64 protein-coding genes (2 of these 64 running past the window's edge) are annotated in these 56,108 nt (G+C 36.7%); 38 read left to right on the top strand and 26 right to left on the bottom strand.

Annotated features, from left to right (window positions below; genetic code table 11):
• From ACXACQ_RS01610 to ACXACQ_RS01595, 4 genes are all read left to right on the top strand, one after another.
• Positions 1-766, top strand: partial view of an N-acetylmuramoyl-L-alanine amidase family protein gene (locus ACXACQ_RS01610; protein ID WP_474974171.1) — the 3' portion only. 35 nt of this gene lie to the left of the window's left edge; the window shows 766 of its 801 coding nt (coding positions 36-801); the start codon falls outside the window, past its left edge; its stop codon occupies positions 764-766.
• A gap of 9 nt (positions 767-775) precedes the next feature.
• Positions 776-1,738 carry an MlaD family protein gene (locus tag ACXACQ_RS01605; protein ID WP_474974170.1) on the top strand — a complete coding sequence of 321 codons (963 nt, stop codon included), beginning with the start codon at positions 776-778 and terminating at the stop codon, positions 1,736-1,738.
• A 70-nt stretch (positions 1,739-1,808) separates the two neighbouring features.
• Entirely contained in the window at positions 1,809-3,434 is a 1,626-nt protein-coding gene (locus ACXACQ_RS01600) for an acyl-CoA carboxylase subunit beta (RefSeq protein WP_474974169.1), read from the top strand.
• Between the two features lie 8 nt (positions 3,435-3,442).
• Positions 3,443-4,303 carry a transglutaminase-like domain-containing protein gene (locus ACXACQ_RS01595; RefSeq protein ID WP_474974168.1) on the top strand — a complete coding sequence of 287 codons (861 nt, stop codon included), beginning with the start codon at positions 3,443-3,445 and terminating at the stop codon, positions 4,301-4,303.
• On the opposite strand, the gene ACXACQ_RS01590 is transcribed toward ACXACQ_RS01595, so the two are convergent.
• Both ACXACQ_RS01590 and ACXACQ_RS01585 read right to left on the bottom strand, forming a co-directional pair.
• A complete protein-coding gene (locus ACXACQ_RS01590; protein ID WP_474974167.1) occupies positions 4,300-4,872 on the bottom strand; it encodes a redoxin domain-containing protein in 573 nt (190 codons plus the stop codon). The two genes, ACXACQ_RS01595 and ACXACQ_RS01590, sit on opposite strands and share 4 nt — an antisense overlap.
• Before the next feature lie 7 nt (positions 4,873-4,879).
• On the bottom strand, positions 4,880-5,521 hold the full coding sequence (locus ACXACQ_RS01585; RefSeq protein WP_474974166.1) for a 4'-phosphopantetheinyl transferase family protein: 642 nt from the start codon (positions 5,519-5,521) through the stop codon (positions 4,880-4,882).
• Between the two features lie 57 nt (positions 5,522-5,578).
• On the opposite strand from ACXACQ_RS01585, the gene ACXACQ_RS01580 reads away from it, so the two are divergent.
• Genes ACXACQ_RS01580 through folB form a run of 3 tightly spaced genes read left to right on the top strand, consistent with a single transcriptional unit; the run spans position 5,579 to position 7,722 of the window.
• The gene (locus ACXACQ_RS01580; RefSeq protein ID WP_474974165.1) at positions 5,579-6,496 is read left to right on the top strand and encodes a WD40 repeat domain-containing protein; all 918 of its coding nucleotides are present in this window, start codon (positions 5,579-5,581) and stop codon (positions 6,494-6,496) included.
• 24 nt (positions 6,497-6,520) lie between these two features.
• Entirely contained in the window at positions 6,521-7,360 is an 840-nt protein-coding gene (locus ACXACQ_RS01575) for a DivIVA domain-containing protein (protein ID WP_474974164.1), read from the top strand.
• Entirely contained in the window at positions 7,360-7,722 is a 363-nt protein-coding gene (folB, locus tag ACXACQ_RS01570; protein ID WP_474974163.1) for a dihydroneopterin aldolase, read from the top strand. The genes ACXACQ_RS01575 and folB overlap by 1 nt, the downstream gene beginning before the upstream one ends.
• Here folB and ACXACQ_RS01565 read toward each other — a convergent pair.
• Positions 7,719-8,030, bottom strand: a complete 312-nt coding sequence (locus tag ACXACQ_RS01565; RefSeq protein ID WP_474974162.1) for a HesB/IscA family protein — start codon at positions 8,028-8,030, stop codon at positions 7,719-7,721. The two genes, folB and ACXACQ_RS01565, sit on opposite strands and share 4 nt — an antisense overlap.
• Positions 8,031-8,234: 204 nt before the next feature.
• Between ACXACQ_RS01565 and ACXACQ_RS01560 the strand changes: the two genes are divergently transcribed.
• The 5 genes from ACXACQ_RS01560 to ACXACQ_RS01540 are packed head-to-tail and all read left to right on the top strand — an operon-like array spanning position 8,235 to position 10,690.
• Complete coding sequence (locus ACXACQ_RS01560; protein WP_474974161.1) at positions 8,235-8,756, top strand: DUF7935 family protein; 522 nt, start codon at positions 8,235-8,237, stop codon at positions 8,754-8,756.
• A gap of 30 nt (positions 8,757-8,786) precedes the next feature.
• Complete coding sequence (locus tag ACXACQ_RS01555; RefSeq protein WP_474974160.1) at positions 8,787-9,200, top strand: YkvA family protein; 414 nt, start codon at positions 8,787-8,789, stop codon at positions 9,198-9,200.
• A 48-nt stretch (positions 9,201-9,248) separates the two neighbouring features.
• Positions 9,249-9,902 carry an oxidoreductase gene (locus ACXACQ_RS01550; protein WP_474974159.1) on the top strand — a complete coding sequence of 218 codons (654 nt, stop codon included), beginning with the start codon at positions 9,249-9,251 and terminating at the stop codon, positions 9,900-9,902.
• Between the two features lie 5 nt (positions 9,903-9,907).
• Positions 9,908-10,360 (top strand): D-aminoacyl-tRNA deacylase, encoded by a 453-nt coding sequence (dtd, locus tag ACXACQ_RS01545; protein WP_474974158.1) that lies wholly within the window; start codon positions 9,908-9,910, stop codon positions 10,358-10,360.
• A 3-nt stretch (positions 10,361-10,363) separates the two neighbouring features.
• Positions 10,364-10,690: a nucleotide pyrophosphohydrolase gene (locus ACXACQ_RS01540; protein WP_474974157.1), complete on the top strand. Its 327-nt coding sequence runs from the start codon at positions 10,364-10,366 to the stop codon at positions 10,688-10,690.
• Here the strand turns inward: ACXACQ_RS01540 and ACXACQ_RS01535 are convergent.
• The 6 genes from ACXACQ_RS01535 to ACXACQ_RS01510 all read right to left on the bottom strand — a co-directional run bounded on the left by ACXACQ_RS01535 (position 10,682) and on the right by ACXACQ_RS01510 (position 17,244).
• A complete protein-coding gene (locus ACXACQ_RS01535) occupies positions 10,682-11,386 on the bottom strand; it encodes a 2-phosphosulfolactate phosphatase (protein WP_474974156.1) in 705 nt (234 codons plus the stop codon). The genes ACXACQ_RS01540 and ACXACQ_RS01535 overlap by 9 nt on opposite strands.
• An 85-nt stretch (positions 11,387-11,471) precedes the next feature.
• A complete protein-coding gene (gcvT, locus tag ACXACQ_RS01530; RefSeq protein ID WP_474974155.1) occupies positions 11,472-12,554 on the bottom strand; it encodes a glycine cleavage system aminomethyltransferase GcvT in 1,083 nt (360 codons plus the stop codon).
• Between the two features lie 71 nt (positions 12,555-12,625).
• Positions 12,626-15,571, bottom strand: coding sequence for a tetratricopeptide repeat protein (locus ACXACQ_RS01525; protein WP_474974154.1), 2,946 nt, complete (start codon positions 15,569-15,571; stop codon positions 12,626-12,628).
• A 77-nt stretch (positions 15,572-15,648) separates the two neighbouring features.
• The gene (gene gatC, locus ACXACQ_RS01520) at positions 15,649-15,936 is read right to left on the bottom strand and encodes an Asp-tRNA(Asn)/Glu-tRNA(Gln) amidotransferase subunit GatC (RefSeq protein ID WP_474974153.1); all 288 of its coding nucleotides are present in this window, start codon (positions 15,934-15,936) and stop codon (positions 15,649-15,651) included.
• Positions 15,937-16,662, bottom strand: coding sequence for a lysophospholipid acyltransferase family protein (locus ACXACQ_RS01515; RefSeq protein WP_474974152.1), 726 nt, complete (start codon positions 16,660-16,662; stop codon positions 15,937-15,939). It abuts the gene before it with no gap.
• Between the two features lie 24 nt (positions 16,663-16,686).
• Positions 16,687-17,244, bottom strand: coding sequence for an acyl-CoA thioesterase (locus ACXACQ_RS01510; RefSeq protein WP_474974151.1), 558 nt, complete (start codon positions 17,242-17,244; stop codon positions 16,687-16,689).
• Between the two features lie 170 nt (positions 17,245-17,414).
• On the opposite strand from ACXACQ_RS01510, the gene ACXACQ_RS01505 reads away from it, so the two are divergent.
• Complete coding sequence (locus ACXACQ_RS01505; protein ID WP_474974150.1) at positions 17,415-17,897, top strand: hypothetical protein; 483 nt, start codon at positions 17,415-17,417, stop codon at positions 17,895-17,897.
• Positions 17,898-17,958: 61 nt separating this feature from the next.
• On the opposite strand, the gene ACXACQ_RS01500 is transcribed toward ACXACQ_RS01505, so the two are convergent.
• The 5 genes from ACXACQ_RS01500 to ACXACQ_RS01480 form a co-directional block, all read right to left on the bottom strand.
• Positions 17,959-18,246: a hypothetical protein gene (locus ACXACQ_RS01500; protein WP_474974149.1), complete on the bottom strand. Its 288-nt coding sequence runs from the start codon at positions 18,244-18,246 to the stop codon at positions 17,959-17,961.
• 86 nt (positions 18,247-18,332) lie between these two features.
• Positions 18,333-19,103: an acyl-CoA desaturase gene (locus ACXACQ_RS01495; RefSeq protein ID WP_474974148.1), complete on the bottom strand. Its 771-nt coding sequence runs from the start codon at positions 19,101-19,103 to the stop codon at positions 18,333-18,335.
• Positions 19,104-19,214: 111 nt separating this feature from the next.
• Positions 19,215-19,820, bottom strand: a complete 606-nt coding sequence (locus ACXACQ_RS01490; protein WP_474974147.1) for a sigma-70 family RNA polymerase sigma factor — start codon at positions 19,818-19,820, stop codon at positions 19,215-19,217.
• A 47-nt stretch (positions 19,821-19,867) separates the two neighbouring features.
• Positions 19,868-21,226, bottom strand: coding sequence for an MATE family efflux transporter (locus ACXACQ_RS01485; protein ID WP_474974146.1), 1,359 nt, complete (start codon positions 21,224-21,226; stop codon positions 19,868-19,870).
• Positions 21,227-21,261: 35 nt separating this feature from the next.
• Complete coding sequence (locus tag ACXACQ_RS01480) at positions 21,262-21,813, bottom strand: NUDIX domain-containing protein (protein ID WP_474974145.1); 552 nt, start codon at positions 21,811-21,813, stop codon at positions 21,262-21,264.
• A gap of 107 nt (positions 21,814-21,920) precedes the next feature.
• Here ACXACQ_RS01480 and ACXACQ_RS01475 point away from each other — a divergent pair, with 107 nt between their 5' ends.
• The 11 genes from ACXACQ_RS01475 to ACXACQ_RS01425 all read left to right on the top strand — a co-directional run bounded on the left by ACXACQ_RS01475 (position 21,921) and on the right by ACXACQ_RS01425 (position 32,479).
• Complete coding sequence (locus ACXACQ_RS01475) at positions 21,921-22,526, top strand: ribonuclease HII (RefSeq protein WP_474974144.1); 606 nt, start codon at positions 21,921-21,923, stop codon at positions 22,524-22,526.
• Positions 22,527-22,539: 13 nt separating this feature from the next.
• A complete protein-coding gene (locus tag ACXACQ_RS01470; protein WP_474974143.1) occupies positions 22,540-23,304 on the top strand; it encodes an NRDE family protein in 765 nt (254 codons plus the stop codon).
• A gap of 3 nt (positions 23,305-23,307) precedes the next feature.
• Complete coding sequence (locus ACXACQ_RS01465) at positions 23,308-24,165, top strand: alpha/beta fold hydrolase (RefSeq protein WP_474974142.1); 858 nt, start codon at positions 23,308-23,310, stop codon at positions 24,163-24,165.
• A gap of 125 nt (positions 24,166-24,290) precedes the next feature.
• A complete protein-coding gene (locus ACXACQ_RS01460; protein ID WP_474974141.1) occupies positions 24,291-25,004 on the top strand; it encodes an ABC transporter ATP-binding protein in 714 nt (237 codons plus the stop codon).
• Positions 25,004-25,552: a cob(I)yrinic acid a,c-diamide adenosyltransferase gene (locus tag ACXACQ_RS01455; protein WP_474974140.1), complete on the top strand. Its 549-nt coding sequence runs from the start codon at positions 25,004-25,006 to the stop codon at positions 25,550-25,552. The genes ACXACQ_RS01460 and ACXACQ_RS01455 overlap by 1 nt, the downstream gene beginning before the upstream one ends.
• 74 nt (positions 25,553-25,626) lie before the next feature.
• Positions 25,627-26,691: a branched-chain amino acid aminotransferase gene (locus ACXACQ_RS01450; RefSeq protein ID WP_474974139.1), complete on the top strand. Its 1,065-nt coding sequence runs from the start codon at positions 25,627-25,629 to the stop codon at positions 26,689-26,691.
• Positions 26,692-26,815: 124 nt separating this feature from the next.
• Positions 26,816-27,220, top strand: coding sequence for a hypothetical protein (locus ACXACQ_RS01445; protein WP_474974138.1), 405 nt, complete (start codon positions 26,816-26,818; stop codon positions 27,218-27,220).
• Positions 27,221-27,307: 87 nt separating this feature from the next.
• A protein-coding gene (prfB, locus tag ACXACQ_RS01440; protein ID WP_474974137.1) for a peptide chain release factor 2 occupies positions 27,308-28,406 on the top strand; the annotation gives its coding sequence in 2 pieces (ribosomal slippage) (positions 27,308-27,367 and positions 27,369-28,406; 1,098 coding nt in all).
• 44 nt (positions 28,407-28,450) lie between these two features.
• Positions 28,451-29,641: an MFS transporter gene (locus ACXACQ_RS01435; RefSeq protein ID WP_474974136.1), complete on the top strand. Its 1,191-nt coding sequence runs from the start codon at positions 28,451-28,453 to the stop codon at positions 29,639-29,641.
• 124 nt (positions 29,642-29,765) lie between these two features.
• A complete protein-coding gene (locus ACXACQ_RS01430) occupies positions 29,766-32,054 on the top strand; it encodes a PAS domain-containing sensor histidine kinase (protein WP_474974135.1) in 2,289 nt (762 codons plus the stop codon).
• Positions 32,054-32,479, top strand: a complete 426-nt coding sequence (locus tag ACXACQ_RS01425; RefSeq protein WP_474974134.1) for a response regulator — start codon at positions 32,054-32,056, stop codon at positions 32,477-32,479. Before ACXACQ_RS01430 ends, ACXACQ_RS01425 begins: the two co-directional genes overlap by 1 nt.
• Positions 32,480-32,540: 61 nt before the next feature.
• On the opposite strand, the gene ACXACQ_RS01420 is transcribed toward ACXACQ_RS01425, so the two are convergent.
• Positions 32,541-33,233, bottom strand: coding sequence for a head GIN domain-containing protein (locus ACXACQ_RS01420; RefSeq protein WP_474974133.1), 693 nt, complete (start codon positions 33,231-33,233; stop codon positions 32,541-32,543).
• 129 nt (positions 33,234-33,362) lie between these two features.
• On the opposite strand from ACXACQ_RS01420, the gene ACXACQ_RS01415 reads away from it, so the two are divergent.
• The 4 genes from ACXACQ_RS01415 to ACXACQ_RS01400 all read left to right on the top strand — a co-directional run bounded on the left by ACXACQ_RS01415 (position 33,363) and on the right by ACXACQ_RS01400 (position 36,731).
• The gene (locus ACXACQ_RS01415) at positions 33,363-34,250 is read left to right on the top strand and encodes a hypothetical protein (RefSeq protein WP_474974132.1); all 888 of its coding nucleotides are present in this window, start codon (positions 33,363-33,365) and stop codon (positions 34,248-34,250) included.
• A 61-nt stretch (positions 34,251-34,311) separates the two neighbouring features.
• Positions 34,312-34,935: an IMPACT family protein gene (locus tag ACXACQ_RS01410; protein WP_474974131.1), complete on the top strand. Its 624-nt coding sequence runs from the start codon at positions 34,312-34,314 to the stop codon at positions 34,933-34,935.
• 67 nt (positions 34,936-35,002) lie between these two features.
• On the top strand, positions 35,003-35,932 hold the full coding sequence (locus tag ACXACQ_RS01405; protein WP_474974130.1) for a sialate O-acetylesterase: 930 nt from the start codon (positions 35,003-35,005) through the stop codon (positions 35,930-35,932).
• 37 nt (positions 35,933-35,969) lie between these two features.
• Complete coding sequence (locus tag ACXACQ_RS01400; protein WP_474974129.1) at positions 35,970-36,731, top strand: cyclase family protein; 762 nt, start codon at positions 35,970-35,972, stop codon at positions 36,729-36,731.
• Positions 36,732-37,437: 706 nt separating this feature from the next.
• Here the strand turns inward: ACXACQ_RS01400 and ACXACQ_RS01395 are convergent.
• Genes ACXACQ_RS01395 through ACXACQ_RS01385 form a run of 3 tightly spaced genes read right to left on the bottom strand, consistent with a single transcriptional unit; the run spans position 37,438 to position 40,653 of the window.
• Complete coding sequence (locus ACXACQ_RS01395; RefSeq protein WP_474974128.1) at positions 37,438-38,055, bottom strand: 3'-5' exonuclease; 618 nt, start codon at positions 38,053-38,055, stop codon at positions 37,438-37,440.
• Positions 38,030-39,484, bottom strand: a complete 1,455-nt coding sequence (gene nhaC / locus ACXACQ_RS01390) for a Na+/H+ antiporter NhaC (protein WP_474974127.1) — start codon at positions 39,482-39,484, stop codon at positions 38,030-38,032. The genes ACXACQ_RS01395 and nhaC overlap by 26 nt, the downstream gene beginning before the upstream one ends.
• A gap of 41 nt (positions 39,485-39,525) precedes the next feature.
• Entirely contained in the window at positions 39,526-40,653 is a 1,128-nt protein-coding gene (locus ACXACQ_RS01385; protein WP_474974126.1) for an NAD(P)/FAD-dependent oxidoreductase, read from the bottom strand.
• A 95-nt stretch (positions 40,654-40,748) separates the two neighbouring features.
• Here ACXACQ_RS01385 and ACXACQ_RS01380 point away from each other — a divergent pair, with 95 nt between their 5' ends.
• From ACXACQ_RS01380 to ACXACQ_RS01350, 7 genes are read left to right on the top strand one after another with little or no spacing between them, the layout of a single operon-like run.
• Entirely contained in the window at positions 40,749-41,258 is a 510-nt protein-coding gene (locus ACXACQ_RS01380; protein WP_474974125.1) for a DUF4442 domain-containing protein, read from the top strand.
• 37 nt (positions 41,259-41,295) lie between these two features.
• Entirely contained in the window at positions 41,296-41,778 is a 483-nt protein-coding gene (locus ACXACQ_RS01375) for an Mpo1 family 2-hydroxy fatty acid dioxygenase (protein ID WP_474974124.1), read from the top strand.
• Between the two features lies 1 nt (position 41,779).
• Entirely contained in the window at positions 41,780-42,718 is a 939-nt protein-coding gene (locus ACXACQ_RS01370; RefSeq protein WP_474974123.1) for a GNAT family N-acetyltransferase, read from the top strand.
• A gap of 8 nt (positions 42,719-42,726) precedes the next feature.
• Positions 42,727-44,115, top strand: coding sequence for an oligosaccharide flippase family protein (locus ACXACQ_RS01365; protein ID WP_474974122.1), 1,389 nt, complete (start codon positions 42,727-42,729; stop codon positions 44,113-44,115).
• A complete protein-coding gene (locus ACXACQ_RS01360) occupies positions 44,112-45,023 on the top strand; it encodes an O-fucosyltransferase family protein (RefSeq protein ID WP_474974121.1) in 912 nt (303 codons plus the stop codon). The genes ACXACQ_RS01365 and ACXACQ_RS01360 overlap by 4 nt, the downstream gene beginning before the upstream one ends.
• Positions 45,002-46,273 (top strand): hypothetical protein, encoded by a 1,272-nt coding sequence (locus ACXACQ_RS01355; protein ID WP_474974120.1) that lies wholly within the window; start codon positions 45,002-45,004, stop codon positions 46,271-46,273. The genes ACXACQ_RS01360 and ACXACQ_RS01355 overlap by 22 nt, the downstream gene beginning before the upstream one ends.
• The gene (locus ACXACQ_RS01350) at positions 46,270-47,127 is read left to right on the top strand and encodes a glycosyltransferase family 2 protein (protein ID WP_474974119.1); all 858 of its coding nucleotides are present in this window, start codon (positions 46,270-46,272) and stop codon (positions 47,125-47,127) included. The genes ACXACQ_RS01355 and ACXACQ_RS01350 overlap by 4 nt, the downstream gene beginning before the upstream one ends.
• Before the next feature lie 3 nt (positions 47,128-47,130).
• Here the strand turns inward: ACXACQ_RS01350 and rsgA are convergent, their stop codons facing one another.
• The 4 genes from rsgA to ACXACQ_RS01330 all read right to left on the bottom strand — a co-directional run bounded on the left by rsgA (position 47,131) and on the right by ACXACQ_RS01330 (position 50,456).
• Positions 47,131-48,048 (bottom strand): ribosome small subunit-dependent GTPase A, encoded by a 918-nt coding sequence (gene rsgA / locus ACXACQ_RS01345; protein WP_474974118.1) that lies wholly within the window; start codon positions 48,046-48,048, stop codon positions 47,131-47,133.
• Positions 48,045-49,289, bottom strand: a complete 1,245-nt coding sequence (locus ACXACQ_RS01340) for a 3-deoxy-D-manno-octulosonic acid transferase (RefSeq protein ID WP_474974117.1) — start codon at positions 49,287-49,289, stop codon at positions 48,045-48,047. The genes rsgA and ACXACQ_RS01340 overlap by 4 nt, the downstream gene beginning before the upstream one ends.
• 65 nt (positions 49,290-49,354) lie before the next feature.
• Positions 49,355-49,984: a peroxiredoxin gene (locus ACXACQ_RS01335; protein WP_474974116.1), complete on the bottom strand. Its 630-nt coding sequence runs from the start codon at positions 49,982-49,984 to the stop codon at positions 49,355-49,357.
• Positions 49,985-50,012: 28 nt separating this feature from the next.
• The gene (locus ACXACQ_RS01330; RefSeq protein WP_474974115.1) at positions 50,013-50,456 is read right to left on the bottom strand and encodes a Fur family transcriptional regulator; all 444 of its coding nucleotides are present in this window, start codon (positions 50,454-50,456) and stop codon (positions 50,013-50,015) included.
• Between the two features lie 388 nt (positions 50,457-50,844).
• Here ACXACQ_RS01330 and ACXACQ_RS01325 point away from each other — a divergent pair, with 388 nt between their 5' ends.
• Positions 50,845-51,321 (top strand): low molecular weight protein-tyrosine-phosphatase, encoded by a 477-nt coding sequence (locus ACXACQ_RS01325; protein ID WP_474974114.1) that lies wholly within the window; start codon positions 50,845-50,847, stop codon positions 51,319-51,321.
• A gap of 4 nt (positions 51,322-51,325) precedes the next feature.
• On the opposite strand, the gene ACXACQ_RS01320 is transcribed toward ACXACQ_RS01325, so the two are convergent.
• Complete coding sequence (locus ACXACQ_RS01320) at positions 51,326-52,573, bottom strand: aspartate kinase (RefSeq protein WP_474974113.1); 1,248 nt, start codon at positions 52,571-52,573, stop codon at positions 51,326-51,328.
• 80 nt (positions 52,574-52,653) lie between these two features.
• On the opposite strand from ACXACQ_RS01320, the gene fbp reads away from it, so the two are divergent.
• Positions 52,654-53,643 (top strand): class 1 fructose-bisphosphatase, encoded by a 990-nt coding sequence (gene fbp / locus ACXACQ_RS01315; protein ID WP_474974112.1) that lies wholly within the window; start codon positions 52,654-52,656, stop codon positions 53,641-53,643.
• On the opposite strand, the gene ACXACQ_RS01310 is transcribed toward fbp, so the two are convergent.
• Genes ACXACQ_RS01310 through yihA form a run of 3 tightly spaced genes read right to left on the bottom strand, consistent with a single transcriptional unit; the run spans position 53,634 to position 55,036 of the window.
• Positions 53,634-53,948 carry a hypothetical protein gene (locus tag ACXACQ_RS01310; protein ID WP_474974111.1) on the bottom strand — a complete coding sequence of 105 codons (315 nt, stop codon included), beginning with the start codon at positions 53,946-53,948 and terminating at the stop codon, positions 53,634-53,636. The genes fbp and ACXACQ_RS01310 overlap by 10 nt on opposite strands.
• Positions 53,948-54,382, bottom strand: coding sequence for a DUF5606 family protein (locus ACXACQ_RS01305; RefSeq protein ID WP_474974110.1), 435 nt, complete (start codon positions 54,380-54,382; stop codon positions 53,948-53,950). The genes ACXACQ_RS01310 and ACXACQ_RS01305 overlap by 1 nt, the downstream gene beginning before the upstream one ends.
• A 54-nt stretch (positions 54,383-54,436) precedes the next feature.
• Positions 54,437-55,036 (bottom strand): ribosome biogenesis GTP-binding protein YihA/YsxC, encoded by a 600-nt coding sequence (gene yihA / locus ACXACQ_RS01300; protein ID WP_474974109.1) that lies wholly within the window; start codon positions 55,034-55,036, stop codon positions 54,437-54,439.
• Between the two features lie 198 nt (positions 55,037-55,234).
• Between yihA and ACXACQ_RS01295 the strand changes: the two genes are divergently transcribed.
• Positions 55,235-56,108, top strand: the 5' end (the start) of a protein-coding gene (locus ACXACQ_RS01295; protein ID WP_474974108.1) for an OmpA family protein. Its footprint extends 1,322 nt past the window's final position; only the first 874 of its 2,196 coding nucleotides appear in the window; it begins with the start codon at positions 55,235-55,237; the stop codon falls past the right edge of the window.

Genomic DNA, 56,108 nt, shown 5'->3' with positions numbered 1-56,108 from the left:
AATAACCTTGCTAACTTCATCATCCACACTAAGAAAAACTGATTTTAAAGTCAGAACGGTAGTGATTGATGCCGGTCATGGTGGGCATGACCCTGGAACTCATGGCAGTTATACCAAAGAGAAAGATTTAGTTTTAAATGTTGCGCTCAAGTTAGGAGGCTATATTAAAGAGTTTTTGCCCGATGTAAAAGTCATTTACACTAGAGATGACGATAATTTTGTTACGTTAAATGGCAGGGCTGAAATTGCTAATAAAAATAAAGCGGATGTTTTTATATCTATCCATGCTAATTCATTACCTGCCAGCGTTAGTCAAACCAGAAAGGATCAGATAAGAGGTACTGAGACTTATGTGATGGGGGCACAAAATACAGGTAGAAACTTAGAAGTGGCCAAAAGAGAAAATGCCGTAATCATGCTAGAGGAGGACTATGAAAAAACATATGGTTTCGACCCTAACTCGCCTGAGTCATATATCTTGTTTTCGCTCACTCAATCCGCATTTCAGGATAAAAGTATTTACTTGGCTAAAAAAATTGAAGATCAATTTAAAACAAGAGCGGGCCGACACAGTTTAGGAGTAAAGCAGTCTAGTCTTTACGTCCTCTGGAGTACTGCCATGCCTAGCGTTTTAGTAGAAATTGGTTATCTTTCCAATTCCAAAGAAGAACGCGAACTTAATACAGGTTCTGTGCAAGGTAATATTGCTTCCGGGATTTTTAGGGCGTTCAGGGATTATAAAAATGAAATTGAATCTTTAAATTAATAAATATACGTGAAGGTTTCTAAGGAATTGAAAGTAGGCCTTTTTATGGTCTTTTCTATCGCTATTCTTTATCTAGGGTTTAACTATCTTAAAGGTATAGATTTCTTTTCTTCTAATGATAAGTATTATGCTGTCTATGAAAATGTAGATGGCCTAAGCGTATCTAACCCTGTTTATGTAAATGGTTTTATTGTAGGGCGTGTCAGTGGTATCCGCTTAATGCAAAGCCATGATGATCAGATTTTAGTAGAAATGGATATTAATGGTGATATTACCCTTGGAGATTCTGCTACTGCTACGCTCAATAGTGATTTCTTAGGTAATAAATCTATTTTACTAAGTACTGGAAATATTGAGCGACCAATAGAGGCTGAAGATACCTTAATTGCAGTATTGGATAAGGGTATAGCGGATATTTTAGCAGAAAGTGCTCAGCCGGTGGCTAATAACCTAGAAGCTACTATCAAAAAGATTAATGTTATTTTAGATAACCTTTCGGGAAATAGCGAAAAGATCAATAGAATGATGGATAGTTTTGAAAAAACACCAGTGCTACTAAATGCAACTATTGTTGAAGCTAAGCATGATTTAAACGCGCTTCAGAAGACTTTTGATGGCGTAGGCAACGAACTGAATACTACTTTAAAACAGACACGACCTTTACTCAAAAATTTAACGGTTTTTAGTGATTCACTCAAAAGGTTGGAGTTGAATAAAACTATAAGAGAAACTAACTCGGCTATAGCTAAGTTAAACGAGGCCATTGATCAATTTACTAAGAATGATGGAACGCTAGGTAAGTTGATTAATGAAGATTCATTATATGTACATATGAATGATGCTGTTGAAAACCTTGATAAACTGCTCATTCACTTTGATACTCAACCTAAACACTTTTTAGCTCCACTAGGAAAAAGCAAAAAGAAAATAGAAAAAGATAGGGAAAAGGCTAGTCGCAAGGAGGAGGATTAATCATCCTGTTTTTTCCTATTGTCTGTAAAAAGGTGTAATTTTTCTCGTACTAACTAATTTTAATTTCCTTATGGATATTGAATTTAATAAAAACGAGGACTACCACAAACAGCTGATATATCAATTAAAAAAGAAGGCTGAACAGACAAAACTAGGTGGAGGTCAAAAGAAAATAGACTCACAGCATAAGAAGGGGAAATTAACTGCGCGCGAGCGAATAGATTATTTACTAGATAAGGACTCTCCTTTTCTTGAAATAGGACTATTTGCTGGTGATGGTATGTATGAAGATGTTGGTGGGTGCCCCTCTGGAGGTGTAGTTGCTGGTATTGGATATGTTTCTGGCAGGCAGATGGTAATTGTAGCCAATGATGCCACCGTAAAAGCAGGTGCATGGTTTCCTATTACAGCAAAAAAGAACCTGCGGGCGCAAGAAGTAGCCATGGAAAATCGTTTGCCAATAGTTTATTTGGTAGACAGTGCAGGGGTTTTTCTGCCCATGCAAGATGAAATATTTCCTGATAAAGAACATTTTGGGAGGCAGTTTAGAAATAATGCTAAAATGTCTGCAATGGGTATAGTACAGATAGCTGCTATCATGGGTAGTTGTGTGGCGGGAGGAGCCTATTTGCCAATTATGAGCGATGAAGCCGTAATAGTGGATAAAACAGGAAGTATTTTCCTTGCCGGGTCATACCTTGTTAAAGCAGCTATTGGTGAAAATATAGATAATGAAACATTAGGAGGAGCTACTACACACTGTGAAATTAGCGGTGTTACTGATAATAAATTCGATAATGATGAAGCTTGTCTTGATTATATTCGGTCTATTGTAGATAAAATTGGCGAAAGCGAAAAGGCAGGTTTTGATCGGAAAGAAGCGGTAGCACCAGCCTTATCAGCCGAAGAGCTTTTAGGATTTTTTCCTAGAGATAGGGTAAAGCCTTATAACGTAAAGCAGATTCTTGATGCCATTTTGGATAAAGATTCTTTTGATGAATACAAACCTTTGTATGGACAAACCATAGTATGTGGTTTTGGTAGAGTAGATGGATGGGCAGTGGGTGTTGTGGCTAATCAAAGAGAAGTGGTGAAGAGTAAAAAGGGTGAGATGCAAATGGGGGGCGTTATCTATTCTGATTCAGCAGATAAGGCGGCACGGTTTATTATGAATTGTAATCAGCGTAAAATACCATTGGTGTTTCTTCAAGATGTAAGTGGTTTTATGGTTGGTAGTAAGGCCGAACATGGAGGGATTATTAAAGATGGCGCTAAAATGGTGAATGCCATGGCTAACTCCACGGTGCCTAAGTTCACAATTGTGATGGGTAACTCTTACGGTGCAGGTAACTATGCTATGTGTGGAAAGGCGTATGACCCAAGATTGATTTATGCTTGGCCCACGGCACAAATGGCTGTGATGAGTGGTGCTTCTGCCGCTAAAACATTACTCCAGATTAAAGTAGCTACGCTGGAAGCTCAAGGTAAGGAAATAGACGAAGAGGAGAAACAGGCACTATTGAATGAGATTACTGAAAAATATAATAAAGAATTGAGCCCATATTATGCAGCTTCTCGTTTGTGGGTAGATGGTATTATAGACCCAAGAGAAACAAGAAAGGTAATTTCTATAGGCATAGAAGCTGCTAATCATGCTCCGGTAGAAAAATATAACGTTGGAGTAATTCAAACGTAAAATACTATATGAAGGATAGTGAATTAAAAGCATTGGTCTCATTATTAGATGATGACGATAATGAGATTATCACACATGTGGAGGAGAAAATTATTTCGTTAGGTGAAAATGTAATTCCATTTCTGGAGACAGAGTGGGAAAGCAACCTTAATCCTTTGGTGCAAACAAGAATAGAAGACCTGATACATACTCTGCAGTATGATTTACTGCAAAGCAGGTTGGTGGATTGGTTTAATCAAGAGGAGCCTGATTTGCTGGAAGGCATGTGGCTGGTGGCTACTTATCACTATCCTGATTTGGAGTTGCAAAAACTGAGGCAGGAGCTAGATCAGATATACTATGAGGCTTGGTTAGAGTTTAAGAATGATGTTCACCCATATGATCAGGTGAAAATTTTGAACAGTGTTCTTTTTAGTAAGCTGAAATTTGGAGCTAATACTAAAAACTTTCATAGCCCAGGAAATTCAATGTTGAATGCGGTGTTGGATTCAAAGAAAGGTAATCCCATTTCCTTGTGTGTATTGTATATGCTAGTAGCGCGCAAGTTAAAAATGCCTGTGTATGGAGTGAATTTGCCTAATCTCTTTATTCTAACCTATAAAAGTGATAACCCTGCTATTCCTCAGTTTTATATCAATGCATTTAATAGAGGTTTAATCTTTTCAAAAGATGATATTGATCATTACATAGCTGAGTTAAGGATAAACCAAGATGAGACTTACTATCAGCCCTGCACTAGCAAAGATATTGTATTAAGGTCTTTAAGGAATTTGGTGGTGGCTTTTGAAAAAATAGGAGACCACTCTAAATCAGACGAAATAAAGACTTTGCTTAATGGTATCGGGCATGGTAACGATTTTGCTCGTTAGTTGCTTTCTTTTATCATGCAGCCGATTGGGCGTTGACCTGCAGCGGCTGGGAGCCCTTTTAATAAATTATTAATATTATCTCTCAGGTAGTAATACTTTACATCACTAGCTACCTGAGGATTGTTATCTATAGCCCCCTTATAATAGACCGAAAAACTACCTTGGCTTGGCTTTAATAAAAATGCTTGTGGGCTTTTGTGAGCATCAAATATTCGCATAGCGGTTTGATCTGCATCTTTTAGATAAGGGACGGAAATGTTCCACTCATTTAATTTTCTTCTCATAGCTTCTAGAGATTCTTCTGCTTCGGTATGAGAATTAATAAGAACGAAACCTACATCCTTGCTTTCAAAATCTTTAATAAGTGTCGTTATTCTGCTTTCATAATATTCTGCATAAGGACATATGTTACTAAAGAAAACTACAACCACAGCCTTTTTAGAGGTGAAGCTGCTCATTGCTACCTCGCTGCCTGTTCCAGCATCTTTTAATGTAATGCTTTTTATGCTTTGACCATTCAGTAAATGAACGGTGCAGATGAAGAATAAGAGTACAATAGATTTTTTCATTATTTTATTAATCTATATTGAAGGCTATAATATAATTATCTTCAATGCGATATTCTAATTGATAGCTTATTACTCTATCAGTTGCAATAATTTTGCCATTAAATACACCACGAGTTTCATTTAAGTGAAAAGGCGATATGTATATATTTTCTTTGAAAGATAAGTTTTTACGACCATGCACTTTGTATAATGCTTCTTTTGCACACCAGTATATGCACAGCATTTTGATGTCGTTATTGGTGTCTATTACTTCTTGCGGGTTTAGAAATTTATGTTGTACTCTAATTAGTTTGCTAGTAGCTTTTTCTAAATCTACCCCAACACTATTTTCTGAATCTAAAATTACGGCTATGTAAGGATGAGAATTAGTAATAGATATATGATGCTTGTGTTCGTTTAAGAAAGGCTTGCCATGGCTATCTTTAATTAAACCATGATAGGTTAAACCTATATGCTCTACCAAAGCCTTAGTAGTAAGCCTTCCGGTTACCCATTCAAGTTTCTTCTGGTCATTTTTAAATCCATTGACCAAAGCCAAATCATCAGAGTTTGGGGATAGCAGCCGGATGAGATCATCGAAAGATTCTTCCGTTTTCCAAAACCCTAAATATCTGTGGGTATTTATTTTTTCTATTTTGATTAGTGGCATTTGATAACTGACAGGAAACTTGCTTCTTTGCTTAAATTATTAAATTAATCATTATACATGGGCAAAGTTAACGTTTCCAAACTCAAAACCTTTACCGGTCATAATGATTGTGTTTATACATTAGAGCCAACTCAATACGATCATATATTTTTTTCTGGTGCAGGAGATGGCATGGTTGCTTATTGGAATTTAAAAGATTCTGATAATGGACAACTGGTTGCTAAACTGCCCAATTCAATATATGCTATACATTATCTGAAAGATAAAGATTTATTGATAATAGGGCATAATTATGATGGCATTCATTTTATAAATTGGGAACAAAAAAAAGAAGTGGCTTCTCTACAATTAACAGATGAAGCAATTTTTGATATAAAATCATATAACAGTCATCTATTGGTAGGTGATAAAAAAGGAGTAGTGCATGTAGTAGATATAGAAGAGAATAAGGTAGTGCAGCGGTTAAGTGTGTCGGAGGCTAGTGTAAGGTCTATAGCTATAAATACTGTGCGCAAAGAAATGGCTGTAGGCACAAGTGATAACTCAATTAAGATTTACAGTCTTGATGATTACACCTTGTTATATGAATTGAAAGAACATAGTAACTCCGTTTTTGCAGTGAAGTATTCACCTGATAATGAGCTTTTAATTACAGCAGGGAGAGATGCACATATTAAGATATGGGATGTTAATGCAGGGTATTTATTGTTGCAAGATATAGCCGCACATATGTACACCATTAATCATATAGACTTTAGTCCGGATGGTAAACATTTTGTAACTTGTAGCATGGACAAATCCATAAAAGTTTGGGACGTTAGTGCTTTTAAATTGTTAAAAGTTATAGATAAAGCACGTCATGCAGGGCACGGTACATCAGTGAATAAACTTTTGTGGTCTGCACACAATAATCTTTTAGTGAGTGCGAGTGATGATAGGGCAATATCTGTGTGGAATTTAGAGTTTGATAGTTAAGTAGTTGGTTAATAATATGATAATATGAAGATAACACCTTTAGAGATACGTCAAAAAACTTTTGAGAAGGCATTTCGTGGGCTTGATAAAGATGAAGTGACAGCTTTTTTGATCACCATGTCTCAGGAGTGGGAAAAATTAATTGATGAAAATAAAGAGCTTAGAATTAAGCTAGAGGCATCTGAAAAGGAAGTGGAGAAATTAAGGGAAGTAGAAAATTCACTTTTTAAAACCTTAAAAACAGCGGAAGATACAGGTGCTAATATGATAGATCAGGCTACTAAAACTGCTGATTTGCATATGCGTGAAACGCAAATGAAGGCTGATGCTTTGCTTACCGATGCTAAGAATAGGGCAAAGGACATTATGGAAGAGGCAGAGCTTAAATCCAGAAATACTATTGATGAGATGGAGTCAGAAATTAGGGATTTGGTGCATGTTTACCGTGCATTAGAAAATGCCAAAGATGACTTATTGGTAGATATTAGAAGTTTTGCTAACGATGCTTTGGAGAAAGTGGAGCGCGTAAGGTCTCAGAAAAAGAAATTTGATGTAGAGGCTATGGTTGTTCGTCTGAAGCGTGAGTCTGTAGATAAAGTAGCTAAAACCACTTTGAAACTTGATAGTGAAACTACCAGTGATTTTGCTTCTACTAATCCATCAATAGAGCTTTATAATGCAGAAAAGGATGACGAAGATTACGGGTTTAAAGATGAGGTAGAGGAGGTGAATTACCGTGAGGAGGTTGAGCCCGTAAAGGAGGAAGAGCCTGTGATGGAAGAACCAAAAAAGGTTAGCCCAGAAGAAAAGAAAGAAAAACCAAAGAAGAGCAAAAGCACTTCATTTTTTGATGACATTGAGTAATGGGGGAAATTTCATTGAAGGGACTTCGTTTTAAAGCTTACCATGGGTACTATGACGAAGAAAGAGAAAAGGGCAACCACTTTGAAGTAAATATTACTGTTAAAACTAATTTTGATAAGGCTTCTTCTGATGATGACTTGAATGGCACCGTGGATTATGAAGTGCTATATAAAATTATTAAAGATGAAATGAGTATCTCATCGAAGCTATTGGAGCACGTGGTAGAGCGTATGGCTGATAGGATAATGGATGAAATACCCGCAGTTAGAAAAATGCACTTGGCCCTTTCTAAATTTAACCCGCCAATAGGTGGCGAGTGTAGAGAGGCCGTAGTGGCTATAAAGAGAAAAAGGCCTCGTTAAGAGGCTGCATCTTGCTTTACAAAGGAAAAACCTCTGGCATCAGCCCCCTCATAAAAGTCAACTTCTAGCCCTAGTAGATACATCGTTTCCTTTTTCTGTACCAGTACAGGTATTTCTTCTATAATATATTCAATATCGTTTTCACGTTTGGTATCAAAACCCAGCATGTAAGTGAATCCTGCACATCCTCCGCTGCCTTTAATACCGATCCTTAAAAAATACCCTTCAGGTATATTTTTGTTTGTCATGATGTTTTTTACTTCTTCAACAGCTTTTGGTGTAAGTGTTACAGGTATGAAGTCTATCATAGTTCTTTCGCTTTGCCTTTTCTAAAATGTAAACTTAGAAAAGAAAAAATTAATTTCAATTATGCTTAAAAATCAATAAACGAGATATACCGATATTAAGTTGGTCTTTTATTAATATCCTTTTCTTTGGCAGTAACAGATTGCTTTTATTATAAAATGTGTATTGAAATTCATTAATTTAGAGTCAGACTTTAATCAGAATTTATGGAATTAATTATTGAATTTGCTAAGCTGTTGGTACCAGCTGCTATTGTATTATATGCAATGTATTTAGTTGTTAAATCATTTTTAGATAAGGAGCTTGCTAAGCAAAGTTTGGAGATTAGAGGTAAAAGTATCGAAACTGTTTTGCCTAACCGGCTACATGCTTATGAGCGCGTATGTCTTTTTATGGAGAGGATTACCCCCGAGAACCTTGTGCTTAGATTAAATAATGGTGAATATACAGCTAAAGAATTTCAGTACATTTTAGTAAAAGAAATAAGAGAGGAATACAACCATAATGTTTCTCAGCAGTTATACATGAGCGATGAGGTTTGGGAACGCGTAAAAAGCTGTAAAGAAGGCTTAATTGCTGTTATTAATGAAGTGATGCTGAACATGAAAAATGATTCTACAAATGTAGATTTATCGAAAGCACTTATTGAAAAATCTGCAGGTCAGGTGACTCCTAATATTCATGGTACTATTCTTCAGTTAAAAGATGAAATTAGACAGGCATTTTAATTGTTAGGATAATAAACAAAAGGATGTCTTATGAAGGGAAACGATAGTAATAAGTTTTTTGATAACGCTAAAAACAGGGCTGCCAATATTTTAAATAATAGAGAGAAGCTTAAAAACCTGTTGAGAAATTCGGCTGATAAGTTACAGTCTATCAAAAAAGGCAAAAACAGTGAAGTATTTGAGAATGTAAACGTTATTCTTAGAATGGTCAAGGCTTACCGGGCTAAAGATTATAGAGATATACAATGGCAAAGCATTCTCATGTTTGTGGCAGCGCTGGTATATTTTGTTATGCCTGTTGATTTACTGCCTGACTTTATTCCCATTACAGGGTTGGTAGATGATTTTAGTATAATTATCTGGGTATACAACCAACTAAAGTTTGAAGTGGATAAGTTTATTGCTTGGGAAAATACTCAGAATGATACTATAAAGCTCAATTAACATTGTTGTAAATTTCTCCGTTTATAGCATAAATCTAATCTTTTAGTTATGTCAAAAGTTGCATTGGTTGTGGGTAGTACAGGTTTGGTAGGTACACAGCTTGTGCGGGATCTTGTTAATGGAGATTACTATACTACCGTAATTACTGTAAGTAGGAGGCAATACTCTTTAGTAAGCTCCAAGCTTCAAAGTATTATTAGTGATTATAGTAATATAGAAGAACAATTAAAAGATGTTAGAGCGGATGATGTTTTTTGTTGCTTAGGTACTACCATTAAGAAGGCGGGGAGCGAAAAGAAGTTTAGGCTCATTGACCACGATTACCCTTTGAAAGTAGCTAAAATAATGAAGCGTAATGGCGCTACTCAGTATTTGCTCTGCTCGTCTATGGGAGCAGACCCATCGTCTGCGTTTTTCTATAACAGAGTAAAAGGTGATGTGGAAAAAGACATTACAGCACTCAATTATCAAACATTTCATGTTTTCAGGCCTTCATTGTTATTAGGGAGCCGGAGAGAAAAAAGACCTGGAGAAAAGGCTGGGCAGTTGTTCTTTCAAGCTTTTGGCTTTGTGTTTAAAGGGTTTTTAAAGAAATATAAAGGAGTAAAAATAGAAAAAGTGGCAAAGGGAATGTATGCCGAGGCTAAACGTAATGTTTCGGGAAAGTACATTCATATGTCAGGTGAAATTCAGAACTATTAAAATACATGATTGCAGTTATTCAAAGAGTATTAGAATCATCAGTTACTATTGAGGGTGAAAAAACAGCAGCTATAAGTAAGGGGTTAATGCTACTTTTGGGAATAGAGGAAGCCGATACACAAGAAGATATTCAGTGGCTGGTGAAGAAGGTAGTTAATATGAGAATATTTGATGATGAAGAAGGGGTGATGAATAAAAGTGTAATAGATGTGGCTGGAGAGCTTTTGATTATAAGTCAGTTTACATTGCATGCAAGTACTAAAAAGGGAAATAGGCCCTCTTACATTAAAGCAGCAAAGCCTGATGTGGCTATTCCGTTGTATGAAGCATTTATAGCAGAGGCAGAGGCTCAGTTGGGTAAAAAAGTAAGTACCGGACAGTTTGGCGCAGACATGAAAGTGGCGTTAGTAAATGATGGGCCAGTAACTATAATAATAGATACAAAAGATAAAAAATAAAGCATGACTATAGAGGAGGCGCAGAAGATTGTAGATGAGTGGATCAATACCACTGGCGTTCGATATTTTAATGAGTTAACAAATATGGCCATGCTTACCGAGGAGGTGGGTGAAGTTGCCCGTATTATGGCAAGAAGGTATGGTGAGCAATCAGAAAAGGAATCTGATAAAAATAAAGACTTGGGAGATGAGATGGCAGATGTGCTATGGGTGCTCATCTGCCTGGCTAACCAAACCGGAGTGGATTTAACAGAGGCTTTTAAAAAGAACCTCGAAAAAAAATCTATCCGAGATAAGGATCGTCATAAAAACAATGATAAATTAAAGTGATACTATTTCACCATTTTTAATTACCGGTACTACATTGTATTCATCGAATTTCAGACAAAATTCAATGTCTTTATGCACGTTAAGTCTATTAAGTCTTTTAGCATGCGATGAATTCTGAACTACAGAAAGCAAGTGGTCTTTTACGTTTAAGTAAGATGATTGTAACAGGAGCGGTGCATCACATCCGTGGGCGAAGTCTGACTTTAATGCTTCTATCAGCGCTCCTGCATATAATGAATCTTCCATGTTTACTTTGCCTTTCCAGCCCGCACAAACTATCACTACATCTTTATCTTGATTTTTAAGATATTCTGCAACTGCTGTAAGGTTGAGAAATGATCCGATAATGATTTCATGTGCGCTTTCTGATTTTTGGATAGCCACAGTGCCATTGGTAGTAGTAGTGGCCACTTTCTCTCCCTGCAAATGATTTTGCATGTAGTCAAAAGGAGAATTTCCTAGATCAAAGTCTTCTACTTGAACACCATTTCGTTCACCTGCCAGAAAATAGCCTTCATTCTTCATGGCTCTGCAGTCATCTACAGAGGCAAAAGGTTTTATTGCCTTTATACCGCTGGCAATACCAGTTGTCATGCAGCTGGTGGCGCGTAGAATGTCCACGATAACAGCTACTTTATTGTTTAAATCATATAGGTGAACCAAGTCTGGACTCAGACATGCATCTATGGTTTTCATAAAAATAATACGGTTATATAGAGACGAATAAAGGCTTTATTGTAGAAATAAAGCCTTTTGATTCTTGAAAAAAATCTATTGTATATTAGATTAAAGGTAGCTTTTGTATTTGAGCTTTAAGTTTTCTGTTTCTTACTGCTACAAAAATTTCCGTTTCAGCAGCAGCTAAGTCTTTGGTTACATAGCCCATGCCTATACCTATGCCTAATGTAGGAGACATAGTGCCTGAAGTAACGTTGCCAATTACATTTCCTTCTGCATCTTCTAGGCTGTAGCCAGAGCGAGGAATTCCTTTGTCTACCATTTTAAAGCCCACTAGTTTTTTAGATACACCTTCTTCTTTTTGCTTTTGTAAAGCCGCAGAATTGATAAATTCTTTACTGAATTTGGTGATCCATCCTAGCCCGGCCTCTAAAGGTGAAGTTTTATCATCAATATCATTACCATACAGGCAGAATCCCATTTCTAATCTTAGGGTGTCGCGTGCTCCAAGCCCAATAGGTTTTATGCCCTCAGGCTCACCTACTGTCATTATCTCATTCCAGATTTTCTCGGCATGTTCGTTAGGTACATACAACTCGAAGCCACCAGCACCTGTGTAGCCTGTAGCAGAAATAATGATATTGTCTACGCCTCCAAATGCTCCAACCGTGAAATTATAGAACTTTATGGCGCTTAAATCTATTGTAGTTAACTTTTGTAATACTTGGGTAGCTTTTGGGCCTTGTATCGCAAAGAGAGATATTTTATCAGAGTCATTGCTCATTTCCACATTGTCAGTATTGAATTTGCTTATCCAATTCCAGTCTTTTTCAATGTTTGAAGCATTTACTACTAACATGTATTCTTCTTCGCCCATTTTGTAAACAAGCAAGTCATCCACAATACCACCATCTTCGTTTGGAAGACATGAGTATTGGGCTTTTCCAATAGTTAACTTAGAGGCATCGTTACTTGTCACTCTTTGTATTAAATCAATTGCTTTAGGGCCTTTTAGCATAAACTCACCCATATGCGATACATCAAAAATACCAACGCCATTCCTTACAGTATTATGCTCTTCAATATCTGATGAATAACGAACGGGCATGTTATAACCAGCAAAAGGTACCATCTTGGCGCCTAGCTTCTCGTGAATGTCGTTAAGTTGTATTTTCTTTAATTCCATATAATAAGTTTTTACTAAATGATGCAAATTTAAGTTATATCAGGCTAAAGCTCAGTGATATAAATGTGTTTCTAGAAATTTTGTTCAGCCTCTTCTACAGCTTTTACCAGTGCTTGGTACTCGTTTACAAAATTACGGTATGCGGCTGGTGTTATAAGTTGTTGAAGGTCAGTGAGTGTGATTTCAGCATAATTGTTTAGCTGTACACGCGCTGATTGTAACACATATGCTTTTAATATTTTGACTGACTTTGGGTTGAGCTCCATAGCGTTCAATAAAATATTATAGCTCTCGAACCTATCTCTAGTTCCTATAAAATTGGCAGCCGCAATAGTAGCGTCTTCTTTGTAAGGGTTAGCATAAGCGATAGCTTTATACTCTTTCAAGGCGCTGGTAGTATCTCCATTGGCCTCATGGATAAGGCCTTTGTAATAATGCTTTTCTATATTATGCTGTTTGTCAAAAGTAATGCCCTGATTAATCTTGGTTGATAAACCACGAACATTTCCTTCTGCTGCTAGCATGTTAAGTTCAAACCACTGTATTTGGTTAAAGAGGGTTTTATCACTGATCTGTAAGTCGGTAAGTTTTAAAAACTGGTTGATAGCAGATGCTGTAAGGTCTTTCTCCCATAATTTTTTTGCCATATCCAAGTAGGAGAGGGCTTTGTAGTTACCATCTTTTATTAAGGGTGCCAGATTTTTGAAGTGTGTAGTATCTTGATATGTAAGCTGGTACCTTAAGAATAAGTACTTTTTGTTGTCTTCATAATCGTTATAATCACTTACAGAGGCTTTTAAAATACCGGTAATTGTATTAGCAATAGACCTGACATTAGTATCGCTGCTTTTTCTTAGCTCTTGCCATTTTTCTAGTGCCTGATGATAATAGCCAGCTTCTGTTAATGCCATGGCTTCATTAAATGGAGCTTCTTTGTTGAATTTATCCGTAGCCCATTTAAAATAAGAAATGGCTACTTCAGGAGCTCCTTGCTCCATGGCCCATAAACCAATAGTGTTAAAATAGTCTCCAGCGCTATACGGGGAGCTGTTTGCTAGCCAGTTTAGCTGTTTAAAAGCCAAGGAGATGTTTTCGTTTTTATAGGCATTGAGGCTTGCCGCAAGTTCTAACGATTCTGCAAAAGATGCGTTTTCATTTTCTTTGGCTAAAGCAAGCAACTCTGCTGTATTTAATGAGTCTTCTTTAAAGAGATAATTAAATGCTTGGTTGTAGATGACTGCTGCATTTAAGAAGTCTAAGTTCTTTTTATTGGCCTTGAAATCTTTTTCATAGGGAGCCTTGGCTTTGTTTTTGAAGACAAAAGCATTGTTAATAGTTACAGGATCGTTTTGAATGTTGATGTCCGAAAACAATGAGTCGCTGGCAGTAGTGATTTCTTTTTTTGCTAAAAAGGCTATTAAATTACTACTGGCGGCCTGATGGATTTCCGAATTTAAAGTAGATTTTAAATAGTAAAATGCGGTATCTATCAAGTCAGTCTTTCCATATGCAAGGCCTAAATTATTAATCAGGCGAGTATTTTTAGGGAAAAGTTTGGCGCCATCATTAAGTATGAGTAAAGCATCTAATATTCGATGCTCTTTCATGTATAAGTTGCTTAAATTAATGAATGTTTGCGGAGCAGGGTGTTTTTGAATAGCCGCTTTGTAATTTAATGCTGCTGAGGTTAAGTCATTGTTTTGCTCGGCAATAGTACCTAGCATGTAGTGCGACTTATGATTGTTGTAACCATATATTGCACCTTGTTTGTAATATGATTGAGAAAGTCGAATCTCTCCCTTGGCATAATGCAAATCACCTATACTATTGTAGTAAGCGGAAACTCCTTGTTGGTAAGGTATTTCCCAGTTAGATTTTATAAATAGAGCTGTTAAGCCAATTAACCCTGCAAAGCAATACGTGAAGTAAGGCATTGTATTGGGTTTATACACCACTTTGTAAACTTGTAGGTTTGCTTTTAGTGGGTTAATGAAATTGCTGGTTACATATATGATAAAGATTACGCCATATGCCAAATGTGCATAAATGATGAAATCTCTAATTACTTCTAATGCTGAGGTGTTTAATGTAGCAAAGAAATGTGCCAGTGTAGAGAAGCTGCAAATAAACATAATGCCATACAACAAGGCTCCTTGTGGTCTGAACTTCAAAATGTTTTCATATTGACTTTCTCTATGCCTGAAGCCCCAGATGCCAATTACTGCAGAAATGAAAAACAAAAGGTAAAGGTTAATGTATACAAAATCCCATTCAATAACATGGGTTTCGTACAAATAAGCCAGCACCAAGTTAACTAAGTATACCAAGGAAATCAGGTAGAAATGAAGCATGCTGTTACCTGAAGTGGTTGGTTTTGCTTTAGTAAGCGTATATAGAAATGCTGTAATGATTTCGTGCGCTACTAATACAATAAATACTAGTGTTACAATAAATGGGTTTACAATGCCGTATGTCGCTAACGATAAAAATGGCTGATCTACTCCCGAAAATAAATAAATAATAACTCCGAAAATGGCTGTACATATAAAAAATAAAGCCATTCTGAGTAAGAATGAGACATTGCTGTTGATGCTATTGAAATAATAACTTAAAGGGAAGTAAAGAATGAATGCCAGTATTAAACCTATCTTTTCTGTACTGTCAAAAAGTAACAGAAGTTCAAACTTGTAGTTGACCATGAAAAAGGCGAAAAGCCCCATGCCAATGGTGTACCAAAACCTGCTTAAGCTAGAAGTAATGGTTAAATAAAGGTTTAAGCCAATAACCGTAATGCCGAGTAGTAAATAATATGACAATACATTTACTTGGAGTGCATTTCCAGCAAATTGCTGAAAGAATAAAATGTTATCAGCAGAAGTTTTAAGAGTAAAAGGTCCTACTTTAAAAGAATTAATAGCGGCATTAATTCTTTCTGTATTGGCTAGTTTATTCCAGCCAATGATGTTCTCAGCCCCAAGAAAATAGTAGTAGGTGCACCATACTACAGATGCAGTCATTAGAAGTAGTATAGCGTTGAAGAGTAAACGTAGAGGTCGGGGCCATTCCTTCCAGAAATAATTGGATTGCATATTTTTTATTCTAGCACTTTAGGCACTCTGAAGTATTCTTCGTCTTTTTTTGGAGCATTTTTTAATGCCTTCTCTCTACTTAAGTGAGTCTTTGGTTCATCTTCTCTTAAGGCATTTATTTCATGAGACATTGTAGTCAAAGGTTCTACATTTTCAGTGTCTAGTTCATTGAGTTTTTCTACCCATGTTAAGATTTCAGTCATGTCGGCCATCATTTCTTCAGCCTTATTTTCGTCAAACTCTAATCTTGCCAAGTGCGCAATTTTATTAAGAAGATCTTTATCGATATTCATTTATGCATTACTTAATTTAAGTTCATTATCAATCACTTCGAAGGTTTGTTCTTTTACAGTACGTATATCTTCTAAAGTGAGCCCTTTGGTGGATATTGGTTCGTGGTATATCACCTTCATTTTATGGCGCTTGGGCAGTAATGTGCCATCACGTAAAATTATCCAATTATAGGCAATAGTTACAGGAATAATATCAATTTGTTTGTCTATAGCCACTCTAAAGGCACCGTCTTTAAAGCGTGTCATTTGGGGAGGAGCTTCAGTAATTATCCCTCCCTCAGGGAATATTGTCAGGTTTTTGCCTTCGTCTATGGCATTGCCACTAGCTACTATAGTGGCGTATCTGCTTTTTAGGCTGCTTCTGTTAACTGTTATGTGCAGCTTTTTATACATGTAGCCAAATATTGGCACCTTTTCCATGTCATTTTTACCAACAAAAATGCTGTTTACCTTATTAAGCCCCATAGTAGGAATGTCCATATAAGAAAAGTGGTTAGGGCAAAAGATATATGATTTGTCTTTTTCTGGCGTAAACCTGTACTCTATCTCATAAGGTATAAAAATTAACGTAAAGAATGCATGTGCCCACCACCTGTTGATTCGTCCTGTCCACTGGTGTCTTTTAGGAAATATTATGGGGATCAGAAACAATGGAAAGAACGTGAAAAATAATACTCCAAAAATTAACATGGAGTAGGCCGCATGTATACAGCGTATAAATTTCATAAGTAAGTAATTAGGAGTTAAGTCTTAGTCTTCTAGTTTTAAAATACATTTTTGCTTCTCTAGAGCGGCAAGTGCTAGCTTATGGTCGGTGGTGGATTTGGTTTCGTCCATCTTTTGGTTGAAGCTAAATTTTAATTCTTTTCTTTTCATAGCCTCATAAAATCGCCTTACTTCTTCTTTGTCTTCAAGTATTAGTTGAGGCACTGGAGTTGGTTTGTCGTCCTCGTCTTTAGCCACCATCGTCACGTATGAGGTGTTGGTGTGTTTTACACTTCCTTGTTTTACGTTTTCAGCTATTACCTTAATGCCTACTACCAAGGAGGTGTTGCCCACATAGTTAACTGATGCATGCAAAGATACTAAGTCTCCTACTTCAACAGGTTGAAGAAATTCAACATTGTCTACAGATACAGTAACGCAGTAGTTGCCTGCATGCTTAGATGCACATGCGTAAGCCACTTTATCTATCAATGAAAGGAGTATGCCACCGTGTATTTTACCTCCAAAATTGGCGTAAGAAGGTATCATTAACTCGGTAATGGTAGTTTTTGAAAATCGTACTGTTCTGCCTGGTTTTTCCATATCAAAAAATGTTTTAATGTAGGTTGTTGGGAATAAGCTAATACTAAGGTGAATTATTTTAGGCTTTCGTGCCTATTAAATTCAAAGAAAAATACGAATACTTATCGAAAGAGTTCTGTGTGCAGTGGTGTAAAGTCATACTATTGTGCAAAATCAATACTAGAAATTTTATGAAAAACTTTACTTACTTTTTAAGTATAATAGCTTTAACCGCGTTATTTGTTAGCTGTGGAGAAGATGACGATGCTAATATAAATTCTCTTTTGGGGGTGTCCTATAATGGGGTTAGTAGTGCGGGCAACGTTGAAGGATCCATTGTGAATCAAAACGATGGTCCTAAAGTGAATTATGTGACTGATTCTGCATATGTTCAGCAAGTAGATGGTGATTTATATGTTTATAAGCTACACTTTGATACTTCTGATTCATTAACCATGTACCTGCAGAAATTAACCCCTGACTATAACTACCATTCTGATGCCGAAGAAGGTCAGAATTTATTGGTGACAGCAGTATTTAATGCTGATACTTTAGAGATGGAGGCCAGTGCAGTTTCCATACAGCCTAGAGAGAATGAGGTGTTTCATACGGTAACTAACCTACACACAGTTTCTAGAGGGGATTATAATGGTACTGTAAATCAAGTACCCTGATTTGATAAATAGACAATATTTATAGGATTAAGCAAGGGGCTTTTAAAGCCCCTTTTTTGTTTTATAGATTACTGTCAAGTGCATCTCCTGTTTCTGGCAGGCCAGTTCCTGTGGCACTTTTGGCAATTTGATAACCTATTGCTCCTCCTATTATTGCTCCTAGTAAAGCAAATACATAAGCTAATGCTTCTTTTTCTAAAACCATGATGCCAAAAAGGCCTCCGGCTACTTCAAGGCCAATCCAAAGTAATACTGTGTAAGCGATATATTTACCAGGCTTGAGTCCTTTGTCTCTTACCATTTTAGATATTTTTTTGGATAGAAATGAAATTGCTAATACCTCAATCATTCTTTATTAAAAGTTATATAAAAAATAAGGTCGTAATATACATATATTACGACCTTATTTAAAATAAATATTTATATAGTGCAGAACTATGCTGCTTTCTTTACTTCAGTGAGCTCTACTTCTTTGGTTTTTGCTATTTTAATGATGCCTACCAAGTTTAATACTTTTATTACTTGGTATGTGGGATCAATTTCGTGCCATCTTACTCCACCAAAATTGGCTCTGTTGCCATGTTTGTGATGGTTGTTATGATAACTTTCTCCCATCATCAAAAAGTCAACCGGTAAGAAATTTTTAGAGGTATCTTTTACTGGATAGTTAACATAGCCGTATTTGTGAGCAAACCAGTTGATGATGGCCCCATGAATTGGAGATAACAAAAACTGAATAGGTAATAACAACCATAACCACCAAACCGTGGCAAATTGCCAATAAATAGCAACATAAATGGCCGCCCAAACAAGGCGAGATATCCAAGATCTTGCAAATTTATCAAAAGCCTCCCATTCAGGTACATCTTGCGTAAAGCGAGAATCTACCTTCATGGTTTTGTTAGTGATGCTTGAGTAAATGGTTTTTGTTTTCCACATCATCTTCCAAATAGTCTCATCATATTTAGGAGAGTGAGGGTCATTAGGAGTATCTGCATATGCATGGTGCATGCGGTGCATTATTCCATAGCCATATGGGCTTAGATAATTAGACCCTTGGAAAAACCAAGTGAGAAAGAAGAATACTTTTTCCCATGTTTTGCTCATGGTAAATGCTTTGTGTGAAGCATACCTATGAAGAAAAAACGTTTGAAAGAATAGCGACAAATACCAATGTGCTATAAAGAATGTTAAGATTACTGCCATTATTATATTTTAAAATCTTCTAATAGTCGTTTATGCGTAGGGCTTTTTTATAAAGACAGAGATTTGGGGAGTTTGTGACAAAAGGCAATAACTTTTTTTTAGAAAAAATATTTATTGCTGATTGATGATCTCTAGATTGATTTTTTTTATGAAGTCAGTGAGAGATCCAAAGTTGGCGGCTTTTTTAAAACTTTCAAGAAAGCCAGGTTCTATAATGGAAGGTTTAGTCTTGGTGTTATTGTTGGCTATTTTGCCTTTAGCTCTACAAAATAGCTGCCTGCAGTTGTCTTTCTTTTTGTTGAAAATCTCTTGCAGTTCTTCATACTCAAAGTTAAAAAATTCCCTAAGTACAAATATGCCTTTCTCTACGGGCTCTAGCTTTTGGTGTAAAACATCGAGTGCTGCTGAAATTTCATTTTCCATGTCAAAATGGAAGAACTCTTTTTCTTTGTACCAGTCAATAAGTTCTGATGGTTTTATATTGTGAAGATATTCATCTTTGGTCTTTTTTAAGTTTTCAAGATGATTGAGGCAGTTGTTAGTTACTGCTTTTATTAAATAGGCTTTAGTGTTTTCTATTTTTTCTGAGTTAGCAGAAAGCCATTTTAAAAAAGTATCCTGAACGATATCTTCAGCATCAGCCAGTGAGCCCACCATGCGCAAGGCTATCTGTTGTAAAACAGGTTGGTATAGTGCAATTGTCTGACTTTGATCCATAGTGCAAAGATAACGTTATTTAAGCAAGAAAAGTCCCCATATTGATTTTAATCAGTTTTTTTATCTGAAAAATCAAGCTTATTAGTAAGGTAGTTAAATCTCCACAGCATTACAATGGCTACAATGGAAAGTCCAATTAATAAGCCGTACCAAACGCCTTTTGGGCCCATGTTGAGATGGAAAGCCATAAAATAACCAATTGGTAGGGCCAATACCCAATAAGCTATAAATGTTAAAAAAGTAGGCACTTTTACATCGGCCAGTCCTCTTAGTGCCCCCAGCCCAACTACCTGAAGTCCATCCGAAACCTGAAAAAAGCCTGCAATCACCATTAATGAACCTGCTAATTCAATAACTTCTATATCATTGATAAATAGTGATGGAAGAAAGTACCTGCCAGAGATGAATATTGCGGCTGTGATAAGCATAAAAATTACCACCATGGCATAAATAGTGTAAGCAGCGTCTTTTAGTGCTGGTTTGTCTTTTTTGCCGAGTTGGTTTCCTATGCGAATGGTGGCAGCAGACGATAAACCTGAGGCCATCATATAACTTACTGCTGCTAAAGAAATGGCTATTTGATGTGCCGCTAATGGCTTGGTGCCTAGCCAGCCAATCATAATTACTGCAAAACTAAATGCACCTACTTCAAATACAAATTGTAATCCTGCAGGTATGCCTAGGCTTAATATTTTTCTGATCAGTAGTTTGCTGTACCTGCCTATGGCAAAACCCTTTCTGTAGTTGGTAAAAGCTTTGCCTTTATATATATACAGGGCAATCCATATGGCCATAATGCATCTTGCTATAAAAGATGCCCAAGCTGCACCGTTAAGCCCCATTTGTGGACAGCCTAATTTGCCATAGATGAAGAGGTAGTTAAGGATAATATTTAAAACGTTAGAGGCAATTACTATTAACATAGGTTGCCGGGTAAATGAGAGCCCTTCAGCAAACTGGCGAAAAGTTTGAAATACCATTAATGGTATGATAGAAAGGGTAAGTATGTTTAAATAGGGGATGGCAGCAGTTACTACATCTTCGGGCTGGTTGAGGTAAAAAAGGCCGTTGCCAGCTATTTTAACTATTAAGAAAAGTATGATGCCAGTAGAAAGGTTGATCATAATGGCATGGCGCAGTAAATCGGTAGATTTTTCTGTGTTTTTTTCTCCATCAGCAGAGGCCACAAGTGGAGTGATAGCATAAGAAACTCCGATGCCAAACATCAACAATAGGTTGAATACTATGGTTGCTAACGAGGCTCCTGCTAACTGCAATGCACCTAGGTGTCCTACCATCATGCTGTCGGCTACTCCCACCATCATATGTCCGAGTTGACTTAGCATCACGGGGTAGGCCAGCATAAAATTTTTCTTAAGATGATATAAATACCTTTCTGTTAACATGAGGATAGTTTAAAAAGTAAAATGTTTGTCTGAAATTAAATGCCGAGAAGTCTCGCTACTTTTAAGATGCCTGCAACGCTTAAGCTGTCGGTTATTTCCTGATCCATAACCATTCTTAAGGCTTCTTCAAAGGGCACTTTTTTAAGTGCAAGGTCAGACTCTGACTCTTCTAGATCTCTTTCTCCGGCAGTTAGTCCCGTAGCCATGTAAATAAAGCCAATTTCATCGGTCACTGAATTTGAGGTGTGAAAGCGCATAATCATTTCCCAATTGTTGGCAGTAAATCCAGTTTCTTCCTTTAGCTCCCTTTGAGCGGCTTCAAGCGCAGTTTCATTGGAGGGCCCACCACCTTCCGGAATTTCCCATGTGTATTCATCTAAAGTATAACGGTATTGTCCCACTAGCCATGTGTTACCTTCTTCGTCTACAGGCACTATTCCTATTGCTTTATTTTTGAATAAGACTTTTCCGTAGATTCCTTCTCCACCACCAGGATTAATAATATCATGCTCTTCTAATGAAATCCATGGGTTATCATATATTTTTCTTTTTGAGAGTGTTTTCCAAGGGTTTCTGTGCTTCGCCATACAGCAAAAATATCAAATTTTTGGTCTATTAATGTAGAATAGCGCAAGCGCTGTAAAAAATGAAAGGTCTTTTTACAAATAGCATCAATAAACCTATTTTTGTATATATGCTATTACCTTTTTTTTCTGATGATAAAATAGAAGCTGGTTGCGATGAAGCTGGCAGGGGGTGTCTTGCCGGGCCAGTAGTGGCAGCTGCGGTAATCCTACCCCGAGATTATAAACATGAGCTTTTAAATGATTCTAAGCAGCTATCGAAAAAACAAAGAGAAACCCTGAAAGCAGATGTGGAGAAAGACGCTATTGCCTGGGCGGTGTCATTTGTTGATCATGAAGAGATAGACAAAGTTAATATACTTAATGCCTCTTATTTGGCCATGAACAGGTCTGTAGATCAGCTAACTACTGTGCCCGAATTGTTGTTGATAGATGGTAATAGGTATAAAGCTCATAACGATATTCCATTTGAGTGTATCATAAAAGGAGATGGTAAGTATATGTCTATTGCGGCAGCATCTATTTTGGCAAAAACATACCGTGACGATTATATGTATGCCTTGGCGGAAGAATTTCCTGAATATCAATGGCAGTCTAACGTTGGCTACCCTACAGTAGCTCATAGAAATGCAATAAGAGCGCATGGCGTTACGGAATATCACAGGAAGTCATTCAGGTTGCTTCCAGACCAACTGGAGTTGTTTGAGAGAAAATAATATTGAAATTAATATGTGCTTAATACTCTTCTCTCATCATGAGCATGAAAAATATAAATTGATAGTAGCTGCTAATAGAGATGAGTTTTTCTCTCGAAAGACCTCTCCGGCAAGTTATTGGGGCAATCAAAAGCATGTTTTGGCAGGCAAAGACCTAGAAGCTGGTGGCACATGGATGGGGATAACCACAGATGGGAAAATAGGGATGCTTACCAATTACCGAGATTTGAGCCGAATAAAAACAAAAGCACCTTCTCGTGGGCATATCGTTTCCGATTACTTGGTGGAAAAGCAAAATGCATATGGTTATATGCATAATCTTCAAACAAGAGGTGCGGACTATAATGGATTCAATTTTTTGGCAGGGGATGTTGATCAGCTGTATTACTATGGTAATTATGGTAATGACATAGTGAAAGTGCCTAATGGGATACATGGGCTGAGCAATGCACTTTTGGATACCTCTTGGCCAAAAGTTAAGAAAGGCATTAAAAAAATGCATGGTCTGAATGAGCTTAACACTATTAAAGATGAAGATCTTTTTCATGTGTTATATGACTATCAGGAGGCTGATGAACAATATTTGCCTGATACAGGTGTTGGGCTGAAAATGGAAAAAATGCTTTCTCCAATGTTTATTAAAAGTGCTGATTATGGTACGCGGTGTTCTACCATAATATTGGTGGACTATGATAATCATGTCAGGTTTGTGGAGCGTACTTTTAATGCGAAGGGGGAAAAAGTAAAGGATAAAGATTTTGAGTGGATAATCGATTAAGAGATGAAGAAAAAAACAATTAAACCACCGCTGGCTATTAGGGTCATAGGCTCTGTTTTTCCTGTGGTAGAAAAAGTTGTGCCATGGTTGGCTCACAGGTGGTTTGTTAATATGTTTTATAAACCATTAAAATATAAAGTGCCGCATGGGGAGGTGGATGCTCGTGAAGAAGCAGAGATGTTTCAGCTGAGCTATAACAACAAAAATGTGCAATGCTATAAGTGGGGCGAAGGGAAGCCTATTTTATTTGTGCATGGCTGGATGGGACGAGGAACTCAGTTTAGGAAGTTTATCGCACCGTTTAATCAGGCAGGCTATTCTGTTATTTCATTTGATGCTCCTGCGCATGGCTTATCTGAAGGTAAAACCACTTATTTGCTAGAGTTTATAGATATTATAGAACTGCTAAGGAAAAAGTATGGTGATTTTGAAATGGTAGTGGGGCACTCTTTAGGCGGTGTTGCTTGTTTGCATGCTATTAACAATGGAATGAAAACCGATAAGCTGATTATGATCAGCAGCCCTACAGACGCCAATAGAATTGTATGGCAGTTTCAGCGTATTGCCAATGCTTCAGATAAGTGCAGAGATTATTTTAATGAAGAGTTTAAAAAGGCAAATGGTGTTTCTTTTGTAGAATATGCAGCTTCGGCCATTATTACAAAAGTGAGGCCCATTGAGCTACTGCTTATACATGACGAGAATGATTATGAAGTGTCTATAGATCAAAGTCAGCTGATTAAGGAGCTTTACCCTTCTGCCGAATTTATAGTTACTAAAGGCTTGGGACACACACGCATATTGAAAGATGAAGTGGTGGTTGCGAAAACCCTCAATTTTATACAGCCGGTAAAAGTCTGAAGATAATCTTATGCTTTTATTTGGGTTTTGAACCGCTTAAGGAATAACATTAAATAGTTTAAATACAGATTACGTTATTTAGGGTAGTTCCTTGGAGACATTAAACTTTATAGAGTTTTATAGCTATGACTAAAATAATTGAAACACACGATATTTCGAAGGTATATACCATGGGTAACCAAACGGTAAAAGCCTTGAAATCTATTTCAATAAGCATTGATAAAGGAGAGTATGTGGCTTTTATGGGGCCTTCTGGTTCTGGTAAATCTACTTTAATGAACATTATAGGCTGTTTAGATACTCCCTCTGGAGGTTCTTATATTCTTAATAATCATGATGTTAGTGATTTGACTGAGAATGAGCTGGCGGTGATCAGAAATAAAGAAATCGGGTTTGTGTTTCAAACTTTTAATCTTTTGCCTAGATCTTCTTCTATCGATAATGTAGCTCTGCCGCTCATCTATGCAGGCTATTCAAAGTCTGAGAGAGATGAAATAGCTATAGAAGCCTTAAATAATGTAGGCTTAGCCGAAAGGGCTCACCATAAACCTAACGAGCTATCAGGGGGGCAAAGGCAGCGTGTGGCCATTGCCAGGGCATTGGTAAATAACCCTAGTATAATACTTGCTGATGAGCCTACAGGTAACTTAGATACCAAAACTTCATATGATATTATGGATCTTTTTCAGCAGTTACACGATAAAGGTAATTCTATTATAATGGTTACCCACGAAGATGATATTGCACATTATGCTCATCGTATAATCAGGTTGCGTGATGGGTTGGTAGAAACCGATGAGATTAATACTGATGTGACAAGGACACCAGAAAGAGTTTAATGAAAGTATATACAAAAACAGGAGATGCAGGCCAGACTTCTTTGTTTGGAGGCTCAAGAGTTGCAAAATCAGATTTAAGAATAGAAACATATGGTACTATTGATGAGCTCAATTCCTACATTGGGTTGCTAAGAGACCAAGAGGTAAACCATAAGCGAAAAGATATTTTAGTAGAGATTCAGGATAGGCTATTTACTATTGGGTCTATCTTGGCTACAGAGCCGGGCAATACGAAAGTAAAAGTGCCTTCTATGTCAGATGAGGATATCACCTCCCTTGAAAATGAAATAGACCAAATGGAAACGGAGTTGCCTGCAATGAAAAGCTTTGTGTTGCCAGGAGGGCACACCGTAGTTTCATATACTCATATTGCTAGGTGTGTGTGCCGCAGAGCAGAACGGTTGGCGGTGGGATTGTCTCAGTTAGATGCCGTGGAAGTGAAGGTGTTACAGTATTTAAACAGGCTTTCAGATTACTTATTTGTGCTATCACGTAAAGTAACGCAAGAGCTGGGTGTAGAAGAAACTCCCTGGACCCCAAAAATGTAATTGTCATAATCAGATTACTGGTTTTTTTTTAATATTTTTGTTTTGCCTATAAAGGCATGAAAAACCTTTAGATTATGATAGATACACGTAATATACACGTTGAAAAAATCGAACAAAGTAAAATTAACCTTGTAGATTTTAACAATATACAATTTGGTCATATTTACTCTGACCACATGTTTGCAGCTGACTTTGTAGATGCAGAATGGAAAAATTTTAATATTAAACCATATGCGCCAATAGCTATTAGTCCAGCTAACCCTGCTTTACATTACGGTATTTCTATTTTTGAAGGGTTAAAAGCTTACAAGCACGATAATGGAGATGTTTTCGTTTTCAGGCCCGATAAAAACTTGGAAAGACTCAATTTTTCTGCTAGAAGAATGTGCATGCCTGAGCTTCCTGAAAATATTTACTATGATGGATTAAATGCGCTTATCGATTTAGATAAAGATTGGGTGCCAAGTGTTGCAGGAACATCATTATACATCAGGCCATTTGTTATTTCGGCTGATGATTATATTGGTATTAGACCATCGCAAAATTATAAGTTTATGATCATCACTTGTCCGGTAGGTTCATATTACGCTAAGCCGGTAAAAGTGAAAATAGAAACTGAGTTTGTAAGAGCGGTAGAAGGCGGTAGTGGCGCGTGTAAAACGGGTTGTAACTATGGTCCTGCTATTTACCCCGCTAAATTAGCTCAGGAGAAAGGGTATGACCAGCTGATCTGGACTGACGGTAAAGAACATAAATATGTGGAGGAGTCAGGTACTATGAACCTGATGTTTATAATTGATGGTAAATTAGTTACGCCTGCTACTGGAGATACTATCCTTAACGGAATTACCCGAAACAGTGTAGTTACGTTGGCTAGAGATTGGGGTATGGAAGTAGAAGAGAGAAAAGTGGAAGTAGAAGAAGTGATTACTGCCATTGAGGAGGGAAGACTTCAAGAAGCATTTGGTGCCGGAACGGCAGCTACCATAGCACATATAGAATTGATAGGCTACAAGGGTAAAGATTATCAGTTGCCGAAAGTGGAGGAAAGAGAATTCTCCAACAAAGTATTAAAAGCATTGGATGATATTAAGTACGGTCGTGCCGAAGATAAATTCGGTTGGCTCCACAAAATATAAATAAAAAAAGGCCGCTTTAAGCGGCCTTTTTTTATTTATATTATTCTATGAATAACTTTCGTGCCTTTTTCTATTTGCTAATTCTGCTATTTTTTGCACATCATCTTTAAAAGCTCAAAATAAGTTGATAATAGCCAAGCCTATGCGTGAGGCTAAGTATTATTTTAAGATAGGAGATCCTATCAAATTAAAATTGGTTGGAGACAAGTATTGGGTTGAGGCTGAGCTGGAAGGATTGGGTGATGACTTTATTAAAATTAAGGATAGCAAAATTCAGTTAAGCGAAATACAATCTATTGATATTAGTACGAAGGTTAATTATGGACTTGGAGGAACTGCAATAGTCTATTTAGCTATAGCAGGAATTGGATACGTGCCAATGGATTTGATCAATAATGATTTTCAATTCGAAAAGAAAAGTTTATTGGTCAGTGGTGTGTTGCTCACTGGAGCCTTATTAGTTTATATCTTAAAGAAGAAAAAGATAAAGCCCGGGAGGCGCTTTATTTTGAGGGTAGATGAATACTAAATATAAATTAGTGTGCTTCTGCATTTATTAATTCTTTAAATCATAGATTTGCAATTTTTAACCACAGAACATAATCTTTATAAAATTATGACTACAGACGAGTTGAAAGACTTGAAGGCGCGCGTAGAGGCCTTGAGGAGGTATCTTTGACTACGATAAGAAATTAGCCGAAGTCAAAGAAGAAGAGCTGGTAACAGCGCAGCCAGGTTTTTGGGATAAGCCCGATGAAGCCGAAAAAATATTAAAAGAAATAAGATCTAAAAAAGTATGGACTGACAGCTTTGCTAATGTTCAGCAGTTGATGGAAGATTTGGAAACTCTCAATGAGTTTTACGAAATGGACGAGGTAAGTGAGGAGGAGATCAACACTGAATATGCAAAAGCAGAAAAGGCCGTTGAAGATCTGGAGTTCAAAAAGATGCTTAGCGGTGAAGAAGATCAGCTAGGTGCCATCTTAGAAATTAACCCCGGTGCTGGAGGTACAGAGAGTCAGGATTGGTCTGACATACTGAACCGGATGTACATTATGTGGGGCGAGTCTCACGGTTACAAGGTGAGGCAGGTAAACTATCAGCCTGGAGATGTAGCAGGTATTAAATCCGCTACTCTTGAAATAGAGGGTGAATTTGCTTACGGAAACCTTAAATCTGAAATAGGAGTGCATAGGCTAGTGCGTATTTCTCCTTTTGATTCAGGAGGAAGAAGGCATACCTCTTTTGCATCAGTATATGTTTCGCCAATAGTTGATGACGATATTGAAATAGATATCAATCCGGCAGATATAGAAATGCAAACATCAAGGTCTGGTGGTGCTGGTGGACAGAACGTTAACAAAGTAGAGACTAAAGTACAGTTAACGCACAAGCCTACAGGTATTGTAATTGTATGTCAGGTGGAGCGATCGCAGCTGGCCAACAGAGAGCGAGCTATGAAAATGCTTAAATCTCGTTTGTATCAGATGGAGATTGAAAAGCGAAATGCTGCCCGAGACAAAATTGAAAGTTCAAAAATGAAAATTGACTTTGGGTCGCAAATCAGAAATTATGTACTGCACCCTTACAAGTTAATTAAAGATGCCCGAACGGCAGTAGAACGAACGGATGTTCAAAATGTGCTAGATGGTGATCTGGATGATTACATTAAAGCATTTCTACTTGGGTATCAAGATAACAAGAAAGACAATTAATTATGCAAAGCCACTATCGTTAGGTAGTGGCTTTATTCTTTGATATGATAGAAGCGGATTCACCTACAAGAACCAAAACTTATACTTTACAATTTTGGTTGCTTTGCTGTAGCTCATACCTATTTTTTGCTAGTTTTAATATGATCATCCCTGAGCTTCCCGGTTACTTAACTTCACTGGGGGGTGAAGAGTATAAAGGCTTAATTATATCATTATTTACTTTAACAGCACTTATTTCCCGGCCTTTTAGTGGCAAGCTTACAGATAAGATTGGTCGTATACCTGTTATGATTACAGGGGCGTCTGTTTGTTTTATTATAGGTTTTGCCTACCCTATGATCAGTTCTGTAGCAGGCTTTTTTTTGCTTAGGTTCTTTCATGGCTTTTCTACCGGGTTTAAACCCACGGGTACAGTGGCATACGTGGCCGATATTGTTCCATTTCAGAAAAGAGGAGAGGCATTAGGGCTAAGTGGCATTTTTGGTACATTAGGAATGGCTAGTGGACCAGCGCTAGGTAGCCAAATTAAAATTTGGTTTTCTATGGATGTGATGTTTTACACTTCCTCCGCCTTCGCTATTCTTTCTATTCTTATACTAATAGGGATGAAAGAAAGTTTACCTAACCCTGAGCGTTTTAAGTTATCTCATCTGAAGCTGAAAAAGGATGAGTTATATGATAAAATGGCTATAGCTCCTGCCATAGTTATGGGGCTTAACATTTTTTCTTTTGGCATAGTGCTAACGGTTATTCCTGATTTTACTGAGTATTTAGGGTATAATAATAAAGGAATTTATTTTGGTATCTACACTCTTTCATCTTTGGCGGTACGTTTGTTTGCTGGTAAAGCGTCAGATAAATATGGACGAGAGAAGGTATTAAGGGTTGCTTCACTTCTTTATGCGGCAGGCATGTTAATTACCGGTATGGCCAATAACATTCAGATGTTTTTAGCGGGGGCTGCAGTTTTTGGCTTAGGTACTGGCATGAACACTCCTACAGTTTATGCTTGGGTGGTAGATAGGTGTAAGCCTGAACATAGAGGTAGGGGCATGGCTACTGCGTTTATTGCTTTAGAGTTAGGCATTATGCTAGGGGCATTAATTTCAGGTGAGATTTATGATAATGATGCGGCTAATTTCCCAATGGTGTTCTTAATTGGAGCTTTGTTAGCGATAATGAGCTATATTTTCCTGACTATACGCAAGTTAAACACCCAGAAAGCTCAATCTTAAAAATAATTATAGGATAAATCAGGGTACTTACTGGGGTATATATGGAATTTGATATATCTTTATTGTACAATTATCCTGTGCATATGATTATACCCACTGCCTTAAAATATTAATTTCTGCATCTATGAGCGAGGTCTTAAACTTTGTAGATGTAGGAATATTGCAACTTATACCTGAAGTTGATTCACAGAATGATATCGTTGATTTTCGAGTCGATTTTATCAATGAAAAAGGAGGTCGGCTTCTTGGAGCTTTGAGTGCAGAGGGCAAGTTACTGTCCGCTGTTTTTCCGTTTGTAACTGATGAATTATTGCTTCAATATGTTCAGACTTATAAAACCGCAGCTGAGTACCATTCCGAAAGCCAGTTTTTTATTGCTGAAAAAGAATGTTGGTTCAGGTATAATGTAAAAAAAATGGGGCACCACCTGCTGGTGACATTTGATGATATTTCTGAAAAAAAATGGCAGGAAAAAAGACTTACCAAGACATCAAGAGCGCTAGATAAAATTGTTAATCACAATTATGAATTTAAATTATTGGCTTTTACCGATGCTGATGGTAGGCTGTTAAAGATTAATGATAGTGCAGTTAAAGTTATAGGAACATCAGAGGCGGAACAGCTTGGAGAGCTTTTATGGACAAGGCAATGGTGGAAAACTGATGATGACAGGCTTAAGGTAAAACAAGCAATAGCAAGAGCAGGAAAAGGTGAGTATGTAAGGCATTCATTAGAGATTATTATTAAAGGTGGTCTTATTTTTATAGACTTTTCAGTAAGGCCAGTGTATGACGATGATGGTCTTATGGTGGGCATTTTAACTGAGGGTAGAGATCTGACAGAACTGATTCAGCTCAAAGAAAAGCTGAGCAATACTACTAATTTTCTAAGGACTTTGCTCGAGCATATGCCTGATGGTATTGCTCGGTTTGACGCAGGTGGGAAGCTAATATATATTAATAGTTTAAATGCTGCTCGATGGAAGCTAGATGAAAAGGACTACCAAGGTAAATCTATTTTAGATATGGAGCTGCCTGTACCCAAAAAAAGACTTTACAGCAGGAATATAAAAATAGTACAGCAGCACCTGAAAAAGGTGAGTTTTATTACTGAGGTAGGTGATAGCTACACATATGTGATATTAACACCCGAGATCAAAGAGGGGGAGCTCGTTTCCATTTTAAGTGTTAGTAGAGATATTACTGAACTTAAAGACAAAGAAATAAAGCTGCAGAAGCTTAATGAGGAGCTGGAAGTGATGAACGAAGAGATGGTGTCTGCAAATTTAGCTTTAACTAAATCTAAAGATGAACAAGATGAATTGCTTACTCAGCTAAAGGTTTCTGAAAAGAGAATTAGAACACTTGTGCAGCATTCTCCTAATGTGATAATTAGGCTAAGTAAGGGTTTGAAATACTTATTTGTGAATGATGCTATTGAAATTTTCACTCAAAAGCCTACAAACGAGTATGTAGGTAAGTCTGTAGAAGAGGTGGGCTGGCCTAGGCTCTCATTAAATAAATTTGTAGAAGGACTTAAAAGGTCGCGTGATGAAAAGTGCTTTACTAAACTAGAGTTGAAATTTCAAGGGTTAAACCAGCAGCAGTGTGGGCTTTTTTATATTGTACCAGAGTATACAGAAGCTAGGGAGGTGGATAGTCTACTGGTTATTATTTCGGATCTTACTGACCTGAAGGAGAATGAAAGTAAGCTGATAGAAAAAACAAGAGAGCTAGAGGAGGTTAATAAAGACCTAGAAGCGTTTACATACACTGTGTCTCATGACTTACGAGCTCCATTGAGGGCAATAATAGGTTTTAGCGAAAAGCTGCGAATGAGCGGTGTGGTGACTGGTGATGATGAGCTACGCTTTCTGAATGTGATTAAAGCAAATGCTCAGAAAATGGGCCGATTGATTGATGAGCTGCTTAAATTTTCCAGAATTAATACAACTGAGATTTATAAGGTGAAAATATCTTTAGGCTCTTTGTTAAAGGAGATAATAAATGACCTTAATGAGAGTTATGAAATAGCATTTGATACAGAAATAGATGAGAATATGCCTGCCATATATGCTGATAGATCTATGCTGAAGCAAGTTCTTAATAATTTACTGAGTAATTCTATCAAGTATAGAAAGCCCGATGTTCAGCTAAAAATACAAGTGGGATGCGATGTGCAAAACGATACGCCTACATATTATGTTAAGGATAATGGTATCGGCTTTGATCAAATGTTTGCAGAAAAGGTATTTGAAGTGTTTCAAAGATTAACCAGTGACCAGAGTAATACAAGTGTAGGGGTAGGGTTGGCAATAGCAAAACAAATTATAAATAAACATGGTGGAAAAATATGGGCAGAATCTCAAGAAGGAAAAGGTACTACTATATTTTTTGAATTACCCATAATATAATGGAAGGTTTGGATTATGTAATTATAGAAGATAGCGCTGATGATTTAGAGCTAATTCTAGATGGTGTTAAAAATAGGCATAAGAACTTGCAGTATCTGGTGTTCAATGATGGTTATGAAGCAGAATTGTTTTTTGATCAGTTAATTGATAATGCTGAAATAGCTCTTCCTAAAATGATATTGTTGGACTTGAAACTCCCTAAAGTTTCGGGGTTAGATATACTTAAAAAAATTAAGGAGAATGAAATAATCAGGTGCATTCCTACCATTATTTTCACCTCTTCTCAATCTCATGCTGATATTGATAAATCATATAACCTAGGAGCTAATGCTTACATTGTTAAGCCTATTGAGTTCGATGAGTTTATCAGTGCGGTAGATAATATATGTAGCTTTTGGCTTAATCATAATGTGTCTGCCTGTTAAAACAGAAAAGAGGTGTTATTGCTAACACCTCCATCCTTATTTGAGATTTGACCTTGTTGTTCTAAAGTTTTTTAACTTTTCCGCTGCCTGATGTGAGTGCATCCACGTGGTTAGGAGACCCTTTGTAGTAAACGGATCCGCTGCCGCTAATGCGAGCCTCTATTGATTCCTCTACTTCTATTTTGCAGCTTCCTGACCCAGCTATTTTTGCTTCAAGCTTTTTGGTGGCTAAATTTTCACTATCTACCGAGCCCGATCCACTAATATGGGAGCTTACAAAAGATGCTTTTCCTTGTAATATCACATTGCCAGACCCTGCTATTCTAATTTCAATGTTAGTAGCTTCTACACTGCCTTCAAATTTACCACTGCCGCTAATGGTTAAGTCTAAGTTGTCAGTTTTAAAGTTGTTTTCAGTGTTTACCTTGGCAGATCCTGCGATAGTAACATCTTCTAATTTAGGAAGTGTTATATATGCTGTAATAGATCCACTATTGCCCCAGTTCCATTTGCCGTTAGATTGCATTTTTTTGCGAATAGATAATGTATTACCTTTTACCACGGTCTCTATTTCTTCTAACACATCATCGTCACCTTTTAATTCCACCTTAAAGCTATTCCCTTGCTTTAAGTGAAAATCTCCCGAAGTGGCAATTTTAATTTCAGTAAAACCACTTAAATTTCTTGATTCTGTTTTTTGAGCCCATGAAGTGAAAGCGGTGCATATTAAGATTAGTGTAAATAAGTTTTTCATTATTGTAAGTTGTTTTTTCTAATGACCAAGCTTTCTCTTGAGGGTTGCACATAGGTTAGACTATTTTTGATAATAAAAGTTACAGCTTGTTGTAATAACTTTTATAATTGCATCATATATAATAATAAAATGATAGGTGTTATTCTTTGCGTACTGGCCAATTTAGGGCTTTTTACATGTTTTAGATTATTTGCGAAATATAATCTTAATACACTGCAGGCTATTACTATTAACTACTGCATTTGTGTGCCTACGGGGCTAATTTTTATAGATAGCTATGAGCCTTTTATTGATGTAGTTCAATTAAAACCATGGGTTTATATTGGTGTGGGAGTAGGTGTGTTTTTTATGCTTACGTTTTACCTTATGGCACTAACCACACAGAAATTTAGTATGACGGTTGCTACTATTTCCAGCAAAATGTCATTAGTAATACCTGTTTTATCCAGCTTACTCATTCTCAATATTAAAACTAAAGATTATACCCCAGTCAATTATATAGGAATGGCCATTTCGGTGTTAGCTATAGTCCTAAGTTCTTATAAGCCTCAGAAGCTAGAGCGAAGCCAGGTAAAAGGCTGGGTAATGTTTTTGCCTGTATTGATATTTGGTTTAGGAGGTTTTTTAGATTCTATTATGAACTATACTAACCACCATTACCTTACCACTCGTGAAATGGGTGTGTTTCCGATAGTAATATTTAGTGCAGCGGCATTAATGGGGTTAGTTTCTCTTGTTTTTAAAAGAGAAAAGTTAGCGTTAAAAAGTGTAATTGGGGGTGTGGTCTTAGGTATTATTAACTATTTTTCCATTTACTGCTTGCTATTGGCACTCTCTTCCTTTAATAATGATGGGGCTTTTGTTTATCCGATAATTAACATCGGTATTATTATTTTAGCAGCGGGTGCGTCAGTACTGTTCTTTAAAGAGCACTTATCATGGCTTAATAGACTTGGCTTATTGCTCGCAGTTTTGGCAATTCTTTGTATTTCATATCAAGAGATTTTTTCTTTGTAGCGTAGCAAGAGGCTAATAAAGTGTTATTTCTTAATAATGTTAGTAAAAATATAAGCATATAATGAGTGAGCTAGTAGAGTATTATCATACTATAGATTCGGTAGGAGAAGGATTATATAAAGAGAAAGGAAGTAAATTTATTGCTTATGCTTATCATGTAGCCAATGAGGAAGAAATTAAAGAAAGGCTGGAGGAATTAAAAAAACAATATTACGATGCCCGTCACCATTGTTATGCTTTTATGTTGGGCGCAGAGCGGAAACAGTTTAGAGCCAACGATGATGGTGAACCTAATCATTCTGCAGGAGATCCTATACTAGGTCAAATCAATTCTAAAAATTTAACAGATGTTTTGGTTGTGGTGGTGAGGTATTTTGGAGGCACTAAATTGGGCGTAAGTGGTTTAATTAACGCATATAAAATTTCTGCAGAAGAGGCCTTAAATAATGCCACCTTGCTAAAGGTAGAAGTTAAAGAGCCTCTAAGGCTGCTTTATAATTATGATGATACCAACGAAGTTATGCGTTTGGTTAGTGACTTTGAGCTAAATATTATTGACCAGCAATTTACGGCTGATTGTGCCATGCAGGCAGAGGTGAAAATAGGGTTAATAGATCAATTGTTGGAAAAAGTTAAATTACTGCAAGATACAGGCTCTACCATATCTTTAGAAATAGAAAAATAGCTTTTATATAAGGTAGGGTTTTAATTACTGTAGTAAATTTAGTGCCTCACTAAATATTACTACTGCTATGGATATTAAAACTTTAGTACTTTTATTCTGCTCAATTATTTTTTGTTCTCCAGCAGCCTCAGCTCAGAAGAATAAAGCCCCCAAGAAGGTTCGTGTTTATTTTCTCGGAGGCCAATCCAATATGGATGGGCACGGTTATGTCAAAGATTTGCCCGACTCACTAAATAAGCCGTTTAAAAATGCTTACATCTTTCATGGTAATACCGTGGAGGATGGAAAGTCTGGGGGAGGTGTAGGTACTTGGGAGAAGCTCAGGCCCGGGCATGGCACTGGTTTTTATGTAGATGGTAAGGGTAACCAGCATAGCGATAGGTTTGGAGTAGAGTTGTCTTTTGTAAAGGAGTTGCAGCGCCTATACCCTAATGATATTATTGCAGTTATCAAATATTCAAGAGGTGGTACTTCCATTGACAGCTTGGCCGCAAGCTGGGCAGGTAGCTGGGAGCCTGATTTTAACGGTAAAGGTGGTCTTAACCAATACGATCAATTTTTAACTACTGTAAAAAATGCCATGACCCATACTGATATTGATGGAGATGGTAAGCCAGAAGAGCTAGTACCTATGGGTATAGTGTGGATGCAAGGAGAGGCTGATGCCAGCTTTACCGAAGATATTGCAAATAGGTATTATTTTAACCTTAAAAGACTAATGGATTTGGTAAGAGCTGCATTGTGGACTGATGACTTACCTGTAGTGTTGGGTAAAATCTCTGATTCTTGGAATGATGACAAAGATGGAAAAGTATGGGATCATGCGGAATTAGTGCAGTATGCTGAGGAGAAATATGCGCGTACAGATGCAAATGCGGCCATAGTTAGAACCACAAGGTATTACAAGTATTCAGATCCATGGCACTATGATAGTAATGGCTATATAGATCTTGGTAAACAGTTTGCTGATGCCATGTATAAATTAGATTCGAAGTAGTTCATTTTAATAATTACCCAACTTATTCCTTTAAAAAATGAAAATCATTGATCTATCTAAGCCCATTCAATATAATAAAGAAGACCCTTGGTTTATGAAGGTGAAAATTAAACATAAGCCTCATCATAAAGCTAAATGGCTTATTAGGTTGCTTGGGCTTCCTTTTAAGCTGTTTCCTAAGAATTTTATAGGTTGGGCGGATGATACTATTGAAAAAATGGGAGTGCACTCAACCACCCATATTGATGCTCCGTGGCATTATTCTCCTACTTGCAATGGGCAACCCGCGAAAACTATTGATCAGGTACCGTTAGAGTGGTGCTATGGAAATGGTCTGGTGATAGATATGAAACATAAGCCAGATTTTGAGGAAATTACGGTTAATGATATTGAAACGTTTTTGGCACAGCAGCAACTAGAGGTGCAACCTGAAATGATTGTTCTTATAAAAACGGGTAGGGATAAATATAATGGCACTAAAGATTTTCATAAGATAGGCACCGGAATGAGTGCAGAAGCTACAGCTTGGCTAATAGATAAAGGTGTAAAAGTGATGGGGATAGATAGCTGGGGGTGGGATCTACCATTGCCCTATCAAATAAAAAAGGCAAAAGAAGGCGGAGATGATAAAGTATTTTGGGAGGCGCACTTAGTGGGGCAGCAAAAGGAGTATTGCCATATGGAGCAGTTAGTTAACCTAGACGCACTGCCTTATTCTGGTTTTAAGGTTGCTGTTTTCCCTCTAAAAATAGTTGGAGCATCTGCAGCCCCTGCCAGAGTGGTGGCCATGCTAGATTAACATATTGTATTGAAATATTTTTTTATTTTAATATTTACGTATCTGGTTTAAGTGTTATTTACAAGGTGTAAACATGTGATTTTTGGTCTAAACTTTTAATCTTCATTCTCGGTAATTCATCGGTAAATTCTACCACTTTTCTAAAGTAGTAAGTCTTATCAAATGTTTTAGTGTTAAGTTGCACAAGCATTCGGGATTCAACCACCGGATGTCGTTTTGTGTATGATACTGACATTTTAAAAATACCTAAACCTAAACCCACACCACACCTAAACCCAACTAAAATGAAATGTCATACCTAAGAGGGCTTGTAATTCTACAAGCCCTTCTTTTTTATATAGACTGCAATAAATCTATGTGATTTACTCGCAGAGCTGTTGTTTTGAAATTCAATTATTGGTAGTGTTATAAAATAAGCGAGGCAGTATTAGGACTTGGTGGAGTGATCTCTCGGCTTGAATAGATTAATTAGAAAATAGGATATTGAAACGTTACCAATATGTTACAGGCCTAAAAAGGTTAACTGGCTTGGTGTAGCTGCCACCATGAGGGAAAGATGCTTTACTGTTAGTAATCGCAACAGTCCGTTTAGCTTGAAATGTATGTAAATAATAAGCCTTAGTATGCCTGTAGCGCCTATCTGTTCATGTGATTATGCACAAGTGCGTGGAGAGGTTAGGTTGGGAGGTTTTTAGTAAAGGGATGCTTATAGGTATAAGTATCCCTTATCTTTTAAATGATTATACATTTCAATGCATGCCCAGGCATCTGTAGCAGCATAGTTGATTTGCTTCTCTGTTAAAATGTCGTTTTCCCAGTTAGAAATTTGAGCGCTTTTTGAAATTCTACAACCCAAAATTATAGCGGCAAGCTTTCTTAATCCGTTGCTTTCTATTCCTATTTCTTTTACTGTCTTATTAAGTTCTACAAAGCCACCAGGTTTAAAGGGGTGAAGCTTTTGTAGGTCAATAATGTCATCTCTTAAAGCAATGCCTATTTTTAATAGCTTTTTGTTTTCTAAAAAAGCCAGCAGCTCAGGAGTTAATCCAGTGATGTTTACCCTTATTAAAAATACCTCTTGCTCAGTAGCAATTTGTATGAGCGATACATGATTGTATTGCCCTTTTTTAAATGCAGGCTTCGTTTCTGTGTCGAAGCCTACTACATCATATTCAGATATTTTCTGTAGTGCACTGCTTATTTGCTCTGCTTTGGTGATTAAGTGAATCTTTCCTTCATATCTTTTGAGTTCTAATTCATTAATCTCATCTGCAGTGATAGTGCTTGCGTATGTTGTGTTATTCTGTTTTTTCTGACTTGTCAACTTTTCTGATTTTGATATTGGCATAAGCGAATAAAATTGTCATAAACGGGCTTATGATGTTGAAGAAACAATAAGGTAGGTAAGCTGTAGTGGCTACACCTAAAACTGAAGATTGATAAGCACCACATGTATTCCATGGTATTAATACCGATGTTACTGTGCCTGAATCTTCAAGTGTGCGGCTTAGGTTTTCTGGGGCTAGCCCTCTTTCTTTAAATTCTTTAGAAAACATTCTTCCTGGTACTACTATGGCAATGTATTGATCCGATGCAGTAAGGTTAAATGTAATACAAGTACCTGCTGTGGCAGCTACAAGTGAACCTGTAGAGTGTGCCAGTGAAATAATTGAGCTAGCTAATCTTTTTAACATTCCATTTCCTTCCATCACGCCCCCAAAAATCATGGCGCAAATAATGAGCCATACGGTAGGTAAAATGCCTTCCATGCCGCTAGAAGATAGTAAAGAATCGACCATAGCATCGCCAGTCACGATTTTTACTTCTGTAAACATAGCAGTTAGAATCCCTTTGTAAGCCATGAACCCGTCTAAGTTTTCCGCTCCAGAGACTGATTGTACAATGTGTGGCTGAAAAATGATGGCAAAAACAGAAGCTAATACAGTACCGATAATAAGTGCAGGTAATGCAGGTACTTTTTTAATGATAAGCGCTATTACTACGGCAGGTACAATAAATAATGCCAGATTAATAGTAAACTGGCTTTCAATGGCTTTTTGAACCAACGGAACAGAAGTCATAGATGCTGAGCCTTCAATGTTAAATCCCCAAATGAGGAAAATAGTAAGGGTAATCAGCATAGATGGGCCCGTAGTGAAGATCATGTACTTGATGTGGGTGAATAAATCGGTGCCAGCCATTGCAGGGGCAAGGTTGGTAGTGTCAGATAGTGGAGACATTTTATCACCGAAATAAGCTCCTGAAATAATTGCTCCGGCTACTACTCCAGAGTCTATTCCCATGGCTTGCCCAATTCCCATTAATGCAATACCAATGGTAGCTGCTGTAGACCACGAGCTGCCCGTAGCTAAGGATACTACCGCACTTACTATACATGCTGCAAAAAGGAAAATAGTGGGGTTAAGTATATCTAGTCCATAATAAATCATGGCGGGAACCACTCCGCTAATGAGCCAACTTCCGGCTAGTGCACCAATCATTAAAAGAATTAGTATGGCACTCATGGCCGAGCTAATACTTTTAACAATACTATCCAAAGTTTCTTCCCAAGAGTACTTAAGCTTAATAGATAAAATAGCTGCTAATGAAGCGGCAAAGATCAAAGCCATCTGGTTGGGGCCGTATGAAGAGTCGCTACCAAAAATGTATACATTTAAGGCGAGTAACGCTACCAGAAAAATGATTGGAATTAAAGAAAGTAATAAGGATGGCTCCTTGTGCGCTTTATTCATTATAATGTTTTCTTAATTTTCGAATATATAAAAAGATTTAATTAAATCATTGTTTTGGCTATTCGCATGCCCATTTGGCTGCCAATAGCTACACCCATTCCTCCTAACCTAACTCCTAGCGTAACGTTTTTAGATGGTTGTTTGAAAACGGGCTCTTTATTGGGGCCAAATGCCATTATGCCTGACCAGCTATAATCAATTTCGTATCCTGTGTTAGGCAAGATAACATCCCTTAATTTTTGCTTTAGGTCATTAAAAATAAGGTCATTGATCTTAAAGTCGGTTGTTTTTTCGTTTTCAATGTCAATATTGCGGCCTCCACCAAAAATAACTCTATCACCAAAGTTTCTGAAATAATAAAAACCTTGAATCATATGAAACACGCCTCTAAACGCAAGTTGTTTAATAGGCTTTGTTACCAAAACTATTCCACGGCCTGGGTATAAGTCCGTCTCAGGCATGAGTTTTCTAGTAAATGCATTAGTGCAAATAGCCACCTTTTTGCCTTGAAAGGTTATTTTTTCATATATGGCGTCTTTTACAGTTACCTGCACATTAGTGTCATTATCTTCTATGGTGTTTACTTCAGCTCCGGTAATAATTTTTATATCTAGTTCACCAGCTAACTTTACTAATGCACTCATCATTTTACCGGTATCTATCTGCCCTTCTAGCGGAGCATGAATCATTGATTTTACCTGCTTGTTGTTAAACCCAAATTCTTTGATAAGTTGGTTGTTAACAGTAAAGGTATCTTTATTAAATAAACTTTTAAGAAGATTGTTTACCGTATCTATATGATCTAAATAAGGTAGCTCTTCATTAGTGAGTAGTTCAAATCCTCCATAATTGAGGAAATCAATGTTTTTGTCTCCTAATCTGTTGCGCAATTTTAAAAGGCCATTGTACCTTTCAGTAACTAGGGCAAGAGTTTTTTCTTCGCCTATAGTTTTAATGTCCTCATATAATTCTGATAAGCTTCCAAAGCACGCAAACCCAGCATTTTTAGTACTAGCACCAGACGGCAATAGGCCTCTTTCCAGTATTAATACCGAAGCACTAGGTTGTAATTCTTTAATGGAAATAGCAGTAGAAAGGCCAACTATACCGCTTCCTATAATAATATGATCATAATCAATGAAAGACTGCTTCTCCCAAATGCTTAACATGTGATTGAGGTTAGGTCGTTTTGTTAAGAACTTTCAAAGATATGGAGTTGAGATTTATATTAACTATATTTTACGTTTAAATCATTAAATACCACATGAATACTACTAAAATTGTTAAAAAGGCAAAAGAATCTCCTTTCTATAAGTGGGTGCTCAACACCGGCTTAAATAAAATGATACCCTTTAATAAGCCTCATGGCTTTAAAGTGGAGGAGATTACAGATACTACTATTAGGCTTAAACTGCCTTATAAAAAAAGAAACCTGAATCATATAAAAGGGCTACATGCCTGTGCGCTGGCTACTCTTTCGGAGTTTACTACGGGTTTTTTAATGGTAGCTCGGTTAGACCCAAAAAGGTTTAGAATAATTCTTCAGAAACTTGAAATGGAATATCACTATCAAGGTAAAATGGATGCCTTTGCTTCTTACCAAATTACTGATGAATGGATGGAGGATAATATTTTTGTGCCATTGAAATCTTCAGATTCTACAGTGGTAATATGTGAGGTGAAAATATTCGATAAAGAAAATAACCATTTAACCACAGGTAAAGTACATTGGCAGATAAAATCGTGGGATAAAGTAAAGACTAAGATTCAATAAGTTAGATAAAAATGGTAAATTCCAGTAAAAAATTGCCATGAAAAAAATAGATAAATTGCTGAAGGAGTATGGGCGTAGCCATAAGAACCCTACGAATAAATTTATTCATTGGATTTGTGTTCCTTCAATATTTGTAAGTATAACTGGATTTTTTTGGGCTATTCCAGACCATGATTTGGTGCAGTGGCTGGGTGGTATAGATCATATGTTTGTGAACTGGGCTACGGTTGCATTAATTCTTACCACCATTTATTATGCCTTTCTTTCCGTGCCTTTAGCTTTTGGTATGGCTATATTTTCAATGCTATGCATGTATATAGTGGCGCTTTTGGAATACAATATAGGGCTAGGCATAGGATGGGTCTCATTAATTGTTTTTATCATTGCTTGGGTAGGTCAATTTTATGGGCATAAAGTGGAAGGTAAAAAACCATCTTTTTTTAAGGATATACAGTTTTTACTTATTGGCCCGGCTTGGCTTATGCATTTCATTTATAAAAAACTAGGGATACAATATTAGCTTGAAGGATATAGAGTTTGTAAAATCGATAGGTAATTCATGTAAATTAGCTTTTGTTGAAGATATTTTTCTGAAAACTTCGCATTTGTATTTACAAACTCAAGAGGGGTGGCATTTCTTTTATTTGGTTGATACGGTTAATAGTCTTTGCCTTGCGAGGTGTTCTGTAAATGTTGCAAGAGAAAAGGCAATGTCTCCATTCAGGAGCTCTTTTGGAGGTATAGAATTCTCTGCCGAGCTAGATTTAAAGCAACTGTATTTTTTTATAGATCGGTTGCTGTTAGAGCTTAAGGGGGAGGGAGTGCGTTGTTTTGAGCTTAAGCTTCCACCACAGGCTTATAATCACTCACGTTTTGTTAAGCTATCTAATGCCTTGTTTAATTTTGGGTTTTCAGTAGTCAATTCTGAGTTGTCTTGTTCTATTCGTATAAACCAGGAGCTTCAATTTTACGATATTGTCCATAAGTGGGAGCAGCGTAAATTACGAAAGGCCTATAGGTTAAACATTGCAAATCAAACTGTTGAAGCTTCAAGGTTAGAGGAAGTATATCAATTTATCTCTTTCTGTAGGGAGGAGCGAGGTCAGTCATTATCTATGGCTTACCCGCAGTTAATGCAAACTGTGAATGCATTTCCTTCTCATTTTCTTCTTTTTGGGTCATTTCTAGAAGGTGAGTTAGTGGCAGCGGCCATCTGTATACTAATTAATGATGAAGTGATGTATAATTTTTATTCAGCTCATGCACGGGCTTTTGATGCACTGAGCCCGGCAGTTTCTTTGTTTGAATTTATTTACAATTATTGTCGTCAACACCATTTTCGTTTGTTGGATTTAGGTACTTCAGCTTTAGAGGGGCAGCCCAATTTTTCATTATTAGACTTTAAAAGTCATATTGGAGGTGATTTGAATTTAAAATTAACTTTTCAAAAACAGTTGTAAGTTCGATCATGCAGAGGCAGATAATAAAAAGCTTATTAGGTGTTAGTGCATATAAATATGGGGCTGAGCTGGTGTTGTTTCTTGGCTCATTGGTAGTTGCTCGGCTGTTATTGCCTCAAGATTATGGCTTAGTAGGTATTGCTTCTATATTTTATGGTTTTCTTATCAGGTTTGCAGATATGGGGCTTTCTGAAGCTGTAGTGCGAGAAAAAGAAGAAGCTAAGTTTATTTCTGGTGTTCATCAACTTTTTTGCCTTAAAGGGGTAATCTTGGCTTTAATAATGGCGGCACTGGCTTATCCTGTAAGGGTGTTGTTTCATAAAGAAGAACTTTCATTAATTTGTTTAAGCTATGCCTTAAGTATTGGCTTATATTCTCTTTCTAAAGCTTATATAGCAGTTTCGAGGAAAAGGGAGTATTTCAAGTTAATGTCTAAAATTGAATTAAGTGCAGCTATTCTTCAGGTGGTCATTACAGTATTTGTGGCATATTTCTATCGTAGCTATTGGGCACTAGTGCTTCCTCAGCTCATTATTCCTGTTTTTTATTTAGCTGTATATCAGTTGTTTGTTGGAGGTGTGCTATGGGCTAATAATGATCTGAAATTGGTCTGGAGCAGAGTTAAATCTCTGTTTTTTAGCGTTGGTGGCGTTGGTTTGGTAGATTATATTCATAAAAATGCAGATAGCTTTTATATAGGCAAATGGTATGGCACAAGTGATCTGGGCTTTTATAACAAAGCTTTCAGTTTGGTAAATATGCCAATAACATTTATAGTGCCTCAGGTAAATGCAGTTGTTATTCCTATCATTCAAAATGTAGGAGGGCAAACGAAAGGTAGAGGTGAGTTTAAGCTTTTGATTAAATTGTGCAATAGTGTGTTAACTCTGCCTGTGTTGTGTTTTTTATTATTTTCTCAGGAAATAGTAAGTGTGCTTTGGGGGGCTAAGTGGATGGAGGTATCAGAGTTATTGAGCGTATTTTCTTTAATTATAATCCCTCAAATGTGGATTCAGATTACTTATAGTATGTTTATTATAGCTAAGCGAGAGCGTTTAATGTTATGGAGTGTAATGGTTAATTTGATTATAATGTTAATCTCAGTCGTTATAGGGGGTAGTTACTCTTTAATGGCTATGGTTTATTGCTATGTGGGTGCTACTATTTTTATTGCAGCTCCGCTTTCTATATACTATGGTTATTATAAATCTCTTGTGTTACCTGTTAAAGATATTATGCGGTTGATTCTTCCGTGGTTGTTAGCAATAGGCGGACTGTATATGTTCAAGATTTTGGCGTATCAAAATTTGCTTATAGCAGCTTCTCTAGTCCTTTTGGTTTATGGAGTGATTAATTTTGTTAATTACTATAAGGCTTATAAATGCAATCAGGTTTGAAGAGAAGCGCAACTAATACTACAACAATAAAGAAATTAAGGGGTGAGCAAGGTACGTATGTAATTACTTGCGGTACGGCTGGTTGCCCGTGTGGTAATAAGGATGATAGGTGCGGAAGAGGCTTTTTTTCTTTGTTTATTCAGGTGGTTTACGGAATAGACTTTGCTGGCGAACATAAGGCTCCTTATTATATTGATTTTGGTAATAAGGAATATTGTTATACTGATGCAGTTATCGGGGATAATTTTTGGGATTATTATTTTGAACAGCCTATCCATGATAAGAAGCAATTGGTTAATCCTGTTACTAATAACTACTTTGAAATTTATCCTTTAAGAATTTGGAGTAGAAGTCACTTCAAACAGCTCAATCAAAATGTGATTTCAAAATTTAAATATTCTTCCGCTACCCAGCAAGTTATGGATCAGGTTAAAGCTGGTTTTGGGCATTACAAAGTGCTGGGAGTACAAATTAGGTCAACGGATCATTCTGATGAAGTTCCTCCTGTGCTAGAAGGCGAATACTTAGATGCAATAGATCGTAGAGAGTCGCAGTTTGATAAAATTTTTTTAGCTACCGATGATAGTAATTGGGTGCTGCGGTTGAGGGAGCTATATGGGGACAAGGTGTTGGTGTTTGATGCTGAAAGGTCGGATAATATGAAGGCTGTGCATACTAATGCAGATAATCATAAGGGATTTGTTATGGGGCTTGAAGTTATACGTGATTGCTTCGCTCTTTCGCAGTGTAGTGAAGCGTTGCTTGTGCATTCTAATATTTCGTATGCAGCATTATTATTTAACCCAGATCTTAAATATAAATTACTGGAAAGACGGCAGATGAAATGGATGAGATACAAAACGCTTTTCTTGTTTTATCTTAACAAGTGGGGGATCAGAAAATGGTAACAGAGTTTGGTGATGGTGACGGTATTCAGGTTTACCCTGTTCCTGAAACTTTAAATTTTATAAAATGCGGATACTGTGGAGGTAATGAAGTAAAGGTTTCTAAGTTGATATACCAAGGACTTCATGTGCTTTGTGTCGGACATTGCAGGGGGTGTGGATATGAGATACTGCATACTTTGCCTGTGGGGCATGATATGCTTTTTGCTTCTTGCTTTTCATTGGAAGGAGAGCTACTTTCTTCTTATTCAGAGCCTTCTGATTGGTTGGTTGAGCCACTTAAACGTTCGCTTTTTAATAACGATAAAAGTAGTGCGGCCATAGAGGTGATAAAATATAAAAATGCCAAAGAAGCTATTTTGGTCAACTGTTTAGATAACTGCTTTGGACATGCATACACTAAATTATGGAATGTTGGTTTATTGCTTGATAAGTATAATGAGAGTAATGTGATTGTTCTTTTGCCTGCTCAAATGAAGTGGCTGGTGCCTCATGGAGTTGGGGAAATTTGGCTAGTGCATGAGACCTTTAAGAAAATGGCATCCTATTTAGTTGAATTGGAAGAGAAGGTCTTAGAGCTGCAGCGAAGAACTCAGAAAATATATTTAGCAAATACTTACACTCATCTGGCTAGCGAGGCGGTTAATTTTAAAGCTTTGTTAAAAACGGAGCCATTTAATGTTAATGAGTTTTATCAACGCCCTCCTTTAATAACTTTTATTTTACGAGAAGATAGACTATGGCACCGTTTTGCTTTTGAGTATTTTTTATACAAGCTGTTTTATAAGTTAAATTGGCCTAAGGCTATTTTTGTGAAAAGACAGCATTACTTGGTAAAGCGACTAATTAAAAAACTTAAAAAGGCGCTGCCAGAACTCCAAGTTGCTGTTACAGGTGTTGGTAATTCGGTTGGTTTAGATGCAGCTGTTAAAGATTTAAGAAAAAATAAATTAACGCAAGAAGATGAGCTGGAGTGGTGTAAGTTATATGGTCAAAGCCAATTAGTGATTGGGGTTCATGGGTCTAATATGTTAATTCCTACTTCTCTTTCCGCAGGGTTTATTGAAATTTTGCCTCGCCATAAAATTAGGCATATAGCAGAAGATACTGTTACAAAAGGAAAGCATAGATATGCCTTGTTTTTATCAAGACATGTAGATCATTATGCTTCTGTAAATTTATTGGCTACTCATGTGCTAAGCATATTTAAAGATTTTAAATATGTGTATAAAAATGCGGAGGAAAATATATGATTAATCAACCCGTGGTAACAATAGTATGCTTGTGTTATAATCAGGCTGATTTTGTTGAGGAGGCCATTACTTCTGCATTAAATCAAACATATAAGTCAATTCAACTGATTGTGGTAGATGACGGAAGTACAGATAATAGTCCACAGCTTATCCGTCAATTAATTGCCGATCACCCTGACGTTTTGTTTTTGCCATTACCGCAAAACTTGGGTAATTGTACTGCATTTAATCGTACAATGCCTCATATTAAAGGGGAATTTATTATCGATTTGGCTGCTGATGATCTGTTGCACCCTACAAGGGTAGAGGAGGGAGTAAAAGCTTTACTGGAAAATGGGAAACGAGGGGTCAATTTTTGTAACGCTGAAATTATTAATGAGGACGGGCGGTTTTTACGCAACCATTATGCTATTGATAAGAAAGGAAAGGCTATAGAAGCTATTCCTGATGGAGATGTGTTTGTTGAGGTAATTAAGCGTTATTTTATTTGCCCACCAACCATAATGTTTCGAGCTGATTTGTTTACAAGCCTAGGCGGCTATGATGAGCAGCTAACCTACGAAGATTTTGATTTTTGGGTTCGTTCCTCTCGAGTAGCTGAGTATTGCTATACTGATCAGGTATTAATGAAAAAAAGAGAAGTTAACGGTTCTCTAGGTCAGTTGCAGTTTAAGCTTAGGAGTCCTCACCTGTATTCTACCTATAAAATTTGTACAAAAGCTGCAGGTCTGGTAGAAACGAAACATGAGAAACAGGTGCTCAAAAAGCGCCTGTTGTATGAGATTAGAGTAGCTTGCAGATACCTCAATTTTAAACTTGCCTATAAATTCTATCGGCTTTGGCGAGGCATCTGAATTTTAACGCCTGTTGTCTTCTCCTTCTAGTATACTCAGGTAACTGATATATCTTGTGTCTGCGATTTCGCCATTTTCTACTGCTTCTTTTATGGCACATTGAGGTTCGTGTAAATGTTTGCAGTTATGAAATTTGCAGTTGTTTTGTATCGCGCGCATTTCGGGGAAGTAATCAGATAGTTCCTCATCTTCAATGTCTACTAAGCCCAGTTCTTTAATGCCTGGAGTATCTATAATGAAGCTTTCCGTTCCTATCTGAAACATTTCTGCAAAAGTGGTGGTGTGCGTTCCTTTTTGAGCAAACTCTGATATTTCAGATGTTTTCTGCGATATTTCGGGAGAGATTTTATTGATAAGTGTTGATTTACCTACGCCACTATGTCCGGAAATTAATGTCTTTTTCCCATCTAAAAGGTCCATGATCTCATCCATTCCTTCTCCCGTAAGTGCAGAGGCTTTTAAGCATCTCACTCCTAGGGGTTCGTAAATGCTTAATATTTCATCGATCATGGCATTTCCTCTATCTTTCATCATATCTATTTTGTTGAAGATGAGAACTTGAGGTATTCTAAAAGCTTCAGCGCTTATTAGAAATCTATCTATAAAGCCAAGTGATGTTCTTGGGTAAACAAGTGTAGCTATGAGTACTGCTTGGTCAATGTTAGACGCAATAATATGCCCATGGCTCTTTTGTTTTACAGACTTACGAATGATGTAGTTTTCACGGGGCAATATTTCTGTAATGACAGCTTCCTTATCATTCTCAGGTTTTAGTTCTACATAATCTCCCACTGCTATGGGGTTGGTGGTTCTGAAGCCTTTTAACCTTAACTTGCCTCTGGTTCTGGCTGCGAATAATTTGTTGTCAGGGGTAAGTACTTCATACCATGACCCAGTTGATTTTAATACTAGTCCTTTCATTTTAGTATGGATTTGCAGTAGTCGACTATTTTGTCTGTTGCCCCAATATGTTCTTTGATGTAGTCCGTATTTACTTCGCTAGCTATGTTATAGGTCTGATCTTCAGTGAATTGCCTAAATTGTATACGCAATTCATCATAATCAGCAATGGCTACTGCTCCACCTAAGTTGATGAGATCGTTGGCCTCTTTAAACTTCTGATAGTTTTTATTGCCAAAAAATACTGGTAGTCCAAAAGTAGCTGGCTCTAAAATATTATGAAGACCTTGGTCGAATGCTCCTCCCACATAAGCATATCTGCCATAACTGTATAAGCTAGAAAGCATTCCTATATTGTCTATAATTAGTACTTCAAACTGGCTTAAATCTGTTTCTGTACTGATTTGTGAATACCTAATTGTTTTCTTGGCCAGGTCATTCTCTATTCTGGAAATAAACTTGCCTTCTATTTCATGGGGCGCTATAATATACTGCATTGAGGTGTCATTGATGAATGGTTCCAAAACCTCAAAATCTTCTGGCCAGCAGCTGCCAATCACCATTACTTCATCTTGTCTTTTAAAGCGCTCTATTTTATCTAACGTCTTTCGGTTTTGACATATTTCATATACCCTGTCAAAGCGAGTATCGCCTGATATATCTATGTTTTGAATGTTGATGGACTCAAGAAGTAGCAAGGAATCTTTGTCCTGAACAAAAAACTTATCGATATTCTTAAGTATTCTTTTGTAAAAGCCTCCCCAAGGCTTAAAATAAACTTGTTTCTTCCTGAAAATTGAAGATGCCGATATGGTAGGGATATTATTTTCTTTTAAATAATGGATGTAGTGATGCCAAAATTCATACTTAACAAAGATTGCCATTGAGGGAGAGGTGTATTCTAAAAATCTCTTGGCGTTATCTTTAGTGTCTATAGGCAGGTAATAGATGTAGTCTGCTTGAGGGTAGTTTTTTCGCACTTCGTAGCCGGAGGGCGAAAAGAAGGTGAGTATGATTTCGTAGTTAGAAAAATGCTTTTTAAAAGCTTCTATTAGTGGTCTTCCTTGTTCGAATTCTCCCAAAGAAGCGCAATGAAACCAAATGGTTTTGCTTGTTCTCAGAGCGTGATCCGCTTTTATTTTTTTAAGAATATTTTTTCTGCCTGAAATAAATAATCGGGCTTTCTCATTAAAAAAAAGAGCCGCTATACGTATGGCCAGGCGGTAGAGAACTAAAAAAGTGTTGTATATAAATTTGCCCATTGCCACAAAAATAAAAACCCTCTGCTTATGAGAGGGTCTTTAGTAATATTTATTTGCAATAAAGCTTAGTTAGCAGAAAGGTAGCTAGATACTCCGTCTCTTGTAGCTTTCATAGCATCTTTTCCTTCTTCCCAGTTAGCAGGGCATACTTCACCGTGCTCTTGTACGTGGTGCCATGCATCAACAATTCTTAACATTTCGTCAATGTTTCTACCTAAAGGAAGGTCGTTGATAGTTTCGTGTCTTACTACACCTTCTTTGTCAATGAAGAAAGTACCTCTGAAGGCAACAGGAGCGCCATCAAATACTAAGTCTCCTTCTTCAGTGTAGTTCCAGTCTCCTGCTAATACTCCGTAGTTGTTAGCTACTGTTTTAGATGAGTCTGCTACTAATGGGTAAGTTACACCTTCGATACCACCATTGTCTTTAGCAGTTAATAACCATGCTAAGTGAGTTTCTTCAGTGTCGCAAGAGCATCCTACAACTTGTACTCCTCTTTTCTCAAACTCAGCTAATTTAGCCTGGAAAGCGTGGATTTCTGTAGGGCAAACAAAAGTGAAATCTTTAGGGTAGAAGAAAAAGATAACTTCTTTTTTACCTATGTAATCAGCTAATGTAAATGACTCTACAATCTCTTCTCCGTTGATAACTGCAGGTGCATTAAATACTGGTGCTTTTTTTCCTACTAATGACATAATTTTATTTATTTATAATTGTTCGACATTACTTTATTTGAATATCCTTGTCAGGATCAATCTTATCTCCATTAATTTGAAGGCTGATGTTTTTGATTTTTAGGTTATTCACCTTTTTCTTTTTAAAGAAATTGACAATCAAATCATTTAATTCTTCATCATAATAGTCAATGATTTCACTGGTATTAGTGCAGTAAATGTGCCCGTGGTTATGCAATTTGGCATCGTAGCGCATTTGTCCCTCGTTAGTAGAAACTTTTGCTAATAGCTCCTTCTCTACAAAGGTTTCTGCAGTTTTATATATAGTACCTAGCGAAATGGTAGGATTGGCGTGCTTGATTTGATCATAAATTTGTTCTACAGTAGGGTGGTTGTTCATAGAGTGCACAGCATCTAAGATCACTATCCTCTGATGAGTAACTTTAAGTCCAGCTTGACTTATTTGTTCCTTTATGGTTTCTAATCTATTCACTAATGAATCCTAAATAAGAATAATTCCTAACTAAGAATTGATGTTGCAAAAGTAGTTAAACACAATGCAAATAGCAAAAGTGTAGCGTCTAAATTTATAAATCGTGAAGGTGTATTGAGAGTGGGAAAAAGAAAAGCCGCTCTTTGCAGTGAGCGGCTTTAACTAACCATACTAAACAGGTGAGTAAAAAAGTGCTATGTACAGGTATATATACTTAAGAGGCAGTAAGTAACCCCCTAAGTGAAATACTTATAAATAATTTTTGGCACCTACTTTTAATGAGTCCGTTAGGTGCTGGCTTTTCTTATAAAGTGAGAAAAAAGAGTAGTTATTAATAGGGCATGGTGCTTGCTCCTATTATATTTGTGAAGTTTAAAAAAATCATGATATGGTTAAAGTTTTATTTGTCTGTTTAGGGAATATTTGTCGTTCTCCACTGGCTGAAGGTATTTTGCAAAATGACATTAGACTTAATGATTTAGGTGATAAATTAATGGTTGACTCATGTGGTACCAGTGCGTACCATATAGGAGAGCAGCCCGATGGCCGAACTGTTAAAAATGCAGCCGAAAATGGTGTTTTCCTCAACCACAAGGCAAGGCAATTTTCTAAAAGTGACTTTAGAGAATTCGATTACATATTAGTTATGGATCAGGCTAATATGGATGTGATCATTAGACATGATATGAATAAAAATTATGTTGATAAGCTCCACCTTATGCGGGACTTTGATCCCGAATTTAAGGGAGAAGATGTGCCGGATCCATATTTTGGAGGAGAAGCCGGCTTTCAACATGTTTTTGATATTATTAAAAGAAGTGTCAATAACTTTTTTGAATATCTCCGAGAAAAGGAAAATATATAAACTGCTAAGGCATAACTAAAGCCCTGTAGTTGTTTCTAGATATTTGTTCTAATAATATTTTCTTATTCTGTCTATATTCTGATATGGTAGCTTCATTGTAATTTTTTACAGTAATTAGCTCAAGGCCGGTGTTATAGCGGATATCAAAATGATTTTTTAGCGCCAGCATCAGTTTTTGTAATTTTTGTGACGAATAGTCTACTACTATAGAAAATGATATAGCAGAATTTTGCATGATGTTGATTTTGATATCGGTATCAGAAAGCGTTTTGAAAATCACGCTCAAATTCTCTTCGTTAATAAAGGAGTAATCTATAACCTTAAAAGAAACTAAGCACTGGTCTTTTTTGATAATTATGGCAGGAATAGATTGATTATCTATCTGACAATTATGGATAACAGTGCCTGGCTGAGTAGGGTTGTCAAAGTTTTTGACATATAACGGTATTCCTTTGTTGGCTAATGGTTTTATAGTTTTGGGGTGAATTACCGAAGCGCCATAGTAAGTCATTTCAGCGGCTTCATTGTAAGGTAGTTCATCAAATAGAACTGCGTTTGGAGTTAGCTTTGGATCAGCATTTAAAATACCTGGTACGTCTTTCCAAACAGTAACAGACTCTGCTTCAATACAAAAAGCAAATATTGCTGCAGTGAAGTCTGAGCCTTCTCTTCCTAGTGTTGTAGTGAATCCTTTGTCTGTGCCGCCCAAAAAGCCCTGTGTTACCAGCTTTTTACTTTCTGCTAAATTTCTAATGTCATGCTTGATTAAACCTTCGGTTAATGTCCAGTTTACCTTTCCTTCTCTGTAGCTATCGTCTGTGCGAATGTATTCTCTGGCATCTACCCATTGTGCGTCTAAGTCGCATGTTCCCAAGTAGGCTGTTATAATTTTAGATGATATGATCTCTCCTTTTGATACCACTTGATCATAAAGTTGATTATATTCATACTTAGAAAGTAAGGATTCGCGAAGTGCCGCAAACTGGTTTTCAAGGTCAGAAAAAATAGGATCATTTTCAGAGAATAACTCATGACAGATATCTGTATGGTACTTTTCTATTTTTTCTAATAGAGGTTCTATGTGTTCAGTATTTACGGCATTTACTAGTTCTTCTAAGGCGTTGGTTGTTTTGCCCATTGCAGATACCACTATAAGTAATTTATCCTGAGAGAATAAACTTACGATTTTACTCATATTTCGGATTGCCTCTGCAGACTTAATAGAGGCCCCACCAAACTTAAATACTTTCATAAAGAGGTTTTGAAACTAAATAGTTATTTTTAAAAGTATATGTTACACTAAAAAATTCTTGTTTAAATTTTATTCAATACATGGAAGACTCACGAATAGCTACTCCTATCGGTACCACTCTTGACCGCTTTATAAAAAAGAAACAAGATGAATTTCAATATGCAACGGGAGAGTTGTCTCAATTGTTGCGAGACATTGCTCTTGCCGGAAAGGTAGTAAATAGAGAAATAAATAAAGCAGGTTTGATCAATATTATTGGTCCTATAGGCGCTCAAAATGTTCAAGGAGAAGATCAGCAAAAGCTCGATGTTTTAACTAATATACGTTTTATTAGGGCACTGACTAAAGGGGGAGAGGCGTGTGCAATAGTTTCGGAAGAAGATGAAGAGATCATAGATCTACATAATAATGGTAAATACATTATTGCCATAGACCCATTGGATGGCTCTTCTAACATAGATGTAAATGTGGCTATTGGTACTATTTTCTCTATTTATAGAAGAACAACGCCTATCGGTACGCCTATTACTATGCAAGATGTATTACAAAAGGGGAGTGAGCAAGTGGCTTCTGGGTATTTGCTTTATGGTTCATCCACTATGCTGGTTTATACTACTGGGCATGGTGTAAATGGCTTTACATATGAGGCTTCTTTGGGTGAATATTTTTTGTCGCATCCGGAAATGAAAATACCAGACAGTGGAAAAATTTATTCTATAAATGAAGGTAGTTCTAAAAGCTTTAGTTCAGAAGTAAGAGCTTATGTCTCGTATTGTAAAGAATGTGGTTACTCAGGAAGGTATATAGGATCGTTAGTGGCAGATTTTCATAGGAATATGCTCAAAGGAGGGATTTATATTTATCCTGCAACGGCATCAAACCCTAAAGGTAAATTACGTTTACTGTATGAGTGCAATGCGCTAGCTTTCTTGATAGAGCAAGCTGGAGGTGTGGCTAACGATGGTAAAAATAGAATTTTGGATATACAGCCAGAAGAGCTTCACCAAAGAGTGCCATTATACATTGGTTCTAAGCACATGGTAGAAAAAGCAGTTTCTTATTATGAATAAGAGCTGTATTTGATACGAGTATATGCTTTTTGCATTTCACGACTTATAATAAGATCGGCTATAGAAGCTGCTATTTTTGAAGGTGCTTCAGTGGCTAAAAGCTCTTTTAAAGCATTTTCATCAACATCTATTCTATATAAAGCATTAAGCAAATGACTAAAGTCTTTGTCTAGAAGGTAATTGATTACCGGAATCAGCTTATCCCTCAGTTCATCTTGAGAATATACTGATTCCGGTAAAGCTTGAGAATCAAGCAGTAAATCTTTTTTGATTAACATTAATGCCTGAGCAAGCTGTTGACTCATTATTTAGATTCTTCTTTCTTTTCTTCTTTTTCTTCAGGTTGAGTAAGTAGTTCAGGAGCATTTACCCTTAGGGCATTATACCAGTTTACTACTTTTTTAATATCAGATACGTAAACTCTCTGAGGATCGTAATTAGGTAATATGTGCTTAATGAAAGCTTTTAACTCATCAGGCTCAGAAGTAGCAGTTACTCCTAAGTCATCATTAAACTCATTGTAAATACTTCTAAAAACGTTAGCTAAAGGTTCTGCACCTTCTTGGTCAGTGGTATAAATAGAAATATCACTGAGTACAGATATTCTTTGTGTAGCACTGGCTACTAATTTTTGTTTTTTGTCATCAAGAGACTCAAGAATAACTCCAGTACGAGTTGGTTTTACTATTTTGAAAAGTCCTCCTTTACCTGCAACTGATGCAATATCGCTAAAATCCATATTCTCTAAAAAATGTTTTTGATGTTATCTGCGCCAAAATTACTTAATATTTTACTATTTACTAGAGCTTATTAAGGTATCTAGGTAGTCGAGTACTTTTTCTTTGCCTTCTCCATTAGCCGAAGAGGTGATGAATATAGGAGGAAGCTCTTCCCAATACTGCTTCAGGAATTTTTTGTATTTCGCTATTGATGATTGTGTTTTATTTTTTGATTGTTTATCGGCTTTTGTAAATATTAGTCCAAAGGGGATCTGTTGCTCTCCTAGCCAATTGATAAAGTCTACATCTATAGGCTGTGGGGCTAAACGCGAGTCCAATAACACAAAAATGTTCACCAAATTTTCTCTATTCATTAAATAATCATGAATCATGGCTCCCCATTTTTCTTTTTCAGACTTGGCTACCTTGGCCCAACCATACCCAGGTAAGTCTACCAGGTGCCAGTCTTCATTAATAAGAAAGTGGTTGATTAACTGAGTTTTACCCGGTTTTCCTGATACTTTAGCTAATTTACCGTGGTTGGTTAGCATGTTGATTAATGAAGATTTGCCCACGTTAGATCTGCCAATAAATGCAAATTCAGGAAGTGTACTTTCTGGACATTGCTTGTAATCGCTACTACTTGTTACAAAACTAGCTCTGGTGATTTTCATTATATTCTAACAATTAGGTAAATTTATAAGCTTAAAATCAGGCTTATATTTGAATTAGTGTTAAAGTAATACTTCAAATGAAAAAATAAATTTTTATTATTGTTAATGAGAAAACAAGGAAGTAAATTATCCGTTGTACTACGTCATTAATTTTTTTAACTTATTTTTAATAAATTGAGCAGCAAATATCATTACAAAATGTATAAAGGGCTTAGGTTTTTAATTTTTTCTACATTTTTATTCGGTCTGACACTCGAAGGGTATTCACAGGTGAGTCAGGAAGATAAAGAGTTGGCGGAGTTTTATGTTAATACTGCAGAGGAGATTATGGCTGCTACACAGGCGTTGGATCAGGCGCGTGAAATGTACGTACAGGCATCAGAAACGGATCCTACTAACATAAAAGCTAATTATATGGCAGGGGAGTTTTATCTACGTACTGTAGGTAAAGATCGTGCTGTAAAATACTTTTTGCAGGTAAATAATTTAGATCCCGAATATCGTTTCGATATTATGTACTCTATTGGGCGTAGTTACCAATACGGTATGGAGTTTGAAAAAGCACTGGAGTTTTATACCAAATACAGAAATAAACTTTTTGAGCGACAAGGATACCGAGGAAGAGATAAAACGGAACTTCCTGAGGTAGAAAGAAGAATTTTTGAATGTGAAAATGCTTTAGAATATATTGCTAACCCATCGCATTATGCTATCCAAAACGTGGGTAATTCTATAAATTCAGAGTTTGAAGATTATGGGCCTGTAATTAACGAGGACGAAACCATGATGGTTTTTACTTCTAGAAGAAGAGATGGTAACCTTAACGAAAACGTGGCGCCAGATAACAAACCTTACGAAGATATATTTATTTCATACAAGAAAAATGGCGTTTGGGAAAGAGCAAAGAACATTGGAGATGTAATTAACACAGAATACCACGGTTCTAACCTTGCACTTTCTGCTGATGGTAATCAGCTTTTCCTCTATAAAGATGATAACAATGGAGATATTTATGTAGCCTCTAGAAATGACGATGGCACATGGAATTACCCAGAGCCCGTAAGTGAAAACA

This window comes from Fulvivirga sp. AWR4_260 (assembly GCF_056158185.1).
Note: the sequence above shows the minus strand (reverse complement) of the source record. Positions and strands in the feature narration are given on the sequence as shown.

Excerpts from the sequence above, each read along its gene's own strand:
- ACXACQ_RS01600 (WP_474974169.1), top strand. The coding sequence starts at position 1,809 with ATGGATATTGAATTTAATAAAAACGAGGACTACCACAAACAGCTGATA.
- ACXACQ_RS01595 (WP_474974168.1), top strand. The coding sequence starts at position 3,443 with ATGAAGGATAGTGAATTAAAAGCATTGGTCTCATTATTAGATGATGAC.
- ACXACQ_RS01590 (WP_474974167.1), bottom strand. The coding sequence starts at position 4,872 with ATGAAAAAATCTATTGTACTCTTATTCTTCATCTGCACCGTTCATTTA.
- ACXACQ_RS01585 (WP_474974166.1), bottom strand. The coding sequence starts at position 5,521 with ATGCCACTAATCAAAATAGAAAAAATAAATACCCACAGATATTTAGGG.
- ACXACQ_RS01580 (WP_474974165.1), top strand. The coding sequence starts at position 5,579 with ATGGGCAAAGTTAACGTTTCCAAACTCAAAACCTTTACCGGTCATAAT.
- ACXACQ_RS01575 (WP_474974164.1), top strand. The coding sequence starts at position 6,521 with ATGAAGATAACACCTTTAGAGATACGTCAAAAAACTTTTGAGAAGGCA.
- folB (WP_474974163.1), top strand. The coding sequence starts at position 7,360 with ATGGGGGAAATTTCATTGAAGGGACTTCGTTTTAAAGCTTACCATGGG.
- ACXACQ_RS01565 (WP_474974162.1), bottom strand. The coding sequence starts at position 8,030 with ATGATAGACTTCATACCTGTAACACTTACACCAAAAGCTGTTGAAGAA.
- ACXACQ_RS01560 (WP_474974161.1), top strand. The coding sequence starts at position 8,235 with ATGGAATTAATTATTGAATTTGCTAAGCTGTTGGTACCAGCTGCTATT.
- ACXACQ_RS01555 (WP_474974160.1), top strand. The coding sequence starts at position 8,787 with ATGAAGGGAAACGATAGTAATAAGTTTTTTGATAACGCTAAAAACAGG.
- ACXACQ_RS01550 (WP_474974159.1), top strand. The coding sequence starts at position 9,249 with ATGTCAAAAGTTGCATTGGTTGTGGGTAGTACAGGTTTGGTAGGTACA.
- dtd (WP_474974158.1), top strand. The coding sequence starts at position 9,908 with ATGATTGCAGTTATTCAAAGAGTATTAGAATCATCAGTTACTATTGAG.
- ACXACQ_RS01540 (WP_474974157.1), top strand. The coding sequence starts at position 10,364 with ATGACTATAGAGGAGGCGCAGAAGATTGTAGATGAGTGGATCAATACC.
- ACXACQ_RS01535 (WP_474974156.1), bottom strand. The coding sequence starts at position 11,386 with ATGAAAACCATAGATGCATGTCTGAGTCCAGACTTGGTTCACCTATAT.
- gcvT (WP_474974155.1), bottom strand. The coding sequence starts at position 12,554 with ATGGAATTAAAGAAAATACAACTTAACGACATTCACGAGAAGCTAGGC.
- ACXACQ_RS01525 (WP_474974154.1), bottom strand. The coding sequence starts at position 15,571 with ATGACTGCATCTGTAGTATGGTGCACCTACTACTATTTTCTTGGGGCT.
- gatC (WP_474974153.1), bottom strand. The coding sequence starts at position 15,936 with ATGAATATCGATAAAGATCTTCTTAATAAAATTGCGCACTTGGCAAGA.
- ACXACQ_RS01515 (WP_474974152.1), bottom strand. The coding sequence starts at position 16,662 with ATGAAATTTATACGCTGTATACATGCGGCCTACTCCATGTTAATTTTT.
- ACXACQ_RS01510 (WP_474974151.1), bottom strand. The coding sequence starts at position 17,244 with ATGGAAAAACCAGGCAGAACAGTACGATTTTCAAAAACTACCATTACC.
- ACXACQ_RS01505 (WP_474974150.1), top strand. The coding sequence starts at position 17,415 with ATGAAAAACTTTACTTACTTTTTAAGTATAATAGCTTTAACCGCGTTA.
- ACXACQ_RS01500 (WP_474974149.1), bottom strand. The coding sequence starts at position 18,246 with ATGATTGAGGTATTAGCAATTTCATTTCTATCCAAAAAAATATCTAAA.
- ACXACQ_RS01495 (WP_474974148.1), bottom strand. The coding sequence starts at position 19,103 with ATGGCAGTAATCTTAACATTCTTTATAGCACATTGGTATTTGTCGCTA.
- ACXACQ_RS01490 (WP_474974147.1), bottom strand. The coding sequence starts at position 19,820 with ATGGATCAAAGTCAGACAATTGCACTATACCAACCTGTTTTACAACAG.
- ACXACQ_RS01485 (WP_474974146.1), bottom strand. The coding sequence starts at position 21,226 with ATGTTAACAGAAAGGTATTTATATCATCTTAAGAAAAATTTTATGCTG.
- ACXACQ_RS01480 (WP_474974145.1), bottom strand. The coding sequence starts at position 21,813 with ATGGCGAAGCACAGAAACCCTTGGAAAACACTCTCAAAAAGAAAAATA.
- ACXACQ_RS01475 (WP_474974144.1), top strand. The coding sequence starts at position 21,921 with ATGCTATTACCTTTTTTTTCTGATGATAAAATAGAAGCTGGTTGCGAT.
- ACXACQ_RS01470 (WP_474974143.1), top strand. The coding sequence starts at position 22,540 with ATGTGCTTAATACTCTTCTCTCATCATGAGCATGAAAAATATAAATTG.
- ACXACQ_RS01465 (WP_474974142.1), top strand. The coding sequence starts at position 23,308 with ATGAAGAAAAAAACAATTAAACCACCGCTGGCTATTAGGGTCATAGGC.
- ACXACQ_RS01460 (WP_474974141.1), top strand. The coding sequence starts at position 24,291 with ATGACTAAAATAATTGAAACACACGATATTTCGAAGGTATATACCATG.
- ACXACQ_RS01455 (WP_474974140.1), top strand. The coding sequence starts at position 25,004 with ATGAAAGTATATACAAAAACAGGAGATGCAGGCCAGACTTCTTTGTTT.
- ACXACQ_RS01450 (WP_474974139.1), top strand. The coding sequence starts at position 25,627 with ATGATAGATACACGTAATATACACGTTGAAAAAATCGAACAAAGTAAA.
- ACXACQ_RS01435 (WP_474974136.1), top strand. The coding sequence starts at position 28,451 with ATGATAGAAGCGGATTCACCTACAAGAACCAAAACTTATACTTTACAA.
- ACXACQ_RS01430 (WP_474974135.1), top strand. The coding sequence starts at position 29,766 with ATGAGCGAGGTCTTAAACTTTGTAGATGTAGGAATATTGCAACTTATA.
- ACXACQ_RS01425 (WP_474974134.1), top strand. The coding sequence starts at position 32,054 with ATGGAAGGTTTGGATTATGTAATTATAGAAGATAGCGCTGATGATTTA.
- ACXACQ_RS01420 (WP_474974133.1), bottom strand. The coding sequence starts at position 33,233 with ATGAAAAACTTATTTACACTAATCTTAATATGCACCGCTTTCACTTCA.
- ACXACQ_RS01415 (WP_474974132.1), top strand. The coding sequence starts at position 33,363 with ATGATAGGTGTTATTCTTTGCGTACTGGCCAATTTAGGGCTTTTTACA.
- ACXACQ_RS01410 (WP_474974131.1), top strand. The coding sequence starts at position 34,312 with ATGAGTGAGCTAGTAGAGTATTATCATACTATAGATTCGGTAGGAGAA.
- ACXACQ_RS01405 (WP_474974130.1), top strand. The coding sequence starts at position 35,003 with ATGGATATTAAAACTTTAGTACTTTTATTCTGCTCAATTATTTTTTGT.
- ACXACQ_RS01400 (WP_474974129.1), top strand. The coding sequence starts at position 35,970 with ATGAAAATCATTGATCTATCTAAGCCCATTCAATATAATAAAGAAGAC.
- nhaC (WP_474974127.1), bottom strand. The coding sequence starts at position 39,484 with ATGAATAAAGCGCACAAGGAGCCATCCTTATTACTTTCTTTAATTCCA.
- ACXACQ_RS01385 (WP_474974126.1), bottom strand. The coding sequence starts at position 40,653 with ATGTTAAGCATTTGGGAGAAGCAGTCTTTCATTGATTATGATCATATT.
- ACXACQ_RS01380 (WP_474974125.1), top strand. The coding sequence starts at position 40,749 with ATGAATACTACTAAAATTGTTAAAAAGGCAAAAGAATCTCCTTTCTAT.
- ACXACQ_RS01375 (WP_474974124.1), top strand. The coding sequence starts at position 41,296 with ATGAAAAAAATAGATAAATTGCTGAAGGAGTATGGGCGTAGCCATAAG.
- ACXACQ_RS01365 (WP_474974122.1), top strand. The coding sequence starts at position 42,727 with ATGCAGAGGCAGATAATAAAAAGCTTATTAGGTGTTAGTGCATATAAA.
- ACXACQ_RS01350 (WP_474974119.1), top strand. The coding sequence starts at position 46,270 with ATGATTAATCAACCCGTGGTAACAATAGTATGCTTGTGTTATAATCAG.
- rsgA (WP_474974118.1), bottom strand. The coding sequence starts at position 48,048 with ATGAAAGGACTAGTATTAAAATCAACTGGGTCATGGTATGAAGTACTT.
- ACXACQ_RS01340 (WP_474974117.1), bottom strand. The coding sequence starts at position 49,289 with ATGGGCAAATTTATATACAACACTTTTTTAGTTCTCTACCGCCTGGCC.
- ACXACQ_RS01335 (WP_474974116.1), bottom strand. The coding sequence starts at position 49,984 with ATGTCATTAGTAGGAAAAAAAGCACCAGTATTTAATGCACCTGCAGTT.
- ACXACQ_RS01325 (WP_474974114.1), top strand. The coding sequence starts at position 50,845 with ATGGTTAAAGTTTTATTTGTCTGTTTAGGGAATATTTGTCGTTCTCCA.
- ACXACQ_RS01320 (WP_474974113.1), bottom strand. The coding sequence starts at position 52,573 with ATGAAAGTATTTAAGTTTGGTGGGGCCTCTATTAAGTCTGCAGAGGCA.
- fbp (WP_474974112.1), top strand. The coding sequence starts at position 52,654 with ATGGAAGACTCACGAATAGCTACTCCTATCGGTACCACTCTTGACCGC.
- ACXACQ_RS01310 (WP_474974111.1), bottom strand. The coding sequence starts at position 53,948 with ATGAGTCAACAGCTTGCTCAGGCATTAATGTTAATCAAAAAAGATTTA.
- ACXACQ_RS01305 (WP_474974110.1), bottom strand. The coding sequence starts at position 54,382 with ATGGATTTTAGCGATATTGCATCAGTTGCAGGTAAAGGAGGACTTTTC.
- yihA (WP_474974109.1), bottom strand. The coding sequence starts at position 55,036 with ATGAAAATCACCAGAGCTAGTTTTGTAACAAGTAGTAGCGATTACAAG.